General features: G+C 75.5%; 57 protein-coding genes and 1 pseudogene (1 of these 58 only partly in view). 17 read left to right on the top strand and 41 right to left on the bottom strand.

Annotated elements, in window-relative coordinates; genetic code table 11:
- Positions 1-108: the beginning of an MFS transporter gene (locus BMZ33_RS00290; protein WP_169063676.1), read on the bottom strand. It extends 1,317 nt beyond the left edge of the window; 108 of the gene's 1,425 nt are visible here — the first part of the coding sequence; its start codon is at positions 106-108; its stop codon lies beyond the left edge, outside the window.
- 190 nt (positions 109-298) lie between these two features.
- On the opposite strand from BMZ33_RS00290, the gene BMZ33_RS00285 reads away from it, so the two are divergent.
- The 3 genes from BMZ33_RS00285 to BMZ33_RS00275 are packed head-to-tail and all read left to right on the top strand — an operon-like array spanning position 299 to position 4,315.
- The gene (locus BMZ33_RS00285) at positions 299-703 is read left to right on the top strand and encodes a cupin domain-containing protein (RefSeq protein ID WP_091107757.1); all 405 of its coding nucleotides are present in this window, start codon (positions 299-301) and stop codon (positions 701-703) included.
- A 53-nt stretch (positions 704-756) separates the two neighbouring features.
- Positions 757-3,621, top strand: a complete 2,865-nt coding sequence (locus BMZ33_RS00280; RefSeq protein ID WP_091106655.1) for an FAD-binding and (Fe-S)-binding domain-containing protein — start codon at positions 757-759, stop codon at positions 3,619-3,621.
- Positions 3,622-3,649: 28 nt separating this feature from the next.
- Positions 3,650-4,315 (top strand): NADPH-dependent F420 reductase, encoded by a 666-nt coding sequence (locus tag BMZ33_RS00275; protein ID WP_091106652.1) that lies wholly within the window; start codon positions 3,650-3,652, stop codon positions 4,313-4,315.
- Positions 4,316-4,337: 22 nt separating this feature from the next.
- On the opposite strand, the gene BMZ33_RS00270 is transcribed toward BMZ33_RS00275, so the two are convergent.
- The 12 genes from BMZ33_RS00270 to BMZ33_RS00215 all read right to left on the bottom strand — a co-directional run bounded on the left by BMZ33_RS00270 (position 4,338) and on the right by BMZ33_RS00215 (position 11,977).
- Positions 4,338-4,958, bottom strand: coding sequence for a GDSL-type esterase/lipase family protein (locus BMZ33_RS00270; RefSeq protein ID WP_091107755.1), 621 nt, complete (start codon positions 4,956-4,958; stop codon positions 4,338-4,340).
- Positions 4,959-5,081: 123 nt separating this feature from the next.
- Positions 5,082-5,843 (bottom strand): 3-oxoacyl-ACP reductase FabG, encoded by a 762-nt coding sequence (fabG, locus tag BMZ33_RS00265; RefSeq protein ID WP_091106650.1) that lies wholly within the window; start codon positions 5,841-5,843, stop codon positions 5,082-5,084.
- A 160-nt stretch (positions 5,844-6,003) separates the two neighbouring features.
- The gene (locus tag BMZ33_RS00260; RefSeq protein WP_091106648.1) at positions 6,004-6,423 is read right to left on the bottom strand and encodes a DUF350 domain-containing protein; all 420 of its coding nucleotides are present in this window, start codon (positions 6,421-6,423) and stop codon (positions 6,004-6,006) included.
- Positions 6,424-6,463: 40 nt separating this feature from the next.
- Complete coding sequence (locus BMZ33_RS00255) at positions 6,464-6,934, bottom strand: ATP-binding protein (RefSeq protein WP_169063675.1); 471 nt, start codon at positions 6,932-6,934, stop codon at positions 6,464-6,466.
- A gap of 59 nt (positions 6,935-6,993) precedes the next feature.
- Positions 6,994-7,257, bottom strand: coding sequence for a hypothetical protein (locus tag BMZ33_RS00250; RefSeq protein WP_091106646.1), 264 nt, complete (start codon positions 7,255-7,257; stop codon positions 6,994-6,996).
- Between the two features lie 87 nt (positions 7,258-7,344).
- Positions 7,345-8,703 carry an AI-2E family transporter gene (locus BMZ33_RS00245; RefSeq protein ID WP_091106643.1) on the bottom strand — a complete coding sequence of 453 codons (1,359 nt, stop codon included), beginning with the start codon at positions 8,701-8,703 and terminating at the stop codon, positions 7,345-7,347.
- A gap of 76 nt (positions 8,704-8,779) precedes the next feature.
- Entirely contained in the window at positions 8,780-9,178 is a 399-nt protein-coding gene (locus BMZ33_RS00240) for an ankyrin repeat domain-containing protein (RefSeq protein ID WP_091106641.1), read from the bottom strand.
- Positions 9,175-9,942, bottom strand: a complete 768-nt coding sequence (locus tag BMZ33_RS00235) for a dienelactone hydrolase family protein (RefSeq protein ID WP_091106639.1) — start codon at positions 9,940-9,942, stop codon at positions 9,175-9,177. Before BMZ33_RS00235 ends, BMZ33_RS00240 begins: the two co-directional genes overlap by 4 nt.
- A 34-nt stretch (positions 9,943-9,976) precedes the next feature.
- On the bottom strand, positions 9,977-10,516 hold the full coding sequence (locus BMZ33_RS00230) for a hypothetical protein (RefSeq protein ID WP_091106637.1): 540 nt from the start codon (positions 10,514-10,516) through the stop codon (positions 9,977-9,979).
- The gene (locus tag BMZ33_RS00225) at positions 10,513-11,118 is read right to left on the bottom strand and encodes a hypothetical protein (RefSeq protein WP_091106635.1); all 606 of its coding nucleotides are present in this window, start codon (positions 11,116-11,118) and stop codon (positions 10,513-10,515) included. Before BMZ33_RS00225 ends, BMZ33_RS00230 begins: the two co-directional genes overlap by 4 nt.
- A gap of 57 nt (positions 11,119-11,175) precedes the next feature.
- Positions 11,176-11,640, bottom strand: a complete 465-nt coding sequence (locus BMZ33_RS00220; protein ID WP_091106633.1) for a PPOX class F420-dependent oxidoreductase — start codon at positions 11,638-11,640, stop codon at positions 11,176-11,178.
- A gap of 67 nt (positions 11,641-11,707) precedes the next feature.
- Positions 11,708-11,977: a hypothetical protein gene (locus tag BMZ33_RS00215; RefSeq protein ID WP_091106630.1), complete on the bottom strand. Its 270-nt coding sequence runs from the start codon at positions 11,975-11,977 to the stop codon at positions 11,708-11,710.
- Positions 11,978-12,112: 135 nt separating this feature from the next.
- Here BMZ33_RS00215 and BMZ33_RS00210 point away from each other — a divergent pair, with 135 nt between their 5' ends.
- Positions 12,113-13,465, top strand: coding sequence for an AI-2E family transporter (locus BMZ33_RS00210; protein ID WP_091106628.1), 1,353 nt, complete (start codon positions 12,113-12,115; stop codon positions 13,463-13,465).
- Between the two features lie 81 nt (positions 13,466-13,546).
- Positions 13,547-14,497, top strand: a complete 951-nt coding sequence (locus tag BMZ33_RS00205) for a proteasome assembly chaperone family protein (RefSeq protein WP_091106626.1) — start codon at positions 13,547-13,549, stop codon at positions 14,495-14,497.
- Between the two features lie 55 nt (positions 14,498-14,552).
- Here the strand turns inward: BMZ33_RS00205 and BMZ33_RS00200 are convergent, their stop codons facing one another.
- The 6 genes from BMZ33_RS00200 to BMZ33_RS00175 form a co-directional block, all read right to left on the bottom strand.
- Positions 14,553-16,214: a catalase gene (locus BMZ33_RS00200; RefSeq protein WP_091106624.1), complete on the bottom strand. Its 1,662-nt coding sequence runs from the start codon at positions 16,212-16,214 to the stop codon at positions 14,553-14,555.
- 290 nt (positions 16,215-16,504) lie between these two features.
- Positions 16,505-17,389 (bottom strand): formyltetrahydrofolate deformylase, encoded by an 885-nt coding sequence (purU, locus tag BMZ33_RS00195; RefSeq protein WP_091106622.1) that lies wholly within the window; start codon positions 17,387-17,389, stop codon positions 16,505-16,507.
- Between the two features lie 45 nt (positions 17,390-17,434).
- On the bottom strand, positions 17,435-18,355 hold the full coding sequence (ligD, locus tag BMZ33_RS00190; RefSeq protein WP_091107750.1) for a non-homologous end-joining DNA ligase: 921 nt from the start codon (positions 18,353-18,355) through the stop codon (positions 17,435-17,437).
- The gene (gene ligD, locus BMZ33_RS00185) at positions 18,352-19,347 is read right to left on the bottom strand and encodes a non-homologous end-joining DNA ligase (protein WP_169063674.1); all 996 of its coding nucleotides are present in this window, start codon (positions 19,345-19,347) and stop codon (positions 18,352-18,354) included. Before ligD (BMZ33_RS00185) ends, ligD (BMZ33_RS00190) begins: the two co-directional genes overlap by 4 nt.
- Positions 19,348-19,349: 2 nt before the next feature.
- Entirely contained in the window at positions 19,350-20,411 is a 1,062-nt protein-coding gene (ku, locus tag BMZ33_RS00180; RefSeq protein WP_091106620.1) for a non-homologous end joining protein Ku, read from the bottom strand.
- Positions 20,412-20,586: 175 nt separating this feature from the next.
- Positions 20,587-21,189, bottom strand: coding sequence for a DUF1360 domain-containing protein (locus BMZ33_RS00175; protein ID WP_091106618.1), 603 nt, complete (start codon positions 21,187-21,189; stop codon positions 20,587-20,589).
- Positions 21,190-21,333: 144 nt separating this feature from the next.
- Here BMZ33_RS00175 and BMZ33_RS00170 point away from each other — a divergent pair, with 144 nt between their 5' ends.
- Complete coding sequence (locus BMZ33_RS00170) at positions 21,334-21,846, top strand: hypothetical protein (RefSeq protein ID WP_169063673.1); 513 nt, start codon at positions 21,334-21,336, stop codon at positions 21,844-21,846.
- Positions 21,847-22,127: 281 nt separating this feature from the next.
- Positions 22,128-22,526, top strand: a complete 399-nt coding sequence (locus BMZ33_RS00165; protein ID WP_091106616.1) for an STAS domain-containing protein — start codon at positions 22,128-22,130, stop codon at positions 22,524-22,526.
- A gap of 69 nt (positions 22,527-22,595) precedes the next feature.
- Here BMZ33_RS00165 and BMZ33_RS00160 read toward each other — a convergent pair whose 3' ends face one another.
- Positions 22,596-23,606, bottom strand: coding sequence for a DNA topoisomerase IB (locus BMZ33_RS00160; RefSeq protein WP_169063672.1), 1,011 nt, complete (start codon positions 23,604-23,606; stop codon positions 22,596-22,598).
- Positions 23,607-23,664: 58 nt separating this feature from the next.
- Positions 23,665-25,521, bottom strand: coding sequence for a SpoIIE family protein phosphatase (locus BMZ33_RS00155; protein ID WP_091106612.1), 1,857 nt, complete (start codon positions 25,519-25,521; stop codon positions 23,665-23,667).
- 292 nt (positions 25,522-25,813) lie between these two features.
- On the opposite strand from BMZ33_RS00155, the gene BMZ33_RS00150 reads away from it, so the two are divergent.
- Together BMZ33_RS00150 and BMZ33_RS00145 are read left to right on the top strand one after the other, a co-directional pair.
- A complete protein-coding gene (locus BMZ33_RS00150) occupies positions 25,814-26,311 on the top strand; it encodes an ATP-binding protein (RefSeq protein ID WP_091106610.1) in 498 nt (165 codons plus the stop codon).
- Positions 26,308-27,267, top strand: coding sequence for an RNA polymerase sigma factor SigF (locus tag BMZ33_RS00145; RefSeq protein WP_091106608.1), 960 nt, complete (start codon positions 26,308-26,310; stop codon positions 27,265-27,267). Before BMZ33_RS00150 ends, BMZ33_RS00145 begins: the two co-directional genes overlap by 4 nt.
- Positions 27,268-27,271: 4 nt before the next feature.
- Here the strand turns inward: BMZ33_RS00145 and BMZ33_RS00140 are convergent, their stop codons facing one another.
- Entirely contained in the window at positions 27,272-28,435 is a 1,164-nt protein-coding gene (locus BMZ33_RS00140; RefSeq protein ID WP_091106605.1) for an SPFH domain-containing protein, read from the bottom strand.
- A gap of 81 nt (positions 28,436-28,516) precedes the next feature.
- Positions 28,517-28,960, bottom strand: coding sequence for an NfeD family protein (locus tag BMZ33_RS00135; protein WP_091106604.1), 444 nt, complete (start codon positions 28,958-28,960; stop codon positions 28,517-28,519).
- 65 nt (positions 28,961-29,025) lie between these two features.
- On the opposite strand from BMZ33_RS00135, the gene BMZ33_RS00130 reads away from it, so the two are divergent.
- On the top strand, positions 29,026-29,760 hold the full coding sequence (locus BMZ33_RS00130; protein WP_091106602.1) for a hypothetical protein: 735 nt from the start codon (positions 29,026-29,028) through the stop codon (positions 29,758-29,760).
- A 23-nt stretch (positions 29,761-29,783) separates the two neighbouring features.
- On the opposite strand, the gene BMZ33_RS00125 is transcribed toward BMZ33_RS00130, so the two are convergent.
- From BMZ33_RS00125 to BMZ33_RS00105, 5 genes are all read right to left on the bottom strand, one after another.
- On the bottom strand, positions 29,784-30,620 hold the full coding sequence (locus BMZ33_RS00125; protein ID WP_091106600.1) for a class I SAM-dependent methyltransferase: 837 nt from the start codon (positions 30,618-30,620) through the stop codon (positions 29,784-29,786).
- 82 nt (positions 30,621-30,702) lie between these two features.
- Positions 30,703-31,824: a ferrochelatase gene (locus BMZ33_RS00120; RefSeq protein WP_091106598.1), complete on the bottom strand. Its 1,122-nt coding sequence runs from the start codon at positions 31,822-31,824 to the stop codon at positions 30,703-30,705.
- Positions 31,825-31,861: 37 nt separating this feature from the next.
- Entirely contained in the window at positions 31,862-32,632 is a 771-nt protein-coding gene (fabI, locus tag BMZ33_RS00115; protein ID WP_091106596.1) for an enoyl-ACP reductase FabI, read from the bottom strand.
- Positions 32,632-33,336 (bottom strand): 3-oxoacyl-[acyl-carrier-protein] reductase, encoded by a 705-nt coding sequence (gene fabG / locus BMZ33_RS00110; protein ID WP_091106594.1) that lies wholly within the window; start codon positions 33,334-33,336, stop codon positions 32,632-32,634. The genes fabI and fabG (BMZ33_RS00110) overlap by 1 nt, the downstream gene beginning before the upstream one ends.
- Before the next feature lie 57 nt (positions 33,337-33,393).
- Positions 33,394-34,374: a patatin-like phospholipase family protein gene (locus tag BMZ33_RS00105; protein WP_091106592.1), complete on the bottom strand. Its 981-nt coding sequence runs from the start codon at positions 34,372-34,374 to the stop codon at positions 33,394-33,396.
- A gap of 64 nt (positions 34,375-34,438) precedes the next feature.
- On the opposite strand from BMZ33_RS00105, the gene BMZ33_RS00100 reads away from it, so the two are divergent.
- A complete protein-coding gene (locus BMZ33_RS00100) occupies positions 34,439-34,642 on the top strand; it encodes a zinc-ribbon domain-containing protein (RefSeq protein WP_091106590.1) in 204 nt (67 codons plus the stop codon).
- A 12-nt stretch (positions 34,643-34,654) separates the two neighbouring features.
- Here the strand turns inward: BMZ33_RS00100 and BMZ33_RS00095 are convergent, their stop codons facing one another.
- Both BMZ33_RS00095 and BMZ33_RS00090 read right to left on the bottom strand, forming a co-directional pair.
- Positions 34,655-35,926: a cytochrome P450 gene (locus tag BMZ33_RS00095; RefSeq protein WP_091106587.1), complete on the bottom strand. Its 1,272-nt coding sequence runs from the start codon at positions 35,924-35,926 to the stop codon at positions 34,655-34,657.
- Positions 35,923-36,162: a ferredoxin gene (locus tag BMZ33_RS00090; RefSeq protein WP_091106584.1), complete on the bottom strand. Its 240-nt coding sequence runs from the start codon at positions 36,160-36,162 to the stop codon at positions 35,923-35,925. The genes BMZ33_RS00095 and BMZ33_RS00090 overlap by 4 nt, the downstream gene beginning before the upstream one ends.
- A 130-nt stretch (positions 36,163-36,292) precedes the next feature.
- Between BMZ33_RS00090 and BMZ33_RS00085 the strand changes: the two genes are divergently transcribed.
- Entirely contained in the window at positions 36,293-36,784 is a 492-nt protein-coding gene (locus tag BMZ33_RS00085; RefSeq protein ID WP_091106583.1) for a nucleoside deaminase, read from the top strand.
- 31 nt (positions 36,785-36,815) lie between these two features.
- Here BMZ33_RS00085 and BMZ33_RS00080 read toward each other — a convergent pair whose 3' ends face one another.
- The 8 genes from BMZ33_RS00080 to BMZ33_RS00045 form a co-directional block, all read right to left on the bottom strand.
- Positions 36,816-38,126 (bottom strand): guanine deaminase, encoded by a 1,311-nt coding sequence (locus BMZ33_RS00080; protein ID WP_091106581.1) that lies wholly within the window; start codon positions 38,124-38,126, stop codon positions 36,816-36,818.
- Positions 38,123-38,947: a xanthine dehydrogenase accessory protein XdhC gene (gene xdhC / locus BMZ33_RS00075; RefSeq protein ID WP_091106579.1), complete on the bottom strand. Its 825-nt coding sequence runs from the start codon at positions 38,945-38,947 to the stop codon at positions 38,123-38,125. The genes BMZ33_RS00080 and xdhC overlap by 4 nt, the downstream gene beginning before the upstream one ends.
- Before the next feature lie 10 nt (positions 38,948-38,957).
- Positions 38,958-41,402, bottom strand: coding sequence for a xanthine dehydrogenase molybdopterin binding subunit (gene xdhB / locus BMZ33_RS00070; protein WP_091106577.1), 2,445 nt, complete (start codon positions 41,400-41,402; stop codon positions 38,958-38,960).
- On the bottom strand, positions 41,399-42,871 hold the full coding sequence (locus BMZ33_RS00065; RefSeq protein WP_091106575.1) for a xanthine dehydrogenase small subunit: 1,473 nt from the start codon (positions 42,869-42,871) through the stop codon (positions 41,399-41,401). Before BMZ33_RS00065 ends, xdhB begins: the two co-directional genes overlap by 4 nt.
- Before the next feature lie 505 nt (positions 42,872-43,376).
- Complete coding sequence (locus BMZ33_RS24335) at positions 43,377-44,999, bottom strand: methyl-accepting chemotaxis protein (RefSeq protein ID WP_091106573.1); 1,623 nt, start codon at positions 44,997-44,999, stop codon at positions 43,377-43,379.
- A 141-nt stretch (positions 45,000-45,140) separates the two neighbouring features.
- Positions 45,141-46,442, bottom strand: a complete 1,302-nt coding sequence (locus BMZ33_RS00055) for a 3-deoxy-7-phosphoheptulonate synthase (RefSeq protein ID WP_169063671.1) — start codon at positions 46,440-46,442, stop codon at positions 45,141-45,143.
- Positions 46,443-46,448: 6 nt separating this feature from the next.
- Positions 46,449-47,612, bottom strand: coding sequence for an MFS transporter (locus BMZ33_RS00050; protein ID WP_091106571.1), 1,164 nt, complete (start codon positions 47,610-47,612; stop codon positions 46,449-46,451).
- Between the two features lie 79 nt (positions 47,613-47,691).
- Positions 47,692-48,618 (bottom strand): glycerophosphodiester phosphodiesterase, encoded by a 927-nt coding sequence (locus BMZ33_RS00045; RefSeq protein WP_091106569.1) that lies wholly within the window; start codon positions 48,616-48,618, stop codon positions 47,692-47,694.
- A 311-nt stretch (positions 48,619-48,929) separates the two neighbouring features.
- On the opposite strand from BMZ33_RS00045, the gene BMZ33_RS00040 reads away from it, so the two are divergent.
- Complete coding sequence (locus BMZ33_RS00040; protein ID WP_091106567.1) at positions 48,930-50,567, top strand: amidohydrolase; 1,638 nt, start codon at positions 48,930-48,932, stop codon at positions 50,565-50,567.
- An 81-nt stretch (positions 50,568-50,648) separates the two neighbouring features.
- Here BMZ33_RS00040 and BMZ33_RS00035 read toward each other — a convergent pair whose 3' ends face one another.
- Both BMZ33_RS00035 and BMZ33_RS00030 read right to left on the bottom strand, forming a co-directional pair.
- Positions 50,649-51,167 (bottom strand): hemerythrin domain-containing protein, encoded by a 519-nt coding sequence (locus BMZ33_RS00035; protein ID WP_169063670.1) that lies wholly within the window; start codon positions 51,165-51,167, stop codon positions 50,649-50,651.
- Between the two features lie 320 nt (positions 51,168-51,487).
- Complete coding sequence (locus BMZ33_RS00030) at positions 51,488-52,018, bottom strand: hypothetical protein (protein ID WP_091106564.1); 531 nt, start codon at positions 52,016-52,018, stop codon at positions 51,488-51,490.
- 197 nt (positions 52,019-52,215) lie between these two features.
- Between BMZ33_RS00030 and BMZ33_RS00025 the strand changes: the two genes are divergently transcribed.
- Complete coding sequence (locus BMZ33_RS00025) at positions 52,216-52,365, top strand: Zn-dependent oxidoreductase (protein WP_091106562.1); 150 nt, start codon at positions 52,216-52,218, stop codon at positions 52,363-52,365.
- A 189-nt stretch (positions 52,366-52,554) separates the two neighbouring features.
- On the opposite strand, the gene BMZ33_RS00020 is transcribed toward BMZ33_RS00025, so the two are convergent.
- Positions 52,555-53,691, bottom strand: coding sequence for an MFS transporter (locus BMZ33_RS00020; RefSeq protein ID WP_169063669.1), 1,137 nt, complete (start codon positions 53,689-53,691; stop codon positions 52,555-52,557).
- Positions 53,692-53,766: 75 nt separating this feature from the next.
- Between BMZ33_RS00020 and BMZ33_RS00015 the strand changes: the two genes are divergently transcribed.
- The 3 genes and pseudogenes from BMZ33_RS00015 to BMZ33_RS00005 form a co-directional block, all read left to right on the top strand.
- The gene (locus BMZ33_RS00015) at positions 53,767-54,372 is read left to right on the top strand and encodes a TetR/AcrR family transcriptional regulator (RefSeq protein ID WP_091106558.1); all 606 of its coding nucleotides are present in this window, start codon (positions 53,767-53,769) and stop codon (positions 54,370-54,372) included.
- A gap of 68 nt (positions 54,373-54,440) precedes the next feature.
- Positions 54,441-55,412, top strand: coding sequence for a quinone oxidoreductase family protein (locus BMZ33_RS00010; RefSeq protein WP_091106556.1), 972 nt, complete (start codon positions 54,441-54,443; stop codon positions 55,410-55,412).
- 65 nt (positions 55,413-55,477) lie between these two features.
- Positions 55,478-56,040 (top strand): annotated as a pseudogene (locus BMZ33_RS00005) (DUF222 domain-containing protein); the annotation flags it as partial.

Here is a 56,040-nt window from a genome sequence, read left to right as displayed (position 1 = left end):
CACCAGCGTGCTGGCGGCGACGACGGCGAGCGTGCGGCGCTGCACGGCGCGCGGCGCGGCCGCCGTCGACGTGGGTGCTGCCGGGGTGCTCGGGGCGGTCCGGGTCACCGGCGCCTCCTGCCGGTCGAGTCGGTTCGACTCTCGAACTGACGGTGCGGCGACCGTAGCAGGACCCGGCGCGCCGATCCACCTCCGCCGGGCGTGGAGGGGTCGGCGCATGGCGGGGACGGGTCGCGGGCAGGAGGACCGGCGAGAGGGCACCGACCGGGTGCCGAGCGACCAGGGAGGAGCAGCGCCGATGGCGTCCGTCATCCACTTCACCATCGCCACGACCGCGGAGGAGAGCCCCGACTTCCGCCGCGTCCTGTGGACCGGGAAGAACACCCAGCTGGTGATCATGACCATCCCGCCGGGTGGGGAGATCGGCGAGGAGGTCCACGAGGACATCGACCAGATCCTCACCTTCGTCAGCGGCGTCGGTGAGGCGAAGGTCGGCGGGGCCACCAGGAAGGTGGCGCAGGGCGACCTCGTCGTCGTCCCGGCCGGGACGAAGCACAACTTCCTCAACACCGGCCAGCTGCCGCTGGTGCTCTACACCGTCTACGGCCCCCCGGAGCACGCCGACGGCGCGGTGCACCGCACCAAGGAGGAGGCCGACGAGGCGGAGGAGTCCGGGAAGGACGAGCCGCCCACCGAGAGCTGAGTCACTCCCCCGGTGCCGCCTCCCCCGCGGGCGGCACCGGGGACACTGGCCGGGTGAGCACCGCCGACACCCGGAGCCCCCAGGACACCGCCCAGGACACCGCCGAGGACACCGCCGAGGTCACCGCCGCACTCCGCCGGGCCGGCATCGGGGACGTCGACGACTCCGGCCTGGCCCGGGCGCTCTACTCCTCCGACGGCTCGCTGTACCGGGTGCTGCCGCGCGCCGTCGTCCGGCCGCGGCACGCCGACGAGGTGGTCGCCGCGCTCGAGGTGTGCCGCGACCTCGGCGTCCCGCTGACCATGCGCGGGGCGGGCACCTCCATCGCCGGCAACGCGGTGGGCACCGGCGTCGTCGTCGACACCAGCCGGTACCTGCACCGGGTGCACGCGATCGACACCGAGGCGCGCACCGCCGTCGTCGACCCCGGCGTCGTGCAGGCCGCGCTGCAGACCGCCGCCCGCCCGCACGGCCTGCGCTTCGGCCCCGACCCGAGCACCAGCAACCGCTGCACCGTCGGCGGGATGATCGGCAACAACGCCTGCGGCTCCCGGGCGCTGGGCTACGGCCGGACGTCGGACAACGTGGCCGGCCTCGACGTCGTCACCGGCACCGGGCAGCGGCTGCGGCTGGCCTCCGGGTCGGCACCGGGCGGCCTCGACGAGCTGCAGGCGCTGGTCGCGCGCGAGCTCGCGACCATCCGCACGGAGCTCGGCCGCTTCGGCCGCCAGGTGTCGGGCTACTCGCTGGAGCACCTGCTGCCCGAGCACGGCTTCGACGTGGCCCGCGCACTGGTGGGCACCGAGGGCACGCTGGCGGTCGTCCTCGGCGCCACCGTGACGCTGGTCGCCGACGCGCCGGCCCGCGGGCTGGTCGTGCTCGGGTACCCCTCGATGGCCGACGCCGCCGACGCGACGCCGGGGCTGCTGCGGCACGGGCCGACCGCCGTCGAGGGCCTCGACGAGCGGATCGTGCAGCGGCTGCGCGACGTGCCGGCCGCCGTCGTCCCCGACCTGCCGCGCGGCGCGGGCTGGCTGATCGTGGAGCTGACCGGCGACAGCGTCGCCGAGGTGGAGGCCAAGGCCGCCGGGGTGCTGGCCGACGCCGGCGCGGTGGACACGATGGTCGTCACCGACGTGGCACAGGCGGCGGCGATCTGGCGGATCCGGGAGGACGGCGCGGGGCTGGCCGCGCGCACCTCCGACGGGCGGCCCGCACACGCCGGCTGGGAGGACGCCGCGGTGCCGGTGACCTCGCTGGGCGGCTACCTGCGGGAGTTCGAGGCGCTGCTGGCGCAGCACGGGCTGCAGGGCGTCCCCTACGGGCACTTCGGCGACGGCTGCGTGCACGTGCGCATCGACTTCCCCTTCGGCCGCGAGCCCGACCGCGGGCGCGCGGCCTACCGGGCGTTCGTGCAGGACGCCGCCCGGCTGGTGGCCCGCTACGGCGGGTCGGTGTCGGGCGAGCACGGCGACGGCCGGGCCCGCAGCGAGCTGCTCGGCACCATGTACTCCCCCGCCGCGCTCGACCTGTTCGCCCGGGTCAAGGCGCTGTTCGACCCCGACGACGTGCTCAACCCCGGCGTGCTGGTGCGCCCCGCCCGGCTCGACGACGACATCCGGGTGGCCGCCGCGCCCCGGCACCGGCAGGGCCTCGCGCTGGCCTACCCGCACGACGGCGGCGACCTGTCCAACGCGGTGCACCGCTGCACCGGCGTCGGCAAGTGCCGGGCCGACCCCTCGGGCGTGGCGGTGATGTGCCCGTCGTTCCCGGCCACCCGCGAGGAGAAGGACTCCACCCGCGGCCGGGCGCGGGTCCTGCAGGAGATGCTGGCGCCCGGCGGCCCGGTGCGGGACTGGCGCTCACCGGAGGTCCACGCCGCGCTGGACCTCTGCCTGTCGTGCAAGGGCTGTTCGCGCGACTGCCCCACCGGCGTGGACATGGCCTCCTACAAGGCCGAGGTGCTGCACCAGAGCTACCGGGGGCGGCTGCGCCCGCGCTCGCACTACCTGCTCGGCCGGCTGCCGATGTGGGCCGACCTCGCCGCCCGGGCGCCCCGGCTGGTCAACGCGGTGACCCGCTCGCGTCTCGGCGGCCGGCTGGCCCGCTGGAGCGCCGGGGTCGACCAGCGGCGCGACCTGCCGGCCTTCGCGCGGCGCACCTTCCGCCAGGAGTTCACCCCCCGGCCGGGCGATGGCACCCCGGTCGCGCTGTGGGTGGACTCCTTCACCGACCACTTCGCGCCGGAGGTGGCGCACGCGGCGGTGCGGGTGCTGGAGGCGGCCGGCTACGCGGTGCAGGTGCCCGGCGACGACACCTGCTGCGGGCTGACCTGGATCACCACCGGCCAGCTCGACACGGCCAGGCGGGTGCTCGGCGACACGGTGCGGCGGCTCGCGCCGCTGGTCGACGCCGGGGTGCCGGTCGTGGGCCTGGAGCCCTCGTGCACCGCGGCGCTGCGCGGGGACGCCGTCGACCTGGTCGACGGGGCGGGTGGGGAGGGCCTGGCGGCGCGGGTCGCCGCGGGCACCCGGACGCTGGCCGAGCTGCTCACCGCGACGGAGGGGTGGACGCCGCCGTCGCTGGCCGGCGTCGAGGTGGTCGCCCAGCCGCACTGCCACCACCACGCGGTGATGGGCTGGGCGGCCGACGAGCGGCTGCTCACGAGCACCGGCGCCACGGTCACCCGGCTGGGCGGCTGCTGCGGGCTCGCCGGCAACTGGGGCGTCGAGCGCGGGCACCACGACGTGTCGGTGGCGATCGCCGAGCAGCAGCTGCTGCCGGCCGTCCGCGGGGCCGGGCCGGACGCCGTCGTCCTGGCCGACGGCTTCTCCTGCCGCACCCAGCTCGACCACCTCGCCGACCGCCCCGGCCGGCACCTGGCAGAGCTGCTCGCCGACGCGCTGGACCGGGAATGAGCCGCACACCCGCGCGTTGCCGCCGGGCATGACCACTCTCGGCATCATCGGCGCCGGCCACATCGGCACGGCGCTCGCACAGGCAGCCACCGACGCCGGCTACGACGTCGTGCTCTCGAACTCCCGCGGCCCGGAGACGCTCACCGACCTGGTCGAGGCGATCGGGGCCCGCCCCTCGCGGACGGGCTCCGTGCGTGCCGCGACCGCCGCCGAGGCAGGGGCCGCCGGCGACCTGGTGGTGGTGACCGTGCCGCTCAAGGCGGTCGACGACGTCCCGGTCGAGCCGCTGGCCGGCAAGGTCGTCATCGACACGAACAACTACTACCCGGAGCGTGACGGGCACGTGCCCGCGCTCGACGACGAGTCGACGACCACCGCCGAGCTGCTGCAGGAGCACCTGCCGACCTCGCGCGTCGTCAAGGCGTTCAACCACGTCTACGCCGCCGACATCACCGCCCGCCGGACCCCGCCGGGCACGCCGAACCGGCGGGCGCTGGCGATCGCCGGCGACGACGCCTCGGCCAAGGAGACCGTGGCGTCGTTCATCGACGAGCTCGGCTTCGACGTCGTCGACCTGGGGCCGCTGGCCGAGGGCTGGCGCATCCAGCGCGACACCCCCGGCTACGGCCCCGACCTCGATGCCGGCCGCCTCACCGAGGCCCTCGCCGCGGCGAAGCGCTACCGCGACGTGTGACGCCGGCGGCCGCCGGGCCGGCTCAGGCCGCCCGGCGGGCCCGGCGGGCGCGGGCGGCGGCGAGCACCGTCGGAGCGAGGGCCGCCGCGATGCGGGCGTAGCCGGCCGAGGACGGGTGGAACCGGTCGCCCGAGAACAGCGCGGGGTCGTCGGTGAAGGCCCGGCCGACCTCGGCGGACACCGCGGCGACCGTGGCGCCGTGCGCCTCGGCGACGGCGGCCTGCTGCCGCTGCAGCAGCGCGCAGGCGGCCTGCACCGCGGGCCGGAACGCCGGCGGGACGAACGGCACGCTGGACATGTCCGGCGCCGGCACGACGACGACGTCGGTGCCCGCGGCACGCAGGTCCGCCACCGCGGCGCCGAGCGCGAGGGCGGCCCGGTCGGCCGGCAGGAAGCGGGCGAGGTCGTTGGCGCCGACGACGACGACGGCGAGGTCGGCGCCCAGCGGCCCGGCCCGGCGCACCTGGGCGGCGAGGTCGCGGGACACCGCGCCGGGGACGGCGAGGACGGTGAGCTCGACGTCGAGGCCCTCACTGCGCAGCACCTGCGCCAGCCGCGGGCCGAGGCCGTCCTCGACCCGTGCGGCACCGGTGCCGTAGGCGATGGAGTCCCCGAGGAGGACGAGGCGGAACGGTGCGGTCACGGTCGGTGCAACGCCGCGGGGGGCGCCGATGTGCCCTCCGCCGACGTGCCGCAGCCCACGCACGGCGGGGCCGCCCGCTCCCGGAGCGGGAACGGGCGGCCCCCGTCGTGGTGCGGGCGGCTGCTACGCCTTCGGGCCGCCGGCGGCGTAGACGACCTGGCCCGACACGAAGCCGGCGCCCTCGCTGACGAAGAACGACACCAGGTGGGCGATGTCCTCGGGCTGGCCCACGCGCTGCACCGGGATCTCCTTGGCGGCGTAGGCGATGAAGTCCTCGAACGCGACACCCATCCGGTCGGCGGTCGCCTTGGTCATCTCGGTCTGGATGAAGCCCGGGGCGATCGCGTTGGCGGTCACGCCGAACTTGCCCAGCTCGATGGCGAGGGTCTTGGTGAACCCCTGCAGGCCGGCCTTGGCCGTCGAGTAGTTGGCCTGGCCGCGGTTGCCCAGCGCCGAGGTGGAGGACAGGTTGACCACCCGGCCCCACGTAGCCTCGACCATGTACTTCTGGACGGCGCGGGCCATGAGGAACGCGCCGCGCAGGTGCACGTTCATGACCAGGTCCCAGTCGACCTCGGTCATCTTGAACAGCATGTTGTCGCGGATGACGCCGGCGTTGTTGACCAGCACGACCGGCGCGCCCAGCTCGGCGGCGATCCGCTCGACGGCGGCCTGCACCTGCTCGGCGTCGCTGACGTCGGCGCCAACGCCGAGCGCGCGACCACCAGCACCCTCGATGGCCTGCACGGTCTCCTTGGTGGCGGCCTCCTCGAGGTCGAGCACGGCCACGGCGAAGCCGTCGGCGGCCAGCCGCTGTGCGGTCGCGGCCCCGATGCCCCGGGCGGCGCCGGTCACGATCGCGACGCGGGGGGTTCCCTCGCTCATTGCGGTTCCTCTCATGCTGGTGGCGGCGTCGTCGCCGGCCTCTCCGGACACAGGGCCGACGGGATGGCCCCGCCGTGCGCCCGCGCGCTGCGCCCGACACGTTACGGGTGAGTAGGTTCCGCACCGCCCTGGGCCCGGCGGCGCGTCGCGCGCCGCGGGCTCAGGGCCAGATGGAGGCGACGATGATCGCGGCGACCGACAGCTGCGCCGCGGCGCTGACCAGGCTGGCCGGGTGGAACCCGACCTCGGTGACCATGGCGCCGAGCTTGCCGGGGGTGAGCAGGTCGAGCAGGACGAAGGCGCCCGCCTGCAGCAGCACGCCGAGCACGCCGAAGACGACGGTGTAGAGCAGTGCCTGCCCGAAGCCGGCGGTGGCGTTGGTCCAGATCGTGGTGAAGGTGATCGCGCCCTGGGCGAGGAAGCCCGCGGCCAGCACGACCGCCGCGCTCACCGACCGGTCCTCGTAGATGCGCCGGCCCAGGTGGCCGGGCGTGAGCAGGTCGAGGGCGAGGTAGCCCAGCGCCAGCAGCACGAGGCCGACGGCGGTGTAGGCGACGGCGTAGCCGATGCTGGCCAGCACGAGGGAGACCTCCAGGTGGGCGGGGACGGGCCTGCAAGGTCTACCGCACCGGTCCCGGCGGTGGCACGCGGCGGTCCGCCGGCGGGCTCCCGGGACGGACGACGTCGACCCGGTCGAAGCCCTCGTCCTCCGACGGTGGGCGCAACCGCGCCCGCGCGGCCAGGACGCCGACCAGCGGCACCCGGGCCCGTCCCTCGCGGGCGTCGTTGCGGGCCAGGCAGTCCTCGACCGGCGTGTCCACCCACACCGCCCGCACCGGCACGCCGGCGGCGCGGGCCGCGGCCACCAGGGGCGCCCGCTCCTCCGGTGACGGGGAGGTGTTGTCGACGACGACGCTGCGCCCGGCGGCGAGCAGCTCGGCGACCACCCGCTGCTGCCGTGCCTCGCGCCGGCGCGCCCGCGGCCAGTGGTCCTTGCTGACGACCGCGTGGGTGGCGGCCAGGTGCCGCGCCACCCACGTCGACTTGCCCGCCCCCTGCAGCCCGACCATCACGACCAGTTCCGGTGTCACGGCGGGCCGGCTCGCTGTCGGCCCCGTCCCGAGCGAGGGGTGGGGGCGGGCAGGTTCTCTCAGGCGGTGCGCCGCAGCGGGGTCACCGGCTCGTCGTCCTCGAGCAGCGGCCGGGCGGCCGGGTGCTCGACCAGGGCGAGCACCCGCCCGGACATGAACCGCGCGGTGCGCACGGGCGTGCCACCGCGGGTGGTCTCGGTGACCTCCACGACGCCGCGGCCGTGGGTCACGTCCACCCGGCGCCCGGCGCGGGTGGCCTCGATCTCGTAGGTGCGGGTGTCGCCACCGGCGTCGATGACGACCTCGACACGGTCACCCTTCACGGGTCCTCCTCGAAGGTCTCGCCGGACACGTCGTCCGACACCGGGGACAACGTCCCGCAGACCCCTGACATTCCGTGAACGCGCAGGTCAGTCGCCGGATCCGCGCCGTCCGGGCCAGTGCGGGTGCAGTGCCCGCACCGAGGCCAGCGCCGCCCTGCGGTCGTGCGCGCGCTTGCGGGCGCGGCTGGTCCGCGGGGGCCGCGGCTCCTCCCGCAGCAGCGCGTCGAGCCAGTGGCCGCGCGGGTCGACGTCGACCAGCAGCGCCTTGACCAGCAGGGTCAGCGGTATGGCCAGCAGCGCGCCCAGCGCCCCGAGCACCCAGCCCCAGAACAGCAGCGCGAGGAAGGTGACCGTCATCGACAGGCCCACCGAGTCGCCGACGAAGCGGGGCTGGATGAGCGTCTGGACGACGAAGTTGAGCAGCGCGTAGACGACGATGACGACCCAGAACTCGGTCCATCCCGCGTCGAGGAGGGCGAGCAGCGCCGGCGGGATGACGCCGAGGACGAACCCGATGTTCGGCACGTAGTTGGTGATGAACGACAGCAGCCCCCACAGCAGGGGCATGGGCACGCCGAGGATCTCCAGGGCGATGGTGTCACCGACGGCCACGATCGCGCCGAACACCGTGCTCACCAGCAGGTAGCTGCGGGTGCCGCGCGCGAACAGGCCCAGGGCGATCGGCAGGTGGGGGCGCTCCTCGGCGACCAGCGCCAGCCGCCGGCCGAAGCCGCCGGACTCGATGGCGAGGAACACCATGGCCGAGAGCAGCAGCACCAGCGTGGTGGCGGTGTCGGTGACCCGCGCGAACAGCCCGGTGGCCAGGCCCACGAGCTGCCCGTAGTCGAAGCGGTCGACCAGCTCGGCGATCTGCCCCGAGGACATGCCGGCCTCGCCCAGCCGCCGGACGGCGTCGTCGAGCAGGAGCTGGAACTGCGGCGCGTAGTCGGGCAGCAGCAGCGCGAACTGCGCGATCGCCACGACCAGCATCGACCCGAGGGCGAGCAGCACCCCCCACACCAGCACCAGGAGCACCGTCGCGGCGACCCACCGGGGCGCGCCGTGCCGCAGCAGCCAGCGCTGCACCGGCGTCAGCGCGACGACGACCACCAGCGCCAGCAGCACCGGTGCCAGCAGCCAGGCGATCTCCCGGACACCGGCGACGGCGATGGTCGCCGCGGCGCCGCCCACCAGCAGGACCAGCCAGCGGGGCAGGACCGACGCGCCCGGCAGCTCGGGGGGGCCCCCGGCCGTCAGCGCGTCGGCCCCGAGCGCGTCGGCCCCGGGAGCGTCGGCGCCCAGCACGTCGGCCCCCGGTGTCGTGGTGGGCTGCAGGCCCGTGCCGACGACGGTCTGCAGGTCGGTGACGTCCGGCGGCGTCACCCGGGTCGCCCCGGACTCGACGCGGTCGCCGCCGGGGGGCGGCAGGTGCTGCTGCGCGGCCATGGTCTGTGTGCGTCCCCCTCCGCCGCCGCCGTGGGTCCCCAGGGTGACACGCCGGGACGCCGTCCGGGGGGAGGCCTCAGCGGGCGGGCCGCTCCAGCAGCGCCGACATCTCCGGCAGCTCGAAGAAGGCCGCCGTCTCGCGGGCGCTGGGCCCGCCGGCGTCGGGGTCGGCACCGGCGTCGAGCAGCGTGCGGACGAGGGGCTCCGAGCGGCGGAACACCGCTGCGGCCAGCGCCGTCTGCCCGCGGTCGTTGGCCCGGCCGTGGTCGGCGCCGCGGGCCAGCAGCGCGGCCACCGTCCCGGGGTGGGCGTGGTAGGCGGCGAGGATCAGCAGGGTGTCGCCCCTGTCGTTGGTGAGCTCCAGCGGGACGCCGGCGTCGAGGTAGGCCACCAGCTCCTCGGTGCGGCCGGAGCGGGCCAGGTCGAACACGCGGGCCGCCAGCTCGATGACACCGGGGTCGACCGGCTCGCTCACGACGCGGCACCCCCGGCCCGGTCCACCAGCGCGAGCAGCCGCCGCCACGCGTCCTGGCAGGCGTCGGACCACTCGGGGGCCGCGCGGTCGAAGAAGGAGTGCGGCGCCCCGTCGTAGACGGCGGTCTCGACGTCGGCGCCGGCCGCGCGCATCCGCTCGGCCAGCGCGAGCTGCTCCTCCACCGGGGTGGCCGCGTCGGCGCCGGCCACCAGGAGCAGCGTCGGGCGGGCGGCGCGGTCGGCGGCGTCACCGACCATGACCGGCCGGCCGTAGAAGCCCGCGCACGCGGCCACGTCGAGGTCCCCGCCCGACTGCCGCCAGGAGTGGCTGCCGCCGAGGCAGAAGCCGACGGTGACCACCGGCAGGTCCGGCCGGGTGCGACCGCGCAGCTCCGTGACGGCCGCGGCGAGGTCGGCGTCGACGCCCTCGGGCGTGGTCTGCGGGACGTGCGACTGCCAGTCGAAGCCGGCGTCGCGGGTGCCGCCGTCGGCCGGGCCCGCGGTGCGGCCGAACCAGTCGATCGCCAGGGCCGGGACGCCGGCCTCGGCGAACCGCTCGGCCAGCGCCACGTAGTAGGGGTGCAGGCCGCGGACGTCGGGGAGGACGACGACGCCGGCGGTCGCGGCGGCGGGGTCGACCGGCCCGGCGAACGCGGCCGAGAACCGCGTGCCGTCGGCCGCCGTCAGGACGGTCGACTCGGTCGCGCCGACCGCTGCGCCGGTGCGGGGCGGCGCGGGCGGGCGGCTGCTGGGGTCGTGGCACACGGCGACGTTGCTACCAGCCGCCGGCCCCGGCTGCTCAGTGGCCCCCGGTGCGCTCCGCCGCCGCCGGCCGACCGCCGAAGGTCGCCGCGGCGACGTCGCGGCGGGCGTCGGTGAGCCACTCGTACTGCCGGTGCGCCTGGTCGATGAGCCGGTCGAGCTCCGCCCTGTCGATGCGGTCGTCGACCTCGGCGACGATCCGCAGCGTCTCGAAGCCGCTGCGCTTGCCGCGCACGGCCGAGGCGAGGAACTCGAACTCGACGAGGTCCGACAGCGGGGACCGCGACAGCAGCCGACCGTTGAGCTTGGCCCGGGTGACCTTCTCGGCCACCCACACACCGAGCTGCTTGTACTGGCGCACCGGCACGCCCAGCGCCCCGGCGACCGCCAGCAGGGAGGCCTTCTCGTCGCGCAGCTCGGTGAGCAGCTGCTGCAGCGGGGGCTCCCAGCGGGAGCCGGCGTGCACCCGGAGCATGCGGCAGACCAGCTCGATGCCGCCCGTGGCCGCCGCCAGGTGGTCGTTGAGGTAGATGCCGAGGAGCTCGGCGTTGCGCTGCGGGTGCGCGGGTGCGCTCATGACGGACCTCCGGGAGACGGCGTCGTCCCATTCTCCGGGGTGCGGTGATCACCGCGCGCGCCGGCCGACCCGGGGGTCCCCCCGCCCGTGCGGGCGAGCAGCCGGACGGCGGTGGGCCGCAGCTCCTGCTCAAGGTCCCACAGCCCCGCCGTCAGCCGCTGCGCGACCGCCTGCCGGGAGACGCCCAGCGCGGCGGCCGCGGCGGCGCGGGTGTGGCCGGCCGCGACCAGGTCCACGGCGGCCCACGCCGCGGGGGTGCGCCGGGCGAGCAGCCTCGCCAGTGCCGTGAGCACCGCCTGCGCGTCGGCGGCCGCGGCGGGATCGGGCCCGCGGACGGCGAGCCGGGCCGGCCGGCGCGCGGCGGCGGCCAGGGCCCGCCGGGCGGCGAGCAGCACCCCGGCGTCGCCGGCCGGCTCCGGGGCCGCGCCGACACCGATCCGCCAGCCGCCCTGCCGCACCAGCGCGAGGACGGCGTCGACGGCGCGGGCGGCGTCGCCGAGCAGCGCCGTCCACCCCTCCCCCGCCGGGACGGCCGGCAGCCCGGCGGGCGGCGGCTGCGGTGGTCCGCCCGGCGCCCGGGGGACGGCGGCGAGGGCGAGCACGTGCGCAGCATCGTCCCGGGGCGCCGGGCGGGCAAGCTCCTGACCTTGCCCGGCGCGTCAGCCGGCGGCGAGCTCGGGCGGGAAGCCGCCGGTGGCCACCGGCCCCCAGCGCTCGATCGTGACCCGCAGCAGCGACTTGCCCTGCCGGGCCATGGCGGCGCGGTACTCGTCCCAGTCGGGGTGCTCGCCGCTGATCGAGCGGAAGTACTCGACGAGCGGCTCGAGGGCCTCGGGCAGGTCGAGCACCTCGGCGCGGCCGTCGAGCTGCACCCAGGGGCCGTCGAAGTCGTCGGAGAGCACGCACAGCGAGACGGCCGGCTCGCGGCGGGCGTTGCGCACCTTGGCGCGCTGCGGGTAGGTGGAGACCACGACGCGCCCCTCGGCGTCCACGCCGAAGGTCACCGGCGACAGCTGCGGCCCGCCCTCGCGGCGGCGGGTGAGCAGCACGGCACGGTGCCGCGGGCGGAGGAACTCCAGCAGGGCGTCGCGGTCGACACGGTCGGCGGTGGCGGTCCTGGGCACGGCCCCGACGCTAGCGGCGCTCCCCGGGCGGGGCAGCGGAGCCGGCGCGCCGGGGCCGTGCGGTGGGTCAGGCGCCGGTCTTGGTGACGCCGAACATCAGCACCCGGCGGTCGATGTCGTAGTGCACCGTCCCGGTGTTGGCCAGCAGGTCCTGCAGGTTGTCCGCGTCGTCGGGGTCGAGGGTGAGGATCTCCTCCCACGCACCCTGGTCGAGCACGAGCTGCAGGGTGTAGGTGCCGGGCTTGCCGGGTTCGCCGGCGATCCAGCTGAACTGGTAGTGCGACAGCTGCCGCACCTTCACGCTGTTGTCGGTGACCGGCTGCGGGACCTCGGACATGGCGCTCCTCGGGGACGGGCCGGGGCGGGGTCCCCGGCTCGGGGGTACTACCCGCTCGCGCCGTCCTCGACCTCCACGGCCGCGGAGAACGGGCCCGTCCGGTGCGCCCTGTCGATCTGTGGTGCGATCGAGCCCATGAGGTTCCGCCCGCCCGGACGACGGGACGACGTCCCCGCCACGCGGGCCGGCAGCTCCCCCGCCGAGGGCGGTGTCGGCACCGGCCGGGCCGGTGCCGCGCACGAGCAGCCGACCCCCGCCCTCACCGGCGAGGGCGGCACCGGCGACCCGCGGCCGGGCGACCACGAGGCCACCGTGGCACCGGCGCCCACCTGGCAGCGCGGCGAGCGCGCCCGGGCCGGGATCCGCGCGCTGGCGATCGGCTCGGCACAGCTGCTGCTGATCGCCGCCGCGCTGGTGGTGGTCGGCTGGGTGCTCGGCAGGCTGTGGGTGATCCTGCTGCCGATCATCCTCGGGCTGCTCTTCGCCACGGTGCTCTGGCCGCCCACCCGCTTCCTGCGCCGCCACGGCTGGCCGCCGGCACTGGCCGCCGCGGTCGTGCTGCTGGCCTTCCTCGCACTCATCGGCGGACTGGTCGCGGTGATCGCGCCGCAGGTGGCCGACCAGGTCACCGAGCTCGCTGACCAGGCCGCCGACGGCCTCGAGCAGGTCCAGCAGTGGCTGCAGGGCCCACCGTTCAACATCGACGAGGAGCAGATCGGCCAGTACGTCGACCAGGCCATCGACTCGGTGCAGGCCAACGCCTCCAACATCGCGGGCTACGCCGCCACCGGCGCCTCCGCCGTCGGCAACGGCCTGATCAACCTGGTGCTCGCGCTGGTGCTGGCGTTCTTCTTCATCAAGGACGGGCCGCGCTGGGTGCCCTGGCTGGCCGCCCAGGCCGGGCCGAAGGCCGCGCCGCACGTCGCCGCGCTGTCGCAGAAGACGTGGTCCACGCTGTCGGAGTTCATCAAGCAGCAGGCCCTCGTCGGCTTCGTCGACGCCTTCTTCATCGGCCTGGGGCTGTGGATCCTCGACGTGCCGCTGGTCATCCCGCTGGCGGTGCTGACCTTCTTCGGCGCGTTCATCCCGATCATCGGCGCCTTCGTCGCGGGTGCGTTCGCGGTGCTGATCGCGCTGGTCGACGAGGGCTTCACCGTCGCGCTCATCGTCTTCGGCATCGTCCTGCTCGTGCAGCAGATCGAGGGCAACGTGCTGCAGCCGATCATCCAGGGCCGCGGCTTCAACCTGCACGCGGCGGTGGTCATCCTCGCCGTCACCGCCGGCAGCAGCCTGGCCGGCATCATCGGCGCGTTCCTCGGCGTGCCGGTCGCCGCGCTGATCGCCGTCGTCTACCGGTACACGCGCGACGCCCTCGACGGCCGGCACCCCGAGGTGGCCGGCGACGGCACGCACGCCCGGGTCGCGGGCGACGACGACGGCGCGGTGCTCACCCGGGGACCGGCGTCGCAGGCCCCCCCGGCCGGCTGACCCGGGAATGCCGGGGTCCCCGCCGCCGCTGAGAGGAGGAGACGCCGGACACGGCGCCGCCGACCAGCAGGAGGTGCCCCCGTGGCGCAGCGACCGGAGGAGCTCGTCGAGCTGCTCCCCGAGGCCGAGCCGTTCCTCGCCGCCGAGGCGGCCGTGACCGAGCCGGGGCAGCGGCGCGGCCTGGTGCTGGTGCACGCGCTCTCCGGCGACTTCGACACCGCCTCCTCCTCCGCCCTGGCCGCCGCGCACCTGCTCGCCACGCTGCCGCACCGCACCGTCGCCCGCTTCGACGCCGACGCGCTGGTCGACTACCGCGCCCGCCGGCCGCGGATGACCTTCTCCGGCGACCGCTACGAGTCCTTCGACGCGCCCGAGATCGTGCTGTCGGCCCTCGAGGACGACGCCGGCGAGCCCTTCCTCCTGCTCACGGGCCCGGAGCCGGACTACCGGTGGGAGGCCTTCACCGCGGCGGTCGCCCACCTGGTCGAGCGGCTCGGCGTCACCTCGGCCGTGGCGCTGCAGGCGATCCCCATGCCCGTGCCGCACACCCGGCCGGTCACCGTCACGGCGCACGCCACCCGCCGCCAGCTCATCGACGGCTACCCCGTCTACTGGAGCGAGATGCGCGTCCCCGGCAGCGCCGCCGCCCTGCTGGAGCTGCGGCTGGGCGAGGCCGGCGTCGACGCGCTCGGCGTGGCCGCGCACGTGCCGCACTACCTCGCCCAGGCCACCTGGCCGGCCGGGTCCCTGGGGCTGCTGGAGCACCTGGGCCGGCTCACCGGCCTGCTGCTGCCCACCGAGACGCTGCGCGAGGCCGCCCAGGCCAACCGCACCGAGATCGACGAGCAGATCGCCCGCTCCTCGGACAACACCGCGGTGGTGGCCGCCCTCGAGCAGCAGTACGACCAGTTCACCGCCGCCCGCGAGGGCTCGGGCCTGCTCAGCGACGCCGGCGAGGTGCCCAGCGGCGACGAGCTCGGCGCGGAGTTCGAGCGCTTCCTGGCCGAGCAGGACCGCCGCCGCGGCGAGTAGGAGGCCTCCCCGCCCCCCACCGCCCGCGAGCGGTGGGGGCGGGGAGGCCCTCGCCTCAGGCGAGGACGACGCGCTCGTTCGGCACCGTGTGCGTCATGGTGAGGCCGGTGACGTCGCGCGGGCCGTTCTTGCCGAGGTTGGCGGCGCGCTGCAGTTCGGCGTCGGACAGGGTCTGGCTCTGCAGCGGCTCCAGGCCACGGACGTCGTCCGCGGTGATGCCCAGGCCCTCGCCGACCCGCTGGCCGAGCTCGTCGTCGCACATGAGGAAGTGCCAGACCATCCGCTCCTGGACCTCACGGACCGCCTGGGAGATGTTGGCGACCAGGTTCTCCACCAGGTCGTCCTTCTCCCACTGGTCCATGAGCTGGTAGCGCTGACCGGCCTGGGTGTAGTCGTCGGTCCGGGGGATGCGCTTGCGGGTGAGCCGGCCGGTGATCTCCGGGCCCTGCTCGTCGTGGGTCGGGGCCTGCGCCTCGCGCAGGCCGCCCGTGATCGACGGCTCGTAGTTCACGTGCGGGTTCTGGCCGGGGCCGAGGTCCACGCCGAAGGACATCTGGCCACCACGCTGGTTGGTGTGCACCGCCGCGCCCTGGGCCGAGTTGACGGGCAGCTGCAGGTAGTTCGGGCCCACCCGGTAGCGCTGGGCGTCGGAGTAGGAGAACGTCCGGCCGACCAGCATCTTGTCGTCGGAGAAGTCCAGGCCGTCGACCAGCACACCGGTGCCGAACGCGCTCTGCTCGTTCTCGTTGTGGTGGTCGGTGACGTTCCGGTTCAGCGTCATCGTCCCGACGAGCTTGGGCTCGAAGTCGTTCTCCGGCCAGACCTTGGTGTCGTCGAGCGGGTCGAAGTCCAGCTCGGGGTGGTCGTGGTCGTCCATCAGCTGGACGTAGAGGTCCCACTGCGGGTACTCGCCGCGCTCGATGGCCTCGTAGAGGTCCTTGGAGGCGTGGCCCAGGTCGCCGGCCTGGATGGCGGCGGCGTCGGCCTCGGTCAGGCTCTTCACGCCCTGCCGCGGCAGCCAGTGGTACTTGACCAGCTTGGTCTCACCCTGCGCGTTGACCCACTTGTAGGTGTTCACGCCGAAGCCCTGCATGTGCCGGTAGTCCGAGGGGATGCCGCGCGGTGAGAACAGGTTGACCAGCATGTGCATGGCCTCGGGCGTCTGCGACATGAAGTCGAAGATCCGGGCCGGCTCCTGCCGGAACGTGATCGGGTCCGGCTTGAGCGAGTGGATGACGTCGGGGAACTTGATGGCGTCGCGGATGAAGAAGACGGCGAGGTTGTTGCCGACGAGGTCCCAGTTGCCGTCCTCGGTGTAGAGCTTCACCGCGAAGCCGCGCGGGTCGCGGGCGGCCTCGGAGGAGTCCCGGCCGCCGATGACGGTGGAGAACCGGATGGCCAGCGGCGTCTTCTTGCCCGGGGCGTCCAGGAACCGGGCGCGGGTGTAGCGCTCGATCGGCTCGTCGCCCCACCGACCGGTGGCCTCGAACTCGCCGTAGGCGAGGAAGCCGCGGGCGTGCACCACGCGCTCGGGGATGCGCTCCCGGTCGAAGTGGCTGATCTTCTCGAGGAACTGGTAGTTCTCCAGCGTCGCCGGGCCGCGGGCGCCCACCGTCCGCGAGTTCTGGTTGTCGTGGACCGGGTGACCCTGACGGTTGGTCAGGACCGGGCGGTCGGCCTCGCTCGGGGCGGGACCCTGCGCTGCGACGTCGGTCATGCTCCTGCTCCTCCTGGGGTGTGGCGGTCCGGCGTGCTGCCGGTGACGGGCGGACGGGTCGGGACCGGCGGCAGGCCGGGTGCCGAGGCCACTCCTGGACCGGGGACGTCCGCGTCGTGTCCACACGTCCTACCCAGCCGGCTCTTCCTGAACCGGTCAAGTCAACGGGGACGCTCCCCCGGACGGTGCCCTACCCACCCCGGCCCCCTGCCATGGGCGTCCGGCGCGGGGGAGGTCGACGGACCGGGTGGGACCGGGTGGCCTCCCTGCGGGGGCCGGGAGGTCCTCCCTCAGGCGAAGACGATGGTGCGGTCGCCCTCGACGACGACCCGGTCCTCGACGTGCCAGGTCACGGCCTGCGCGAGCACCTGGCGCTCGACGTAGCGGCCGACCCGGCGCATGTCCTCGACGGTGGCGCGGTGGTCGACCCGGGCCACCTCCTGCTCGATGATCGGGCCGGCGTCGAGGTCGGGGGTCACGTAGTGCGCCGTCGCCCCGATGAGCTTCACGCCGCGGTCGTGGGCCGCCCGGTAGGGGTTCGCGCCCACGAAGGCCGGCAGGAAGCTGTGGTGGATGTTGATCAGCCGCTCGGGGAAGCGGGCGCAGAACTCGGCCGAGACGATCTGCATGTACCGCGCGAGCACCACCAGGTCGACGTCACCGACCAGCTCCAGGGCCCGCGCCTCGGCCTCGGCCTTGGTCCCCGGCGTCACCGGCACGTGGTGGAAGGGCACCCCGGCCGCCCGCGCCACCGGCTCGAGGTCGGGGTGGTTGGAGACGACGGCGGCGATGTCGGCGCGGAGGTCACCGGCGCGCACCCGGTAGAGCAGCTCCTGCAGCACGTGGTCGGTCCTCGACACGAACACCGCCAGCCGGGGACGGTAGGAGGCCTCCGACAGCCGCCAGGTCAGCTGCCACTGCGCGGCCAGCAGCTCCAGCGCCCCCTCCAGTTGCTGCCGGCGCGCGGCCAGCCCGGGCAGCACGAACTCCAGCCGCAGCGTGAAGGTGCCGCCCACCGGGTCGGAGGAGTGCTGCTGCGACTCGGTGATGTTCGCCCCGACGTCGGCCAGCAGCCGGGAGAGCACCGCGACGATGCCCGGCCGGTCGGGGCAGCGGACCACCAGCCGCCCCACGTCGGTGGAGACCGGGTCGTGCGCGAGCGGTGCGGCGGTCACGGGCGCATGGTGCCAGGGGGGACCGGGGCTCCTCGGGCGGGCCGGTCAGACGGCGGGGAGCCGGGCGCGGGTCCGGTCGGCGAGGTCGAACAGGTCGCCGTACTCCTCCACCCGGGCCAGCACCTCCTCGGTGTGGAACCGCAGCTCGCCGGGGTCCGCGCCGTCGCGGACGGCGTCCACCTCGTCCCAGCCGATCGGCGTCGACACCGTCGCGTCGGGACGGGCGCGCAGCGAGTAGGGCGCGACCGTGGTCTTGGCCGGGTTGTTCTGGCTCCAGTCGATGAGCACCTTGCCCGGCCGCAGCACCTTCTCCATCCGCCACACCACCCGGTCGGGCGTCTCGGCCGACAGCTCCTGCGCCAGGGCCTTGGCGTAGCGGGAGGGGTGCTCGCGGTCGGTGACCCGGATCGGCGCGTACACCTGCACCCCCTTGGACCCCGACGTCTTCACCACCGGGTCCAGCCCGTCGTCGTCGAGCCGCACGCGCAGCCGCTCGGCCACCTCGCAGCACTCCCGGATGCCGGCGTCCGGGCCGGGGTCGAGGTCGAGCACCAGCAGGTCGGGCAGCGCCGGCTGCAGCTTGCTGCCCACCTGCCACTGCGGCACGTGCAGCTCCAGCGCGGCCAGGTTCGCCGCCCAGGCCAGGTCGGCGACGGTCTCCAGGACCACCATCTCCAGCACCTCGCGGTCCCGGGAGCTCCCGGGGCTTCGCACGGTCACCGTGCGCACCCAGTCCGGCGCGTGCCGGGCGCTGTTCTTCTCGAAGAAGGCCTGCCCCTCGACGCCGTCGGGCCAGCGGGTGAAGGTCACCGGCCGGCCCGACAGGTGCGGCAGCAGCACCGGCGCTATCCGCACGTAGTAGTCGATGACCTGCGCCTTGGTGAACGAGACCTCGGGGAAGAGCACCTTCTCCAGGTTCGAGACCGACAGCTGCCGGCCGTCCACGCGCACCCGCTGCCGACTCACGGGCTCCACTCCACCACGACGTCGTCCACGTCGAGGTCCTCGCGCAGTCCCCGCCACGCGGGATGGCGCATCCGGCCGTCGGCGGTCCAGGCGGCGAAGGCCACCTCGCCGACCAGCACGGGGTCGGCCCACCGCGCGTCACGGGCGACCTCCCGCGGGAGGGCGTCGGCGAACGGCGACGTCCGGCGCGGGGCGAGCAGCCCGCCGAGCTCGCGCAGCGCCGCGTCGGTGAAGCCGGTGCCCACGTGCCCGGCGTACACCAGCCGGCCCTCGTCGTCGTGCACGCCGACCAGCAGCGATCCCACTCCCCCGGCCCGCCGCCCCTTGCCCGGCCGCCACCCGCCGACGACGACGCTCTGCATCCGCAGGTGCTTGACCTTGACCCACTCCTGCGCCCGCACGCCGGGGCGGTAGGGCGAGTCCAGCCGCTTGGCGACCACGCCCTCGAGGCCGTTGTCCCGGCTGGCCGCGTGCACGTCGGTGCCGCCGCCGCGGAACCACGGCGTGGTCACCCACCGTTGCCCGGCCGGGTCGAGGGCGTCGAGCCGGTCGCGCCGCTCGGCGTAGGGCCGGTCGAGCAGGCTCTCCCCGCCGACGGTCAGCAGGTCGAACACCAGGTAGGTGACCGGCGCGGCCGCGGCCAGCCGGGCGACCTCCGCGCCGCCGGTGCGGTGCATCCGGTTCTGCAGCAGCCCGAAGTCCGGCCGTCCGAGCCGGTCGAGGGCGACCACCTCGCCGTCGAGGACGACATCAGCGGCGGCCAGCACTGCGGGCAGGCGGTCCAGTTCGGGATAACGGGCGGTGACGTCGGTGCCGCTGCGGGCCCACAGACCGACCCGGCCGTCGCGGACCGCCGCCAGCGCGCGGACGCCGTCCCACTTGAACTCGTAGCCCCAGGCGGCGTCCTGCCCCCGCGGCGGGAGCTCCCCGGCGACGGCGAGCATCGGCGCCGGCACCGGCGGCGTGTCGAGTCGCGGACGGGGCTGCGGCACGGTCAGGCGCTGCGCCGCGACGTGCGTTTGGCCGGCTCCTTCTTCGCCGTGGTCCCGGCCGTGGTCCCGGCCGTGGTCCCGGCCGTGGTCCCGGCCGCGGTCTTGGCGGCGGTGACCTTGCGCGCGCGGGTGCGGACCGGCTCCTCCTCCGCCGCGGCCGGCGCCGGCTTCTTCGCGGCGGCCCTCTTGGCCGGGGCCTTGGCGGCCGGCGCCCGCTTCGCCGGTGCCGGCTCCTCGGCGCGCGCGGCGCGGCGGGCGCGCGGTGCGGGTGCCCCGTCCTCCTCCGCGGCTCCTCCGCGGGCGCGCTCGACGCTGCGCCGCAGGGCGCTCATCAGGTCGACGACGGCCGCACCGGGGTCGGCGGTCTCGGGCACCGGCTGCACCTCGCCGCCGGTCTGCTTGGCCTCCAGCAGCGCGGTCATCGCCGCGCGGTAGTCGTCGGTGAACTCGCCGGGGTCGAAGTCGCCGGCCATCGAGGTGATGAGCGCCTCGGCCATCTGCAGCTCCTGCGGGCGCACCGACACGTCCTCGTCGAGGAAGCCGAAGTCGGGACGGCGGATCTCGTCGGGCCAGCGCATCGTGTGCAGCACCAGCACGCCGTCGCGCACCCGCATCGCGGCCAGCGACTCCCGCTGCCGCAGCGCGATCTTGGTGATCGCCACCTGGCCGGTGTTCCCCAGCGCGTCGCGCAGCAGCACGTAGGGGCGGGTGGCCGGGCCGTCGGGCTCGAGGTAGTAGGTCTTCTCGAAGTGGATCGGGTCGATCTCGGCCTGGTCGACGAACTGCAGGACCTCGATCTCCCGCCGCGTCGACAGCGGCAGCTCGGCGAGGTCGTCGTCGGTGAGGACCACCAGCTGGCCGTCGGGCAGCTCGAAGCCCTTGGCGATGTCGCCGTACTCGATCTCCTCGCCGTCGATCGAGCACACCCGCTTGTACTTCACCCGGCCGCCGTCGGCGGCGTGCACCTGGTGGAAGCGGACGTCCCGGTCCTCGGTGGCCGAGTAGAGCTTCACCCCGATGCTGACCAGGCCGAACGAGACCGCGCCGCGCCAGATCGAGCGCATGTCCACTCCCCTTCCCCGGGCTCCGGGCCGCCGGCCGGCCGGTCCCGCAGGATAGGTGCGGGCCCCGGCCACCGGCACGCGCTGAGCCGACGGTCTCCTCCGCCCGGGGGAAGCGGGCACTGCTGCTGGACGGTGCTGTTCGACCAGTGGTGCTGGACGTGCTGCCGGACGCGCCTCAGGCCGACTCGGCGTGCCGGCCGGCGGCGTCGGCGTCCTGATCGTCCTCCTCCTCGCCGCCGGTGACACTGCTCTGCAGCGCGTCGTAGGCGAACTGCAGGACGTCGGACCCGGCGACCATCGTCATGGTCAGCGCGGCCAGGCGGGTGGCCCGCGGCGCGGCGACGTAGCTGAAGACGAACGCGGTGCCCACCCACTGCGCCAGGCAGAACGGGCAGGTGACCAGCTCCCCGACGGCGTGCTTCCAGCCGTGCTCGGCGCGCACCTGCTCGGCCAGCTCGGCCTCGCCGGATGCCCCGTCGAAGCGCGCGAAGGGGGCGCGCAACGGGCTGGTGACGGGGTCCTTGGCGATCCGGCGGGCCAGCCGGAAGGTGCCGACGGTGAGCAGGACGGCGTCACCGAGCGGGATGCGGGTGGGCAGCTCCCGGCCCGAGGCCCGGACGACGGCGGCGCCGGTGGCGACCGCGGCGCTGTAGACGCTCATCGCCCCGAGGAAGCCGCCCAGGGGCCGGTCCTGGCCGCCGTCGTAGGCCCGCCCCTGCTCCTCGGCCCAGCGGCGCACCGGCCGGCTGATCCGCTGCACCTCGTCGTGAATCGCCATGCGCTGGCGCTACCCGGTCGCGCACCACCTCATGCCGCCTGCGGGCGTGACGCGCGATCCCGCATGGCCCGCCGGACGGCGGGTAGGCGGAGGGCAGTCCGCCGCCGGGACCCCGGTCCCGGCGGCACGAGAGGAAGGGAACCCGTGAGCGAGAACGAGAGCGGCGTGCTGCACTCCGCCCAGAACGACGCCGACTTCCCCGACGACGAGCGCGGCCTGACCGGCGTCGCCGACGACGCCGGCACCCCGCGCCCGGAGGGCCAGACCGCCCGGGACGTGTTCCCCGAGGACGAGGGCATCCCCGAGGTGGCGCAGGACGACTCGCCCACCATGCAGTCCGCCGAGGACCCGGAGTTCGCGCCGATGCCGGGCGAGGACCCCGGCGCGGTGACCGACTTCGGCACCACCGCGCGCGAGCAGTCCGACGGCGAGTCGCTCAGCGGCCGGCTCGACCGGGAGGTGCCCGACGTGCAGCCCGGCGTCCGCGTGGCCGAGGACCCGCAGGCCGCGCAGATGCAGCTCGAGCAGGACACCTCGACCTCCTTCGACAGCGACTCGGGCACGAACAGGACCGCCGACGACATCGAGGCGACCGCCGACCGGCGCGCCGGCGGCGAGGGCCCCGAGGAGGCCGCCGTCCACGTGATCGACCCCTGACCCGGCCCCGCCGCCCACCGCCGACCGGCCCGGCGGGACGTCCCGGTGACGTCCCGCCGGGCCGGTCGTGCGTGCCCGGCGCCGGTTGGCGGACCGCCATCCGGTTGTCTACGTTGGGGCACGCGGTTGAGCAGGCAGCCGTGCGCCCGGCCGGCCGACCGCCGCCGGAGCGCCTTCGACGACCACCGCGCCGGTGGGGGCCAGACGGCCCCGCGGGTGCGCGGCGGTAGATTGACCGGTGGGCACGCCGATCGGCGTGACCACTGAGAGGAGCTGCGTCCGTGACCGCATCCGACCTGCCCGCCGGAGGTCAGCACGACGTGTCGACTGACGGCACGGAGGCACCCTTCGACGACGTGATCACGCTCTCGACCTCCACCGGTGAGGACGGCGCGGTCACGGTGACGGTCGTCGGCGAGGTCGACACGTTCACCGCTCCGGTGCTGCGTTCCTCGCTCGACACCCAGCTCGAGCAGCAGCCGCGGGAGCTGGTCATCGACCTGTCCGGTGTCCAGTTCCTGGGCTCCGCCGGGCTGGCCGTCCTCGTCGAGACCCAGAAGTCGGCCCGCGCGCGCGACGTCGACCTGCGGCTGGTCGCCACCACCCGGGCGGTCACCCGCCCGCTGGAGGTCACCGGCCTGATCGACCTGTTCACCATCGTGGACAGCAGCGCGCGCTGACCCCAGCCGCCGCGACCGCACGGTGAGGCCCCGCTCCGGCGGGGCCTCACCGCGTTGCGCAGGTCCCGGCTAGGCGGACAGCAGTCGGCAGACCGCCTGCTCGAGGGCCTTCTGGGCCTCCCGGTCGTCGTCGGCCTGCGCCACCTCGGCCAGCGCGTCGGCGACGGTCTCCCCGTGCTCGTACTTGTCGACCACCCGCGGGTCGACGTAGCTGGCCTTGCACACCGCCGGGGTGTTGCCCAGCTGCTCGGAGACCCGCACGTAGGCCGCCCGGATCGTCTTGTTCCGCGCCGTCTTGTTCCTCGGCGGCGGCTGCTCGGCCAGCGTGGCCGCCATCAGCACCGTCGCGTTCCAGGTCCGGAAGTCCTTCGCGGTGATCTCCGCGCCGCTGACCTCCTTGAGGTAGGCGTTGATCTCGTCGCTGGTGACGTCGCGCCAGGTGCCGTCCGCCAGCTGGTAGGCCAGCAGCTCGTCGCCGGTGTCGTCGGGCCGCTCGAGGAGGTGCCGCACGACGGTGGCCGTCGGCCGGTCGGTGATCTCCACCTCCCGCTCGATGCCGCCCTTGGCGGTGTAGCGGAAGTACGTCCGCTCCCCGCGCACGGTCACGTGCTCCCGCCGCAGGGTGGCCAGGCCGTAGGTGCCGTTCTCCTCGGCGTACTCCTCGCTGCCGATCCGGAAGGTGCCCAGGTCCAGCAGGCGCAGCGCGCAGGCCAGCACCCGCTCGCGGTTGAGCCCGCGGGTGCGCAGCGCCGCCGCCACCTGGTCGCGGACGTCGGGCAGCTCCTGCGCGATCGCCAGCACCCGCTCGTGCTTCTCCGCGTCCCGCCGCGCCCGCCAGGCGTCGTGGTAGCGGTACTGGCGGCGGCCGGCGGCGTCCAGGCCGGTGGCCTGGATGTGGCCGTTGGGCCACGGGCAGATCCAGACGTCCTGCCACGCCGGCGGGATGGCGATCGACCGGACGCGGTCGAGCCGGTCGGGGTCCCGGATCAGCTCCCCGCGCTCGTCGCGGTAGGAGAAGCTCCGGCCGGCCCGGCGACGGGTCCAGCCGGGCCCGTGCACGTCGCTGCGCCTCAGTCTCACGCCCCCTGGATGCGCACCGGGCGGGTCCGCCAAACGGTGCGGTCACCCTCCGGAGCGCTCAGCGCAGCTCGACGAGGCGCTCCAGCCCGCTGACCTCGAGGATGTGCCGGGTCACCCCGCCGTCGGGGGCGTGCACCACCAGCCGCCAGCCCTCCGCCTCGGCGATCGCGGCGACCGCCAGGACCACCCGCACCGCGGCGCTGCTGAACAGGGTGACCGAGGTGAGGTCGAGCTCGACGCGCACCGTGCCGCCGTGGCTGGCCTCCAGCAGCCGGATCCGCAGCTGGTCGGCGCTGACCATGTCGACGTCGCCGGAGGCGCGCACCACCGGGCTGGCGCCCCCCCGGTCGACGACGACGGTCGCACCGGCACCACCCGTGGGGTGCTGGGGCTCCTCCTCGGGCGACTGACGCAGCCGGGTGCGCAGGGTGACCGTGGTGCCGTGCTCCCCGCGCACCACCATGCCGTCGACGAGCTGCCGCATGATCAGCAGCCCGCGGCCGCGGTCGCCGGGGTCGCGGTCCGGTGGGCGCCAGGTCCCCTCGTCGTGCACGGTCACGGTCAGCACGCCGTCGACGTCGACCGCCGCGGTCACCTGCACCGGCCCGGGCTCGGTGCCGCGGTAGGCGTGCTCGGCGGCGTTGGCGCACGCCTCGCCGACGGCGACCATGACGCCGACCCGGTCCTCCTCCCCCATCCCGAGGGCGGTGAGCCACGCGCCCAGCCGCCGGCGCACCGCCGGCAGGGACGACGGGACGGCGAGCAGGTCCAGCTGCAGCGGCTGCACCGAGTGCGCGCGCCGGTGCGCGACCAGGACGGCGATGTCGTCGGGCTGGGCCGCGCCGGTGAGCAGGCCGTCGGCGATCACGCCCGCGAGGCCGGCCATCGCCTCGCCGTCGAGGGCGGCGGGGTCGGCCAGCGCGGCGCTGGCCGCCTGGGTCAGCCGGGCCATGCCCTGCGCCGGCGGCGGGCCGGGGGCGGCGACCGCCCCGTCGGAGTAGAGGACGAGCGTGCCGCCGGGCTCCAGCTCGGCCCGGGCCACCGAGGTCGGGGCGCCGGGCATCGTGCCCAGCGGCGGGCGGGCGGTGACCGGCAGGTAGCCGCTGCGGCCGTCGGCGTGCACCAGCAGCGGAGCGGGGTGCCCGGCGGCGGCGTAGCTGATCGCGCCCGTCGCGGCGTCGAGCACGGCGTAGAACACCGAGGCGCCCTGGACGTCCTCCATCTGGGCGGCGAAGTCGTCGAGCGCGGCGAGCACCGCCGCGGGCGCCGGGTCGCGCAGCGCGCTCGAGCGCAGCGCGCCGCGCAGCCGGCTCATCGCCGCGGCCGCGGGCACGCCGTGCCCCACGGCGTCACCGATGACCAGCGCCAGCCGGCCGTGGCCGACCGGCACCGCGTCGTACCAGTCCCCGCCGGCCGCCCGGACGGAGCTGGCCGGGTGGTAGCTGCCCGACAGCCGCACGTCGGGCAGCAGCGGCAGCGACGGCGGGAGCAGGGAGTGCTGCACCGGGTCGACGACGGCGCCGCCCGCCGAGGTGGGGGACGGCGGGGGCGGGCGGTCGTCGGCGCCCTCCACGACGAGCACGACGCCGGGGTCGCCCGCGGCCGGCAGCGGGCTGAGGGTGACGGTGACCGAGGGGCCGTCGGTGTCGAGGGCGCCGGTGAGCGTCTCGGGGCGGCCCGACCGCAGCACCGCGGCGACCACGTCGGCGACCGGCCGCCCGCCCACCACCGGGAGGGCGGCGCGGTCGCCACCGAGCTCGCGCGCCCGGGCGTTGGCCCACAGCGTGCGCGGGCCGGGGCCGGAGAGGAACCACAGTGCCGAGGGAGCGTGCTCCAGGGCCGCGACGAGTGCGGCCGGGCCCGCGTCCTCGACGGGACGGGGCCCCGGCGGCAGGCTGCCCTGGCTGGCGTTCATCCGGGCCTAGCAGACAACAGGGCCGTGCCCTCGGCAACCGCGCGCGGGGAGGCCGGCGGCGGGCCACCGGCGCGGCTGGCCGCGGTGTTTGGCCACCCGACCGGGCCGGGTAGGTCGCCTCGCTGGCACGGATCCGGCTGGGGTCTGCACCCACGCGCGGCCCGGGCCGTGTGACGGGGCAGACTGGAGGCCCGGACACCGGGCCCGGAGGCGAGGCCGGTACCGAGCCGGCCCCCGCCAGGGGGGACCCCCGCGGGCAGCCTGCGCGACGGAACTGAGGAGCAGACGACGGATGGCGGACCCGAGGAGTGCCCACGCCCAGGCCGGGCGGCGCGCCGAGCGACTGGAGCTGCGCGTGCCCACCACGCCGACCCAGCTCCCCGCGGTGCGTGCGATGGCCGGTGACCTGGCGATCCGCATGGACTACGACCTCGACTCGGTCGAGGACCTGCGCCTGGCGGTGGACGAGGCGTGCGCGACACTGACGGCGATCGCCGACGGGGACTCCCCGCTGACGGTGGTCTTCGAGACCACCCGCGCCGGGCTGCACATCGACGCCTGGGTGCCGGTCGCCGAGGGAACCGCGGTGCCGCGCGACGGCTTCGGCTGGGCGGTGCTGCAGACGCTCGCCGACAACGTCGACGGGCGCACGGCCACCCAGGCCGACGTCCCCGCCGGCGACGGCGGCGGCGCCCCGGTGGGCGTCATCTCGATGGACAAGTACCTGCCCGGTCAGCGGCCGGGCGAGCTCGTCGGCGGCGCGGGCCAGAACCGCTCGGTCGCCCCGTGACCCCGGCGGCCGCCAGCCGACGGGCCGTCGAGGAGGACCCCCTGCACGACGACACGTCCGGGACCCCGGAGGGTCCGGTCGAGGAGACCACCGCACCGACCACCGCGCCCGCCGCGACCGGCCTCGCCGACGGCACCGACGACACCGACGGCGCGACCGACACCTCGCGCGAGCCCGACGCCGCGCCGGTGTCGGACAACCGGCGCCGGGCCGAGCGGACCGCCCCGCTGTTCGCCGAGCTGGCCACGCTGGAGAAGGACGACCCCCGTCGCGAGCGGCTGCGCGAGATCCTCGTCGAGGAGCACCTGCCCCTCGTCCGGCACTTCGCCCGCCGCTTCAGCAACCGCGGGGAGCCCTTCGACGACCTGCTGCAGGTGGGCACGCTCGGCCTGATCGCGGCCATCGACCGGTTCGACCCGACCCGCGGGGTGGAGTTCCTCTCCTTCGCCGTCCCCACCATCACCGGGGAGATCAAGCGGCACTTCCGCGACCAGGGCTGGTCGGTGCGCGTGCCCCGGCGGCTGCAGGAGCTGCACCTGTCGCTGAACTCCGCCGTCGGCGAGCTCGCGCAGAAGAACGGGCGCGCGCCGACGCCGTCGGAGCTGGCCGAGCACCTGGGCATCCCGCGCGAGGAGGTCCTCGAGGGCCTCGCCGTGGCCAACGCCTACCGCAGCAGCTCCCTCGACGAGCGGCTCTCCGGCGAGGACGACTCCCCCACGCTGGCCGCCACGCTCGGCGAGGAGGACGCGGCGCTGGAGGGCGTGGAGTACCGGGAGTCACTGCAGCCGCTGCTGGCCACCATCCCGGCCCGCGAGCGCCGCATCCTCATCCTGCGGTTCTTCGGCAACATGACCCAGTCGCAGATCGCCGCCGACATCGGCATCTCGCAGATGCACGTGTCGCGGCTGCTGTCCCAGACCCTGGCCAAGCTCCGCGAGGGCCTGCTCAAGGACTAGCCGGTCAGGCCGGGGGGCTGCCGTTCTGGTGCTGCACCTCGGCGGTGATCTGGGGCAGCGGCGGCGCGGCGGGCAGCACCGGGTCGTCGTCGACGATGCTGCGCAGCTCGATCTTGGCCTCGGGCTGCTCGGCGGCCGGCGGCAGCTGTGACTCGAACCAGTCGCTGGTGTCGATCGGACGCGCCGGCGCGCCGCCGTCGGCCGGGGTCGGGACGTCGAGGAAGGACCGCTCGCCGTCCGCGCCGCCGAGCCGGCCCAGCCCCTCGAGGGCCTTGCTGAACTCGCTCGGGACGATCCACATCTTGTTGGCGTCGCCCTGGGCGATCTGCGGCAGCGTCTGCAGGTACTGGTAGGCCAGCAGGCCCTGGTCGGGCTTGCCGTCGTGGATGGCCTGGAAGACCGTCTCGATCGACTTGGCCTGCCCCTGCGCCTGGAGGAACAGGGCCGCGCGCTCGCCCTCGGCCCGCAGGATGCGGCTCTGCCGCTCGGCCTCCGCCTGGAGGATGGCCGCCTGCTTCTCGCCCTCCGCGGACAGGATCGCGGCGGCCTTCTGCCCCTCGGCCGAGGTGATCGCGGCCTGCCGCTGGCCCTCGGCGGTGAGGATGATCGCCCGCTTGTCGCGGTCGGCGCGCAGCTGCTTCTCCATCGAGTCGCGGATCGACGGCGGCGGCTCGATCGCCTTGATCTCCACCCGCGCCACCCGCAGCCCCCACGGGCCGGTGGTGCCGTCGAGCACCTCGCGCAGCTGGCTGTTGATGCCGTCGCGGCCGGTCAGCGACTGCTCGAGGTTCAACCCGCCGACGACGTTGCGCAGCGTCGTCGTGGTCAGCTGCTCCATGCCGGTGATGTAGTTCGCGATGCCGTAGACGGCCAGCCGCGGGTCGGTGACCTGGAAGTAGACGACGGTGTCGATGCCCACCTGCAGGTTGTCGGCGGTGATCACCGGCTGCGGCGGGAAGGAGACGACCTGCTCGCGCAGGTCCACCGTCGCCCGCACGCGGTCGATGAACGGCACCAGCAGCGACAGGCCCGGTGAGAGCGTGCGGCTGTAGCGACCGAGCCGTTCGACCACCTTGGCCTGGGCCTGCGGGACGATCGTGACGGCCTTGACCACGACCAGCACGAACACCAGCGCCACGACGACGAGGGCGATGAGGGCGGCGTCCACGGGGTTCCTCCTGGGCCGGCGGGGTGCTCGCTCCCGATCATCCCGTGCGCGGGGCCGCGGGTCACGCCCCTGCGGCGCGGGTCACCCCAGTTCGAACGCCTCGCCGACGACGGCGGTCGCGCCCTGCACCTCGAGGATGCGCACGGTGGTGCCGACGTCGAAGACCTCGTCGCCGAACTGGGTGCGGGCGCTCCACTCGTCGGCGCCCACCTGGATGCGGCCACTGGAGCGACCGACCGACCGGGTGACCGTGGCGGTGCGGCCGACCAGGGCCTGCACGCCGTCGACGTGCCCGGGCACCCGGGCCTCCAGGCGGGCCCGGGCGGCGGGCCGCGCGACGGAGAGCAGGATCGCCGACACGACGATGAACCCCACGATCTGGAACGCCGCGCTCCCGCCGGCCAGGGCGACGGCGCTCCCGCCGAGCGCGCCGCCGGCGAGCATCAGCAGCACCAGGTCGCCGCTGGCCACCTCGCCGGCGACGAACAAGCCCGAGGCGACCAGCCAGAGCACCCACGCAGCCATGCCCCCAGTCTCCCAGGTCCGCCCGCGGCGGCGGGGTCCCGCTCGCGCCGACGTAACCTCGCCGGGTGCACGACCTCCCCGCCGGCCGCTTCGCGGTCTGGGCGACCGCCTGGCTCTCCGGCCGCACCCCCTACGACACCGCGCTCGACGCGCTCACCGACGACCGCGCGCACCGCGTCACCGGGCTGCCCGGCACCTCGGACGCCGTCCCCCTCGGGTGGGCGCTGAGCGCGCTGCGCGGGCTCGGCGAGCGGCGGGTCCGGCTCGTGCTGCCGGTGCCGGGGGACGTCCGCGGGCTGCCGCGGGTACCGGGACTCACGGCGCTGGCCACCGAGGCGGGGCAGGCCGCCGTCGGCGGGCACGTGGCACTGGTGCCCGAGGAGCTGGGGTCGGAGGTGACCGCGTGGACGGCGTTCCCGCTCGACGGCGTCCCGCCCGCGCCGCCGCCGGCCGAGGGCTCGCTGCGCGCGGTGTCCGGCGCGCTCGACCTGGCCGTCGGCGACGCGGCGCGCACGCTGGCCGCCCTGGACCTCGCCCGCTGGAACCCCGAGGTGCCGGCGCTGCTGGCCGGGCTGGGCAGCGCGCAGGCGCCGGGTCTCCCGCCGGACACCGACCCGCTGGCGCTGTCGGTGCTGACCCGGGCGCGGCGGCTGGCCCGGGTGCTGGACCTGGCGACGGCCGACGCACCGGGTGCCGCGGTCACCCACGCCCAGGCCGCCGCCCGCGACGACGCGCTGCGCCCGCTGGCCACCGCCGTCCGCGAGGCCACGGTCGCCGCCTGCAACGCCGTCCCCCGCTGACCTCCCCCAGCGCCGGCAGGGCCTCAGGGACGGCGGGCGGTGACCAGCCAGGCCGCGGAGCCGAGCTCGACGCCGTCCGGGCCGGCGTGGGACCCGAGCCGGCGCCGCAGGTCGGCCACCGCACGCTGCCGGGCGGCGTCGTCCAGGCCCTCGAGCAGCCAGCCGGCCAGGCCCAGCACGAAGACCAGCGCGTCGTCGGCGTCGGCACCGAACCACTCCGGCTCGGCCAGACCCTCGACCTCCACCTGAGAGTGACCCGCCGCGGCCAGCACCTCCCGCACCCGCCCGGGGTCGGCGAGGGAGAACGGGCCCGGTGCGCCCGGGGGCGGCGCCGGCAGCGGGCGCCCGGCGGCCAGGGCGCCCAGGATCTCGGTCATCCACTCGTTGGCCTCGAGCGCCTGCCACACCAGCAGCACCAGCCGGCCGCCGGGCACCAGCGCCCGCCCGACGTTGGCCAGCGCGGCCACCGGGTCGGCGAAGAACATCGCGCCGGTCCGGCTGATCGCCACGTCGAAGCCGGCCGGCGGGAAGGCCGCCACCTGGGCGTCGGCCTGCTCGAACCGGACGCCGGTCAGCCCCTCCTCGGCGGCGCGCTGCCGGGCGACCTCGAGCATCGCCGAGGACAGGTCGACCCCCAGCGCGGACCCGGTGCGGCGCGCGGCCTCCCGCGTCGTCCGGCCGGTGCCGCAGCCGACGTCGAGGACCCGGTCCCCGGGCCGCAGGTCGGCCGCGGCGAGGAAGGCGGCGTCGTAGCGGGCGACCGCCCGGTCGAAGCGGTCGGCCTGGGCGGCCCAGTACGCGCCCTGCGCGCCGTCCCAGGCGCCCAGTTGCCCGGCGTTCGCGGGGTGGACGTCGACCACGGCTCACCGTCCTCGGCAGACCCCCGGTGGCCGACCGGTCTACCCGAGCCGCCCACCGGCGTCAACGCGCTGCGGCGCGGACTCAGGCGGGGCGAGCCGCCGGACGCCGGACGAAGCAGCACGCGGCGGGGCAGTTCGTGCCCAGGCGCGGCTCCGCGCCCGCGCGCCGCTCCTCGAGCAGCTCGCGCACCATCGCCACGAACGCCGGGTGGGTGCCCGCGGTGCCGGCCCGCACGAGGACCAGCCCGAGCTCCCCGGCCGTCTCCTCCGCCTCGTTGTCCAGGTCCCAGACCACCTCGAGGTGGTCGCTGACGAACCCGACCGGGAACAGCACGACCGCCGTCTCGCCGTTCTCGTGCAGCGCCCGCAGGTGGTCGTTGACGTCGGGCTCGAGCCACGGCACCGACGGCGGGCCGCTGCGGCTCTGCCACACCAGGTCGAAGGCCCGGCCGGGGTCGACGGCGTTGACGACGGCGCGCGCGGCGGCCTGCAGCTCGGTCTCGTAGGCGTGCCCGCCGGGCCCGGCGACGGCGGCCATCGACTCCGGGACGGAGTGCGCCGTGGCCACCAGCCGGGCGGTCCCGCGGTGCGCCTCGGGCAGCCGTGCCAGCGCGGCGGCCAGGGCGTCGGCGTTGGCCCGCACGAAGCCGGGGGCGTCGAAGTAGTGCGGCAGCTTCTCGGCGGTGGGGCCGCCCCCGGTCGCGATCCGGGCCCGGGCGACGTCCTCGTGGTACTGCCGGCAGCCGGAGTAGGAGGCGTAGGCGGAGGTGGCCAGCACGTAGACGTGCTCGATGCCGTCGTCGGTCATCTGCTGCCAGACGTCCTCGACGTAGGGGTCCCAGTTGCGGTTGCCCCAGTAGACGGGCAGGTCGACGCCGTGCGCGGCGAGGTCGGCCCCGACCGCGGCGACCAGCGCCTCGTTCTGCTCGTTGATCGGGCTGACGCCGCCGAAGTGGTGGTAGTGCTCGGCGACGTCGAGCAGCCGCTCGGGAGGGACGCCGCGGCCGCGGGTGACGTTCTCCAGGAACGGCATGACGTCGTCGTGCCCGCGGGGGCCGCCGAAGGAGAGCACCAGCAGCGCCTCGCGGCGGCCGGCCGGTGCGGGGGACGCCGCCGGCGGCGTCCCCCCGTTGTTGCGGACGGCGAGCGAGGGGTCCTCGTCGGGTCGCTGGCCGGGGTGCAGGTCGACGGTGGCGCGGGGCACGGACTTCCTTCGGGAGGGCGAGGTCGATCGGATGCGCTCACACGCCGACGGCGTGGAAGCCCCCGTCGACGTGGACGATCTCGCCGGTGGTGGCGGGGAACCAGTCCGACAGCAGCGCGACGACGGCCTTGCCGGCGGGCTCGGTGTCGGTGACCGACCAGCCCAGCGGGGCGCGGCCCTCCCACGCCTCCTCGAACTGCTTGCTGCCGGGGATCGACTTCATCGCCATGCTGCGCAGCGGGCCGGCGGCGACCAGGTTGACCCGCACGCCCTCCGGGCCGAGCTCGCGGGCCAGGTAGCGGGAGGTGGACTCCAGCGCCGCCTTGGCCGCGCCCATCCAGCCGTACACCGGCCAGGCGACGGTGGCGTCGAAGGTCAGCCCGACCACCGACGCCCGCTCCCCGAACAGCGGCCGGCAGGCCTGGGTGAGCGAGGCCATCGACCACGTCGACACCTGGAAGGCGGTGGCCGCGTGCTCCCAGGCGACCTCGGGGAACCCCTCGCCCATCGCCTCCTGCGGCGCGAAGCCGATGGAGTGCACGACGCCGTCGAGGGTGCCGCCGACGTGCTCGCGCAGCCGGTCGGCCAGCGTGGCCAGGTGCTCGGTGTTCGTCACGTCGAGCTCGACCACGGGCGCCTCGGCGGGCAGCCGCTTGGCGATCCGCTGGCACAGCGACAGCGCGCGGCCGAAGTTGGACAGCACGACGGTGGCGCCCTGCTCCTGCGCGATCCGGGCGGTCGCGTACGCGATCGACGCCTCGGTGAGGACGCCGGTGACCAGGACCGTCTTGCCGTCGAGAATGCCCATCAGTGCCCCATCCCCAGTCCGCCGTCGACCGGGACGACCGCCCCGGTGATGTAGCCGGCCGCGTCGCTCGCCAGGAAGCGCACCACGCCCGCGATCTCCTCCGCCGAGGCGTACCGGCCCAGCGGCACCTGCCCGAGGATCTCCTGCTGCCGCTTCTCCGGCAGCGCCGCCGTCATGTCGGTCTCCACGAAGCCCGGGGCCACCACGTTGGCGGTGATCCCGCGGCTGCCCAGCTCGCGGGCGATGGAGCGGGCCAGCCCGACCAGGCCGGCCTTGGACGCCGCGTAGTTGGTCTGGCCGGCCGAGCCGAGCAGGCCCACGACGGAGCTGACGAACACGATCCGGCCGCTGCGCGCGCGGACCATCTTGGCCGCGGCCCGCTTGGACACCCGGTAGGCGGCGGTGAGGTTGGCGTCGAGGACGTCGGTGAAGTCGGCCTCCTTCATCCGCATGAGCAGCCCGTCGCGGGTGATCCCGGCGTTGCTCACCAGCACCTCGACGGGGCCGTGCGCCTCCTCGACCTCGCCGAACGCGCGGTCGACGGCGTCGGCGTCGGTGACGTCGCACTGCACGCCCAGCAGCCCGTCGGGGGCGCCGCTGCCGCGGTGGGTGACCGCCACCCGGTCGCCCTGCTCGGCGAAGGAGCGGGCGATGGCCAGCCCGATCCCCCGGTTGCCGCCGGTCACCAGCACCGACCTCGCCACGTGCACTCCCTGAGCCGCCGACCCGTCCGGCTGTCGAACCTAGTCGCTGGGCGCGGGTCACACCTCGCCGCGGTCGGCCGCCGCCCGCAGCACGGTGGCCACCTCGGGCCGCGCGGCGTGCACGCCGGCCTCCAGGAACGACTGCTGCAGGACCTCGTGGACGCGGTCGCGCGCCATCATGTCCGCGCCCATGACCTCCTGCTCGGCCTGGCCGGGGGTGAAGACGACGGTGGTGAGGCCCGCCGCCTGCAGCGCCCGCACCTCCCGGTCGAGCTGCCGCTGGGAGTACCGGCGCATGGCCGCGGTGAAGTCCTGGCGCCAGCCCGGCGACCCGCTCATCGGCGCGACCACGACGACGACGTCGACGCCGGTGCCGCGCAGCACGGCGGCGTTGGTGGCCGAGTGCACGCCGCCGTCGACGTAGGTGTGCCGGCCGATCGGGACCGGCGTGAAGTACCCGGGCACCGCGCACGAGGCGGCCACGGCGAGGTGCAGCGGCGCGGGCGGGGACCCCGGCCGGCCGAAGACGACGCGGCGCCCGTCGCTGCGGCGCACCGCGGTGACCCACAGGTCGCGCTCGGGCCAGGTGTCCCCCTCGACCTCGCGCAGCGCCGCCAGCTGGGACACGATGTCGTGCCGTCCCGGGGCCAGCAGCGTCATGCCGGCGGCCAGCGGCCGGAACCGCCACGGGCGGGCCAGGGCGCGCGCGACCAGCGGCGGGCCCGGCAGCCGCATGGGCCGGCGGAACAGGTCGAGCGGGCGGAAGGGGGCCAGCTCGGGGACGTCGGTGGCGGCGATGGTGCGCAGGACGTCGTCGTCGCCGGACAGCGGTGCCTTCACCGTCCAGGCGGCGAGGTCCTCCGGGGAGACGCCGGCGCGCAGCAGGCTGCCGGTGATCGACCCGGCGGAGGTGCCGACGACGACGTCGGCGGTGCGGGCGTCCCACCCGGTGTCGTGCTGCAGCACCGCCAGCACGCCCGCGTGGTAGGCCTGCCCGACGACGCCACCGCCACCCAGCACCAGACCGACCCGGACCACCCCACGAGCCTGCCACGGCCGGGACGCCGCGTCTCCGGGCCGGGCCCGCACCTACGCTGACCGGGTGTTCCTCCTCTTCGGGTTCGGCACCAAGCAGAAGCACCTGGGCCCCGGGGCGGTCCGCACCTGCCCCCGCTGCTCGAACACCACGCAGTGGGCGCGCATCCGGCAGTTCCGCCAGTTCTCCGTCTTCTTCGTGCCGGTCGCCCGGTGGCGGCGGCAGACGCTCGAGGTCTGCGGGGTGTGCGGCACCGCCGTCGAGGTCTGAGCCCGGCCGTCCTCAGCCGATGCGCACCGGCAGCGTGCGCGGGCCGCGGATCTGCCCGGTCGACCACCGCACCGCGTCCGGGTCGGCGAGGGTGAACTCCGGCACCCGGTCGAGCCACACGTCGAGGGCCACCCGCAGCTCCATCCGCGCCAGGTGCGAGCCGACGCAGCGGTGGATGCCCAGGCCGAAGGCGGCGTGCCGGTTGACCTGCCGGTCGACGAGCACCTCGTCGGCGCGCTCGAACCGCGCCGGGTCGCGGTTGGCCGCCGGGAAGGACAGCAGCACCCAGTCCTCGGCCTTCATCTGCACGCCGCGCCAGGTGAGGTCCTCCGTGACGAGGCGGGCCATGGTCACCGGGGCGTAGGCGCGCAGGAACTCCTCGACCGCCGTCGCCCGGAGCTCCGGCTCGGCCACCAGCCGGCGGCGGTCGTCGGGGTGGCCGGCGAGGTGCCACAGCGAGGCGCCGATGGCGCTCCAGGTGGTGTCGATGCCGGCGATGAGCAGCAGCGCCATGGTGCCGGCGACGTGCGCCGGCTCGAGCCGGCGGCCGTACAGCTCGGCCTGCAGCAGGTGGCCGGTGAGGTCCTCGCGCGGGTGCTCGAGGTGGTCGCGGATCTGCACCAGCAGGTACTCGAAGAGGTGGCTGCTGCGCGCCAGCCGCTCCTCGGGCGGCAGGTCGATGCCCTCCAGCGCGTTCTCCACGAAGTGCCGGAACCGCGGCCCGTCCTCCGGCGGGAACCCCAGCAGGTCGGCCATGACCCGCACCGGGACGTGCTGGGCGTAGTCGGCGGCCGCGTCGACGACGTCGCGGCCGGCCAGCGCGTCGACGAGCGAGTGGCAGAACGCGCGGGTCGACTCCTCGTACCGGCTGACGGCGGTCCTGGTGAACGCCGGCAGCAGCAGCGTGCGGGCGTCGTGGTGGAACGGCGGGTCCGAGGAGATCGGCGGCGCGGTCCCGACCGGCGCGAGGGAGCGCGGCGGCCGGACGTTGCTCGCGATGATCGCCCGGGAGGAGAAGTGCTCGGTGTCGTAGGCGACCGCGGCGACGTCCTCGTAGCGGGTGGGCAGCCAGGCGCCGCCGAAGCGCTCGGTGTGCGCGATCGGGCAGCGCTGCCGCAGGTCGTCCCAGATGCCGATGGCGTCCTGCGCCCACTCCTCCGCGGTGTGCGAGAAGTCGGTGGCCCAGTCGGTGACCGGGCCGGTGACCACCTCGCTGAAGGTGGACAGGGCCGGGTCGGCGCGCAGGGCGTCGGCGCCGGCGGCGAAGCGGTCGTCGACGGTCACGGTGCCGCCTCCCCCACCACGCCGTCCCCGGCCACGGTCTCCTCGTACACCAGGACGGCGGCCTCGGGGCAGTTGTCGGCGGCCAGCCGCGCGTCGTCCTCCTCGCCGGCGGGCACCTCGCCGCCGGGGACCAGGAGGGTGGCGTAGCCCTCGCCGTCCTCCCCGAAGAGGTCGGGCGCGAGGTCGTAGCAGCGGCCGTGTCCCTGGCACAGGGACGGGTCGATCGAGATCCTCATGGGCGGTGTCCCCCTTGGTCGTCCGGGCGTGCGTGCGACCTCCGACCCGAGCGAACCGCCGTCCGATCGGCGCCGTCAAGGACTGCGGCCACCGCGGGCCGGCCCGCTCCCGCCGGGGCAGGATCGGGGGGTGCTCACCGACGTCGACCTCGCGCACCTGCGCCGCTGCGTGCAGCTGGCCACCGCCGCGCTGGAGGCCGGGGACGAGCCCTTCGGGTCGCTGCTGACCGGCCCCGACGGCACCGTGCTGTTCGAGGACACCAACCACGTGGCCGGCGGCGACGCCACGCAGCACCCGGAGTTCGCCATCGCCCGGTGGGCGGCCGCCCACCTGTCCCCGGAGCAGCGGGCGGCCAGCACCGTCTACACCTCGGGCGAGCACTGCCCCATGTGCGCCGCGGCGCACGGCTGGGTGGGCCTGGGGCGGATCGTCTACGCCAGCTCCTCGGCGCAGCTGGCCGGCTGGCTGGCCGACCTCGGTGTCCCGCCGGCGCCCGTGCGGCCGCTGCCGGTGACCGACGTCGCCCCGGGGGTGCCCGTCGACGGCCCGGCGCCGGGCCTCGACGAGCAGGTGCGGGCGCTGCACGAGCGGCTGCACGCCCCGGGGTCCGGCCGCGGCTGACCGCCGGGGACGGGCACGGACGGCGGCGCGCTCAGCGCCCCTCGTCACCGCCCGGCCGGCCCCGGAGCGGTTCGCCGTCGACCCACACCGCCGCGACGTCGGCCGGCGAGCCCAGCACGAAGGCCTTCGCCAGCGCGTCCTCCGGCCCCGTGGCGTTGCGCAGCGTCACGTCCAGCGGCGTCCCCGGCCGGGGCCTGAGCCAGAGGGCGTCGAAGCGCTTGCCCACTCCCAGGTCGCCCACCTCGCCGTCGAGCCCGAGCGCCGCGGCCCCCGCGGAGGTCGCGAGGTGCAGCAGGTGCGAGGACGTGAGGTGCAGCCCGTCGCCGCCGAGCAGCTGCTGGGCGAAGTAGGCCTGCAGTCCCTCCTTGAGCAGGCACAGCCCCGCACCCGCGCCCACGTCGGACCCCAGCGCCACGCGGACGCCGGACGCCACGTGCCGCCTGAGGGGGAACAGCCCGCTGCCCAGGGCGGCGTTGCTGGTCGGGCAGTGCGCCACGCTCGCGTCCCGGTCGGCCAGGACCTTCAGCTCGTCGTCCGTGGGGTGCACGTTGTGCGCCAGGACGCTGCGCCGGCCGATCAGGCCGTACCGGTCGTAGGTGTCGAGGTAGTGCGGGCAGCCGCCGAACATCTCCGCGACCGTGGCGATCTCGACGGTGTTCTCGTTGACGTGCGAGGTGAACCAGGAGCCGGGCACGTCCGCGAGCAGCGACCCGCAGGAGTCCAGCAGCGCCTCGTCGCAGGACAGGGAGAACCTCGGGGTCACCGCGTAGCGGTTGCGGCCCACCCCGTGCCAGCGCCGGGCGAGCGCCAGGCCCTCGTCGTAGGCCCGCTGCGGCGTCGTCAGCAGCTCCTCGCGCAGCACCCGGTCGCTGACGACGAGCCCGCTGGTGACGCGCAGCCCCACCCGGGCCGCCTCGGCGAACAGGACGTCGACCGCCGCGGGGAAGTGCGCGCCGAAGACGAGCGCCGTCGTGGTCCCCGCCTGCGCCAGGCCGCCGACGAACTCCGCCGCCACCTCCCGCGCGTAGGCGACCTCCCGCAGCCGCGCCTCCTCGGGGAGCGCGCAGTGCTGCAGCCAGTCCAGCAGCGGCATGCCCAGCCCGCCGATCACCCGCACCTGCGGGAAGTGGACGTGGGTGTCCACGAGACCGGGCAGCACCAGGCCACCGGTCAGGTCGACGACGTCCTCCCCGGCGTGGCGGGCACGCAGCTCCGGGAATCCCCCGCGCTCGACGATCTGCCCGTCCCGCACGAGCAGCCCGGCGTCGGCCTCGGCGCGCAGGAGCCCCCCGGCGAACGGGTCGTCGGGCGTGTCGAGGACGGTGCCGCGGAAGAGCGTCACCAGCCGGCCCGCACGGTGGTCCCGTCGCGCTGGAAGGCCAGCGCGAGCGCCGCGGCGACGCTGACCGCGATCGTCGCGGGGTCCTTGCCGGTGATCCCGGGCAGGCCGATGGGGGTCGTGATCCGCTCGATCGCCTCCGGCGGGTGCCCCTCGTCGGCGAGCTTGCGGCGGAAGCGCGCCCACTTCCCGGCCGACCCGATCAGGCCGATCGAGCCCAGCTGCGGGGTGCGCAGTGCGGCGTCGCACAGCGCCGCGTCCTCGGCGTGGTCGTGGGTCATGACCAGCACGTGCGCGCCCGGGGGCAGCTCGGCGAGCACCAGCTCGGGCAGCACCGGCACGTGGTGCACGTGCACGCGGGCCAGGGCGTCGTCGAGGACCGACAGGCGCTCGGGGGTGAGCTGCTCCGGACGGGAGTCGACGAGGTGCAGCTCGAGGTCGCGCCGGGCCAGGATCCGGGCCAGCTCCAGCCCGACGTGCCCGACGCCGAAGACGGCCACGGCCGGGACCACCGGCAGCGGCTCGAGCAGCACGGTGACCTCGCCCCCGCAGCACTGCACACCGTGCTGGAAGGGGACCTTGTCCGACAGCGTCACGGGCAGCAGCTCCGGCTGCAGCGCCCCGGCGTCCAGGAGCGCGCGGGCCCGGGCGACGGCGACCGCCTCGAGGTTCCCGCCGCCGACGGTGCCCCACGTCCGGTCGGCCGCGACGACCATCTTGGCGCCCGCCTCCCGGGGCGCGTGCCCCCGGACGGAGGCGACGGTGACCAGCACCCCGTGCTCGCGGGCCGAGCGCAGCCGCTCGACCGCCGTCAGCCAGTCCACGTCGCGCTCCTCACGTCCGGGACAGCACGTGCTGCACCTGCTCCGAGTACGGCCGCACCGCCGGGGCGCCGGGGTCCGGCTGGTCGGGCCGGACCCCGGGGGCGCCCTCGTCGACGTGCGCGCCCTCGGTGCACCGGGCCCGCTCGAGGGCCCAGAAGACGGCCTCGGGCGTGGCCGGCGACGCCAGGTCCACGCTCGTGCCCGGCGGCCCGAACGCCGCCGCGGCCTGCCGGAGGGCCTCCCGCACGGAGAACGCCAGCATCAGCGGCGGCTCGCCGACCGCCTTCGAGCCGTAGACGGCGCCCTCCTCGGCGGCGTCGGCCAACAGGCCGACGTTGAGGACCTCGGGCACCTCGGAGAAGCTCGGCAGCTTGTACGTGCTCGCCGATGCCGTCGTCAGCCGGCCACGCCCCGGCCCGTCGCTCTCGTCCCAGCGCAGGTCCTCCAGCGTCAGCCAGCCGACACCCTGCACGAAGCCGCCCTCGATCTGGCCGATGTCGACCAGCGGCGACAGCGAGTCGCCCACGTCGTGCACGAGGTCGGCCCGCCGGAGGGTGTAGGCCCCCGTGAAGCCGTCGACCTCCACCTCGGCCGCGGCCACGCCGTAGGAGAAGTACTTGAAGGGCTCGCCCTGCATGGCCGCGGAGTCCCAGTGCAGGCCCTCCGTGCGGTAGAAGCCGGCCGCGGAGAGCTGGACGCGCTGGAAGTAGGCGAGCCGGACGACCTCCTCCCAGGGGACCTGCTCGCTGGCGAAGGCGATGCCCCGGACGACGCCGCCGGTGAAGCGCACGTCCGCCGGGGCGACGCCGAGCCGCTCGGCCGCGACCTGGGCCAGCCGCCCGCGGATCTGCTCGCACGCGTTCTTGACCGCCGCGCCGTTGAGGTCGGCGCCCGAGCTGGCCGCGGTCGCCGAGGTGTTCGGGACCTTGTCGGTGCGGGTGGGCGCGAGCCGGACCCGCCCCAGCGGGACGCCGAGGGTGGTCGCCGCGACCTGCAGCATCTTCGTGTGCAGGCCCTGGCCCATCTCGGTGCCGCCGTGGTTGACCAGCACCGACCCGTCCTTGTAGACGTGGACCAGCGCGCCGCCCTGGTTGAACGCCGTCAGGTTGAACGAGATCCCGAACTTCACCGGCGTGATCGCCAGGCCCCGCTTGGTGTGCGGGGAGGCGTCGTTGAAGGCCGCGACCTGCGCGCTGCGCGCGGCGAAGTCCGCGGAGTCGAGGACCTGCTGCCACGCCCGCGCCAGCCGCTCCGGGTGCCGCACCGGCTGGCCGTAGGGCGTGGTCCGCCCGGCCGTGTAGAGGTTGCGCTGCCGCAGCGTGGCGGCGTCCAGCCCCAGCAGCGGCGCGCACCGCCCCAGGACGTCCTCGATCACCAGCATCCCCTGCGGCCCGCCGAAGCCCCGGAAGGCCGTCTGGGAGGTCTTGTGGGTCCGGGCGATCCGGCCGTTCACGCGGACGTGCGGGATCCAGTACGCGTTGTCGACGTGGCACAGCGCCCGGGCCAGGACCGGCTCGGACAGGTCGAGGCTCCAGCCGCCGTCGGAGGTGAGGGTCGCGTCCAGCGCCTGCAGGCGGCCGTCCTCGTCGAAGCCGACCCGCCAGCGGGCGTGGAACCCGTGCCGCTTGCCGGTCATCGTCATGTCCTGCGTGCGGTCGAGCCGCAGCCGCACGGGCCGGCCGGTGAGCGTGGCGCCGAGGGCGGCGACGGCGGCCAGGCCGTGCGGCTGCATCTCCTTGCCGCCGAAGCCGCCGCCCATGCGCAGGCACTGCACGGTCACCTCGGAGTTCGACAGCCCGAGGACGTGCGCCACGATCTCCTGGGTCTCCGAGGGGTGCTGGGTGCTGCTCTGCACGAAGACCTGGCCGCTCTCGTCGACGGAGGCCAGCGCGCAGTGCGTCTCCAGGTAGAAGTGCTCCTGCCCGGAGAACTCGAACTCGCCGCTGAACACGTGCGCGGACGCGTCGAGGCCGGCCTCGACGTCCCCGCGCCGCACGGTGGGCTGACCGCCCTGGAAGCTGCCCGCCTCGACCGCGTCCCGGATCGACACCAGCGAGGGCAGCGGCTCGACGTCCACCTCGACCGCGGCGGCCCCCAGCCGGGCGGCCTCCAGCGTCTCGCCGAGCACCCAGCACACGGCGTGGCCGTGGAACATGACCTCGTCGGGGAAGAGCGGCTCGTCGTGCTTGACCCCGGCGTCGTTGACCCCCGGGACGTCGGCGGCGGTGAGCACCCGCACCACGCCCGGCACCCGCAGCGCCGGCCCGGTCCGCAGGTCGCGGACCCGGGCGTGCGCGTGCGGCACCTGGACGGGGTGGGCGTGCAGCACGTCCTTGGTGCGGTGGACCAGGTCGTCGGTGTAGAGGGCCGTGCCCGTGACGTGCAGGACGGCGCTCTCGTGCGGCACGGCCGTGCCGACGACGGCGTCGGCGGGTCGCTCGGACAGGGCGCTCACGCTCCCACCTCCTGCGGGGTCCGGTGCTGAGTGTGGAGCCTGAGCAGGGCCTGGCCCAGCATCGCCGACCGGTAGGCCGCGCTGGCCCGGTGGTCGTCGAGCGGGGTGCCCTCGCCGGCCATCACCCGGGCCGCCGACCGGACCATCTCCTCGGTCCAGGGCCGGCCGACCAGCGCCGCCTCGGTGGCCCGGGCCCGCAGCGGTGTCGCGGCCACGCCGCCCAGGCCGATGCGGGCCCGGCGGACGACCCCGTCCTCCACGTCGAGGCCGAAGCCGACCGCGACGCTGGAGATGTCGTCGAAGCGGCGCTTGGCGATCTTGTGGAAGGCGACGACCCGCGGCTGGGGCAGCGGGATCCGGACGGCCCGGATGAGCTCCCCGGGCCGCCGCACGCTCTGCCGGTAGCCGGTGTGGTAGTCGGCCAGGGGGACCTCGCGCTCCCCCTCCGGGGAGGCGAGGACCACCGACGCGTCGAGCGCGAGCAGGGCCGGCGCGGTGTCCCCGATGGGCGACCCGGTGCCGAGGTTGCCCCCGATGGTCGCGCCGTTGCGGATCAGCCGGGAGGCGAACTGCGGGAACAGCTCGTCGAGCAGCGGGACGCGCCCGGCCAGCAGGGTCTCGACCTCGGTCAGGGTGAGCGCCGCGCCGATCTCGACCGACTCCGGCCCGACGTCGAGGGTGCGCAGCTCCGGGAGCCGGTCGACCGCCACGACCAGCGCGGCCCGGGCGGCCCGCAGGTTGACGTCGACGCCCCAGTCGGTCGAGCCGGCCAGGACCAGCGCCCCCGGTCGCCCGGCGAGGAGGTCGAGCGCGCCCGGGAGGTCGGCGGGCCGCACGAACTCGGCGCCCCCGCCGACCACCCGGGTGGCCGCCACCGGGGGCGGCGGTGCGTCCCGCCGGGCGGCGAACGGGTCCTCGGCCGGAGGCTCCCCCAGCGCGAAGGCGGCGTCGCGGAGGGGGCGGTAGCCCGTGCACCGGCAGAGGTTGCCGCTGAGGGCGTGCAGGTCGAACCCGTTCGGGCCGTGCAGGTGGCCGTCGGGCTCCGCGGCCGCGCCGGGCCGGCCCGTGGACGGCCCTGCGGCGGCCCGGTCCGGCCGGTAGTACTCCGCGGCCATGCTGCACACGAACCCCGGCGTGCAGTAACCGCACTGGGAGCCGCCGCGCACGGCGATCTCGCGCTGCACCGGGTGCAGTGCGGCCGGGGTGCCCAGTCCCTCCGCCGTGACGAGCTCCTGCCCGTCGAGGGCGGCGATCGGCAGCAGGCAGGCGTTGAGCGCCGTCCACTGGGTCGGGGCGGCCACCCCGGGGCGGGCCACCAGGACCGAGCAGGCGCCGCACTCCCCCTCGGCGCAGCCCTCCTTGCACCCGAGCAGGCCCCGGCCCCGGAGCCAGTCGAGGGCGGTGGTGTGGGGAGCCACCCCGTCGAGGGGCACCACCTGCCCGTTCACGGTGACTGCTGGCGACTGCACGCGAGTGCTCCTGTCCGTCGTCGGGTCGTCCGGCGCCCGCCCCGGGCCCTCGGGGTGCCGGTCGGTGTGCGGGCGACCCGTACCGGGTGCGGGCGCCGTGGATGGGGTGGGCGTCGGCGACGAGGTCGTCGGAGCGGTGGGCGGGTCGTGCAGCCGCTCCCGGCCCCGGGGCAGGATGCGGCCGCGACTCGGATCCTCGCGCAGCGGACGACGAGCGGGAAGCCGAACCACGGCCGGGAGGCGGCGGCGACCTCGCGCAGCGCCTCGCGGTCCTCCTCTCGCGGCCTCCCCCGGTGAGCCGGGTCGGGCCGGCGCACGCCTGGTCGAGGGTCCACTGCTCACCGGCGTCCCGTCGCAGGCCACGTCGCGGACCACCGCCGGGTGGGCGCGCCGCGGCGGTGGTCGACACGGCCACGGTCATCGAGTCGGTCGCGGCCGGGCCGACCGGGCCGACCGGGACGGCGCCTCCGCCAGGGAGCCGCGGGAGGACCGGGTGACCCGGGGGTCAGACCCGGAACTGCCCCACCAGCCCGCGCAGCTGCCCGGCCAGGGCGGCCAGCTCGTCGGAGGCGCGGCGGGTGCTCGCCGCCTCCTCCTGCGCGGCGTCGGCCGCCGAGGCCAGGCCGCCGACCGTCGCCGTGATCGCGGTCGCGCCCCCGGCCACCTCGCCCACGCTGCGGCTCATCTCCGCGGTGGTCGCGGTCTGCTCCTCGACGGCGGCGGCGATGGCCGACTGGAAGGAGTTGATCCGGTCGATGGTGTCGGAGACCTCGGCGATCGCCCGGGTCGCCTGACCGGTGTCGGCCTGGATGGCCTCGACGCGGCGGGCGATGTCCTCGGTGGCCTTCGCCGTCTCCTGGGCCAGCTCCTTGACCTCGTTGGCGACCACGGCGAAGCCCTTGCCGGCCTCGCCCGCCCGCGCCGCCTCGATGGTGGCGTTGAGGGCCAGCAGGTTGGTCTGCTCGGCGATCGAGGTGATCACCTTGAGCACGTTGCCGATCTCGGCCGAGGACTCGCCCAGCTTGGCCACCGTCGCGCTGGTGTCGCGGGCGGTCTCGACGGCGGCGGCGGCGACCTGCGCGGCCTGCTGGGCGTTGACCGAGATCTCGCGGATGGAGGCACCCATCTCCTCGGCGCCGCCGGCCGTCGTCTGCACGCTGCGGCTCACCTCGGCGGCGAGCCCGGCCGAGCCCTGCGCCTGCTCGGAGACCCGGGCGGCGGAGGAGGACAGCCGGGTGGCGACGTCGGACAGGCCGGTGGAGGCGCCGCTGAGCGTCTCCACGCTGCGGCCGATGTCGGCGACGGCCTCGCGCATCCCGCTGCCGGCCTCGTTCAGCGCGGCGGCCATCTCGCCCATCTCGTCGCGGCTGCGCAGGTCGAGGCGGGCGGAGAGGTCCCGGCGGCCGAGCGCGCGCAGCGCCGTCACGCAGCGCTGCAGCGGCCGGGTCACCGACACCTGCACGGCGCGGGCGAGGACGAGCGCGGCCACCAGCGCGGCACCCAGGGTGACCAGCGTGGCGGTGCGGTAGGCACTCGCCTCCGCCGCCGCGTCGGCCGCGGTCCGGGCGGCGCGCTCCTGCACCTCGGTGACCATGGTCGTGGAGATCTCGACGAGGTCGAGGTAGACCGCCAGCTGCCCCGCCTGGTCGTCGTTGAGCCAGGCGACCAGGCGGGCGGTGGCGTCCGGCGCCCCGGAGGTGAGGATGGCCCGCTCCTGGTCGGCGGTGGCGAAGAAGTCCTCCCACCGGGCGGTCAGGACGGTGAAGTCCTCGCGCTCGGCCGGGGTCATGTACTCGGTGTGGACCGAGTCGAGCATCTCCCGGGCCGCCGCGAGCTCACCCTGCAGGCCCGTCCAGTTGGGGGCGCCGTCGGACACCGCCTGCTGCGCACCGAGGGCGAAGGCGTCGGTGCTGACGCCCATCTGCCAGGCGCCGATGCTGGCCGTGTAGTACGCCGAGGAGTCCATCTCCTGCACCAGCACGCGCAGGTGGTCGGCCTCGACCGCCGCGGCGTGCTGCTGGCCCAGCCCGACCAGCCCGACCACCGTCGCGGCCGAGGACAGGCCGAAGACGAGCAGGAAGGCGAGGAACAGGCGGGGGCCGGTGCGCAGGCGGCTGAGCAGACCCATGGGGGCGGCACCTCTCGGGACGGGCCACTCCGGGCCGGGGACGGGATCCGGTCAGACCATCGGCCGGTCCGGTACCGGATCCAGTCGAGCAGGCGGGTGCCGGGGGCCGCCGGCCGGCCGGACGGGCCTGCCGGCCTCCTGCTACGCGCGCCCGCGCCGGGCGCGGACGGCCCCGGCGAGCTCGGCCAGCATCGCCTCGGTCGTCGCGGGGTCGACGCAGGAGTCGGTGACGCTCACGCCGTAGGCCAGCCGCTCGGGGTGCTCGCGGTCGAGGTCCTGCCGGCCCTCGACCAGGTGGCTCTCCACCATGACGCCGCGGACGGCCCGCTCACCCCCGGCGACCTGCGCGGCCAGGTCGGCCACGACCCCGGGCTGGCGCCGGTGGTCCTTGCGGCTGTTGCCGTGCGAGGCGTCGACGACGACCACCTCCGGCAGCCCCCGGGCGGCCAGCTTCCGCTTGACCTCGGCGACGTGCTCCGCGGAGTGGTTGGGGCCGTCGGCGGTGCCGCGCAGGATGACGTGGGCGGTGTCGTTGCCCGTGGTCGACAGCTGCGCGCTCACCCCGTGCGCGTCGACACCGAGGAACTCGTGCGGGGCGCGGGCGGCGACGACGGCCGAGACGGCGGAGTCGATGCTGCCCTCCGGCGAGTTCTTGAACCCGACCACCGAGGAGAAGCCCGACACCCGCTCGCGGGCGGTCTGGTCGGTGACGTTGCGCGCGCCGACGCCGTTGTAGGTGACCAGCCCGTTGACGTACTGCGGGGTGAGCGCGTTGAGCGGCTCGGCGGCCACCGGCACGCCCGTCGCGGTGATGCGGCACATGAGCATCCGGGTGGCCACCAGCCCGACGCTGATCCGGCTGGACCCGTCGAGGAACGGGTCGTAGGCGAACCCCTTCCAGTCGACCTCGGTCCGCGGCTTCTCGGTGTAGGTCCGCATGAGCACCTCGAGGTCGCCGGCGTGCCGCTGCCGCACCCGCGCGAGGAAGGCGGCGTACTCGAGCGCTGCCTCGGGGTCGTGGATCGAGCAGGGGCCGGCGATCACCACCAGGCGGTCGTCGTCGCCGCGGAGGACGTCGGTCACCGCGCGGCGGGCGGCCGCGGTGGTGGCCGCGGACCCGGGCGGCAGCGGCACGACGGCGGCCACCGAGGCCGGGGTGACGACGACGCTCAGGCCGGTGATCCGGGTGTTGACCAGTCCGGAGACGTCGACGGCGTCGTCCGGGGAGACGCCGAGCCGGCGCTGGACGCCGGGCAGCGACTCGGCCAGCGCGTCGTCGATCTGCCCGTTCACCCGGGTCTGGACCTCGAGCAGGAGGTCGGCGACCCGCGTCGCCTCGTCGAGCAGCTGGTGAGCGGGGATGACGGCCTCCTGGGTCGACGCCGACGTGCGTCGGCCGGACCGCCCCAGTGTGCCGCCCCGTCCGGCCGCGGCACCGGGCACCACCCGTCAGCGGCCGACGCGGAGCGTGGTCACGAAGGCGGCCAGCCCGAGGGCCAGGCACCCGGCGACGACCGGGACGTAGGAGCCGGTGGCGTCGACGGCCAGCCCGGCGAGCGGGGCGCCCACCGCCGACCCGATCCCGGCACTGGTGTAGAGCACGCCCAGCAGCCCGCCCAGCCGGGTGGTGCCGAAGCGCTCGGCGACGACGGCGGGCCCGATGGCGACGAACCCGCCGTAGCCGACCCCCAGGACGACGGCGAAGACGACGAGCACGCCGTACCCGCCGTCGAGGCCCCAGAGCGCGAAGCTGGCCCCCATCACCAGGAAGCACCCCTGGTAGGCGCGCAGCGCACCCGTCCTCGCCGCGACCGCCCCGAGCACCAGTCGGCCGGCGGTGCTCGCCGCGCCGATCACCCCGACCAGCGCCGCCGCCGCGACCCGGTCGGCCCCGGCCTGCTCGGCGTACCCGGGCAGGTGCACGAACGGCACGAACAGCGCGACGCTCAGGAGGACCGACGCCAGGTACAGCCGCCGGTAGTCGCGGTTGCGCACCGCCTCCTCCAGCGTGAGCGCCGCCGGGCCGGGCCGCACCGGCGGGCGGGGGACGACCAGGGCGCAGGCCACGAGGACGGCGGCGCCGCCCACCCCGAGCACGAGGTGGGTGGTCCGCCAGCCCAGCTCGTCGATCATCGCGGCCGCCAGCGGCGCGACGGTGAGGGTGCCCAGGCCGATCCCGGTCACCGCCACCCCGATCGCGAGCGTGCGCCGCCGCTCGAACCAGCCGCCGACGACGGCGACCATCGGGACGTAGGCGCAGGCCACCCCGATGCCGACGCCGAGGCCGTAGGTGACCAGCCCGATCCACAGCTCACCGGCCTGCGACGTCGCCGCCAGCCCCGCGCCGAGGGCGACCCCGCCCGCGAGCAGCACCCGCCGGGGGCCGTAGCGGTCCACCGCGACGCCGCTGAGGGCGCCGAGGCCGAAGTACGTGAGCGAGGTCAGGGCGAAGAACGTCGACGTGGCGCCGCGGCCGGTGCCGAACTCCTCGGCCATCGGCTCGAGGAACGCGCCGAAGGAGTAGGCGATCCCGAAGGACGCGAACATCGCCGCGAAGGCCGCGGCGACCACCACCCAGCTCCGGACGGAGTCGACCGACGCTGCGGGCCGCATGGCGGAGGACGATACGAGGCCGTTCCCCGACCGCCGGGCAGCGGCGGGGACCGGCGCCGGTGCGTGGTGCCGGTGGCGGTCAGCCCGCGCTCATCAGGGACGGCGGCCCGCCCCGCCCCAGGAGCTGCATGAGGGACGCGGCCTCGTCGGTGATGATCGCGTCCACCCCCAGGGACACCGCGAACTGCATGTCGCGCGGACGGTTGACGACCCACACGTGGACCTGCAGCCCGGCCCGGTGCAGTCGTGCCACGAGGCGCGGGTCGTGGCGCAGCATCGCCAGGGACGGACCGACGGCGGTGCCGGCCGGCAGGACGGGCCGCGACCGCGAGCGCGGCAGCACCTGGCGGACCAGGTGCACGGTGGGCAGTTCCGGCGCCAGGGCACGGACCCGCCGCACCGCCGTCGGCGAGAAGCTCATGACCCGCACCGCCGGACGGCCCGACCACTCGAGTGGGCGCCCGCCGGACAGCAGCCCGAACCGCCGGAGACTGGCCAGCAGGGCCGCCTCGACCTGCCCGGCGTGACGGGTCGGGTGCTTGGTCTCGATCGCCAGCCGCACGCGCCCGGGCGTGGCCGTCACGTAGTCGAGCAACCGGTCCAGGGTGAGCACCCGCCCGGCGTCCTCGTCGGCCTCGTCGTCGTCCTCCGGGGCGGCGGGTCGCGACGGGCGGCCCCGGATCGCGGCACCCCGGGGCCGCCGGTGGACGACGCGGTGCCGCTCCAGCTCGGCGAGGTCCAGCGCCGACACCACCCCGCGGCCCGTGGACGTCCGGTTGATGCGCCGGTCGTGCACGCACACCAGCACGCCGTCGCGGGTCATCCGGACGTCACACTCCACGGCGTCCGCCCCGAGGGCCAGCGCCTGCTGGTAGGCGGTCAGCGTGTGCTCGGGGGCCTCCGCCGAGACGCCGCGGTGCGCCACGACCTCGATCTCGGACGGTGCGCGCGGCGGCAGGCTCACGACGCCCTGGCCGCGGCCGTGCCGGTCCCCCGTACGGGACACGCGATCTCCTCGAACGGTCCGCGGACCGGGTCGCTGTGGTCCGGCGGCAGGACCCCGACCCGCCGCCGCTGGCGTGGCTTCCTACCCGGCGTCCGCCGGGCGACACGTGCACCGGTCGTCCGGCCCGCGGACGCGGCCGCTCACCTCGACCTCGGCCCGGACCGGCTCCCTGGCCGGCTGGCCGGAACCGCCCGGCCCCCGGCCCGACGGCGTCGACCGTGCCGGCACCCGCCGGCTGTAGTAGGACCCACCTCGTCCCCGACGTCAGCCGGACCCGGTGACGTCGACCACGACGCCCAGGGAGTCCCGGCATGCACGCGACCCACCCCGACCACCTCCGCGGTCCCGCCGGCCCGGGCACCTGGACGCTCGTCGTCGCCGACCGGGTCCACACGCTCGCCGGTCCGCCGGCGGAGGCGCTGGTGCTGCTCGACGACCGGGTGGCGGCCGTCGGCCGCCCTCGTGAGCTGCGTGAGCGGTTCCGCCCCGACCGCACGGTCGAGCTCGACGGCGTCCTGGTCCCGGGCCTGAACGACGCGCACGCCCACCCGAGCATGACCGCGGAGAACCTGCTGCACGTCAACTGCTCACCGGAGGTCGCCACCGACGGGGACGTGCTCGTGCGGCTGCTCCGCGACGAGGCCGCCGCCGTCGGCGAGGGGCAGTGGGTCGTCGGCTCGCGCTACGACCACACGAAGACGACCGGCGGCCGGGTCGTGGACCGCGACTTCCTCGACCGCGCCGTCCCCGACCACCCGGTGCTGCTGACCCACGTGGCCGCGCACTGGGGGGTGCTCAACTCCGCCGGGCTGGCGGCCGCCGGGCTCACCGGTGCCAGCTCGGACCCGCCGGGCGGCGCGCTGGGCCGCGACGGCGCCGGGGGGCTCACCGGTGTGGTGTACGAGCAGGCCCTGTTCGACGTCTCCTACCCGTCGCTGGCGCGGGGCAGGACCGTCGTCCCTCCCTCGACGCCCGCCGCCCGCCTGCGCGGGCTGGCCCGTGCCCAGCAGCTGTTCCACGCCGCCGGGATCACCTCGATGGTGGACGCGCTCTGCGGACCCGACGACGTCGCCCTGCTGTCCGAGGCCGCCCGCTCCGGGCAGCTGACCCTGCGCGTGGCGATGCTCGTGGCCTTCCCGCACTACGACCGCATCGCCGCACTGGGCCTGCACAGCGGCTTCGGGGACGAGCGGCTGCGCCTGCTCGGGGTCAAGGCGTTCGTCGACGGCGCCTGCGCCGGCGGGAACTGCCTGGTGGACGAGCCGTTCGAGGGCACCGACGACCACGGCATGCAGACCACGGGCGACGACGACCTCCGGGAGCTGGTCGAGCGGATCGCCGGCGACGGCGTCGTGCTCGCCGTGCACGCCAACGGCGACCGCGCCATCCGCAAGCTGCTCGACGCCCACGAGCGGGCCCGGGCGCTGGGAGCACCGCAGCGACGGCACCGCATCGAGCACTGCTCGCTGGTCGACGCCGACATCGTCGGCCGGATCCGCGCGCTCGGCCTCGTCGTGGTGCCGTTCGGCTCCTACGCGCGCTTCCACGGCGACAAGCTGGTCGGCTACTACGGGCACGACCGGCTCGAGCGCATGTTCGCCCACCGGACGCTGCTCGACGCCGGCATCCCCGTCGCCGGGTCCAGCGACTACCCGTGCGGGCCGTACGAGCCGCTGGCCGCCATCACCAGCTGCGCCGAACGGCGGGCGCTGGACGGGACCCCCATCGGCACCAGCCAGCGGATCACCGTCCAGGAGGCGTTCGGCCTGTACACGACCGGGGCCGCGTACGCCGCGGGCGAGGAGCGCGTGAAGGGCACGCTGGCCCCGGGCATGCTCGCGGACTTCGTCGAGCTCGGCCGCGACCCGTTCGAGGTGCCACCCGACGAGGTCGTCGGCATCCCCGTCCGCTCGACGTGGGTCGGCGGTCGGCTGGTCCACGCGCTCTAGCCTCCCCCGCGCGTGCCGTGCAGGTCACCCCGCTCCGGCGGCCCCGAGGTCCTCGATCGTCGTCGACCCGGGCCGGCGGGCTCAGAGCGACGGGTCGCCCTCCGGCACCTCGGTCGCGACCACCTCGGCCACCTCCGCGTCCTCGCCGGACAACCCCTCGGCCTGCTCGTGCTCGTCGTGGAAGGCCAGCCAACGCATCCCGAGGGCCTCCCGCTGCTCGTCGTCGACTGCCTCCTTGAACGGGGGGAAGAAGTCCGTCTCCTCCTCGGCCATGTGGTCGGCGTTGACCTGCCGGGCGTTGCGCACCGCCTCCCACCACGCCTCGCTGCCGACCTCGTGCTCGCCGACAGCGGCCGCCGCGTGCCGGATCTCGTTGTGGTCGTGCACGCCCTCCGCCGTCTCCTGCTCACCGTCCGCCTCCTGGGCGAGCAGCGGGTAGAACAGCTGCTCCTCGGCGACGGCGTGCACCTCCAGCTTGGCGTGCAGTGCCTCCCACGCGGCGGCGAGCTCCTCGCCGGACAGGTCCTCGAGCGCTGAGAACTCCCGCCGGAAGACCTCGTGCTCGGCCAGGACGAGGGCGGTGATCTCGAAGTCGGACACGTCGGACACCTACCCGTACCGAGGGGACACCTACCCGCGTCTCGGAGGTCTCAGTCGGCATGATCGCCGGCCTGGGCGGGGTGGACCGGCGAGGGGTCTGCGTCGCACCGGCTCACGCGGACTGACTCCCCGACCGAACTCAGTCAACTGAACCAGGGGCAGTCCCGCCCTGTGGCCCGGGGAGACCCTCGGCACGAAGGTCAAGGCCACGCATCGCCCTCCACGCGGTCACTGATCTTCGAGCTTCGGACACCAGGAGGTGTCTCGAGAGGACGACCGTCGGTGCGGGGTAGCGGGCTCGGGACCGTGACTTGGCGACGTCAGGAGACCGAGGTCGCCTTCCCGGCCCTGTACGTCTGCTCGAATGCCCGCAGGTCGGAGCTGTCGCTCCAGACAGCGGTGACGGAGCGGCGCGTGACCGCTCGTGCGCGGTCGTACAGGACGTCCGACGCTCGCTGACCGTCGTTCGTCCGCGGGCCGTCCTGCCAGACCAAGGTCTTGACGAGGTCACGCGCGTCCGTGACGACATCCGCCCAGTCGTCCCAGAGTTGGTGATTCGAGTCCTTCTCGCTGATCCGCCAGGAGGCGATGGCAAGAGCGCCGTACAACATCACCGGCTTCCGCGGGATGTTCCCCCGGAGGGCGGCCGCCTCCAACTCCGAGACGGCCGCGCGGACGGGATCGATGGTGTCCACCGAGGTCGAGTACCAGCGAGCCCTCTCGACCTCCGCCACCGCCGAGATCACGTCGACGCGCGCGTCCTGGCGACTGCGCCGTCCCGACAGCCAGTGCCCGAGGAGGGTGCCGACTCCGAGGCTGCCGATGCCGGACAGCAGCGAAGCAAGGTCCATGACAGGGCATTCGGCTACGGACGCCGGGGTTCCAGTCGAGACCTCCTCGCTGACAGCTCGCCACTGGGTCCGGGGGCAGCGCAGGCCGAGAACCAGACCCGTGCGGACCGTCCCTGACGGCGTCCGGCGACGCCGGCTTCCGTCGACCCTGCGGAGTTCGACCTGGCGCCACAGGGGGACGCCATAGCCTCAGCTGCATGCACGCCGTGCAGATCACCCGCTTCGGCGGCCCCGAGGTCCTCGACGTCGTCGACCTCCCCGATCCCGTTCCCGGCGACGGCCAGCAGCTCTACGAGGTCTCGGCGGCCGGCGTGAACTACGCCGACACCCACCACCCGCTGTCGTGACGCCCATCTGACACAGCGGGACACCGACAGTGCCGCAGGTCGGCGTCGCGGACAGCCGTAGCGAGGCAGCCCAGCAGACCGGCACCCTGGCTGCCCGCATGGACGCGGCGTCGTCGGCCGACCGGGGGCCGACTCGGACGACTCCCGGCCAGCGACCTCGGGCCCTCACCGGGGCAGCAGCCGGACCGATCACACGGCGCCGCCGGCGGACTCGCGGGAGCGACGCTCGGCCCCGGTGGCGGCGATCACGAGGAGCGCGCTCGCGGCGAGGAAGGCCGTCGGCGCACCGGCGGCCTCGGTGACCATCCCGAGCGCGACGGAGCCGACGGCCTGACCGACGGTGAGCCCGATGAACAGGACGGCCACCGCGGCCGCTGCGGCGGCGGGAGTCCGTTCCGTGCCCCAGGCCAGCAGCACGCCGCTGAGTGCGACGAAGGCACTGCCGAAGCACGCAAGGGCGAGCGCCGCGGGGATCACGGCCCCCGGGAGCGCGCCGAGCAGGGCCGTGCCCGCCGCAGCGGCCACCACGGTGCTCCGCCAGGCGGCTCGCAGGCCGACCCGACGGACCAGCACGCCGCTGAGCCCGCCGAGCAGGCCGGCGGCCCCGAGAAGGCACCACAGCAGTCCGGTGACCGCCGACGACAGCCCTCCGTCAGCGGTCAGCAGGTCGCGGGCGAAGGTCCACACACCGGCGCAGCCGGCACCGGCCAGCAGCGCGGCGACCAGCGGCCGACCGAGCGGTCTGACATGGCCCGGCGCACCGCGGACGCCCCGTCCGGACGGGGCCTGGGGTACCGAACCCCACCGGGTGTGGCGGTCGGCCCACGCCGTGACCACCAGCGCCACGACAGCGAACCCCACCCATGACCAGCGCCAGGCCTCGGGCATCGACAGCACCAGCAGACCGCCGCTGACCACGCCGGCGCCGGTACCACCGTTCACCACGCCCTGGGCCCGCGGTTGGTCCGAGAGCGGAACCGTGCCGGCTACGGCTGCGACCAGTGCCGGGGTGGCGGCGCCGGCGCCGCTCCCGGCGATCAACGCCCCGGCGGCCAGCGAGGTCCCGTTCCAGGCAATGGCCACGACGAGCGAGCCGAGCGCCGCGCTGCCGCCGGCCGCCCACAACGCCTGTCGGGCCCGTCCCGCACCGACGAGGCCGCCGGCCACCACAGCCGCACCGCAGTAGCCCACGTAGCTGCCCGCGGCGATGGCGCCGGCGGTGCCCGCCGAGAGCCCGAAGGCAGCGCGGAACTGGGGCAGGTACAGGCCGTAGCCGTAGCGGGCCAGGCCGTAGGTGACGGCGATGACGGCCACGCCCGAGAGCACGAGGGCGCCTCCCTCGGCGGTCTGTGGAAGGGTGCATAACGATCGTTTCGCCATAACGCTCGTTACAGTAGAGGGATGACGAAGGCGACCGCCAATCGACCGGCCCGTGAGCGGCTGCTCATCGCGGCGGGCGAGCTGTTCTACGAGTCGGGCATCGCCGCCACCGGCGTGGACGCGGTGCTGACCCGCGCCGGTGTCTCCCCCGCGACCATGTACGCGCACTTCGCCGGCAAGGACGCCTTGGTGGCCGCCTATCTCGAGCAACGGCTCGAGGCGTGGCGGCAGAGCTGGGACGAGGTCCTGGCCGAGCGCAGCGACCCGGTCGACAGACTGTTGTCGCTCTTCGATGCGGTCTCCCGGTACCGCTCGCGAGAGGGCAACCGACGGGGCTGCGCCTTTCTCGCGGCGGCCACCGAACTGCCGGCCGACCACCCGGGACACCGGTGGCTGGAGGAAGACACGCGACTGCTCGTGGACCGCCTCCGCGCCCTTGCGTCCGCCGCCGGCCTCCAGGACCCGGACGACGCGGCGGCCACGCTCCTGCTGTTCCACGACGGCGTCCTGAACCGCTTCGCCCGCGCGGCCACGACGCCCGGCCTCCCCAGCGACGACCCGCTGGCCCGGGCCCGCGCACTGGCTGCAGCCTGGGTGGACGCGCGACTGGGCCGCACACAGGCCTGACCCGTCGGTCCCGGGCCAGGGGTCGCACCCGGGCCGATCACCGGACCGCGGGCACCTAGCCTCGGTGCATGCGTGCCGTGCAGATCACCCGCTTCGGCGGCCCCGAGGTCCTCGACGTCGTCGACCTCCCCGACCCCGTCCCCGGCGACGGCCAGCAGCTCTACGAGGTGAGCTCGTCGGGCGTCAACTTCGCCGACACCCACCAGACGGAGAACAGCTACCTCGCCCCGCAGGAGCTGCCGCTGATCCCGGGCGCGGAGTTCGTCGGCCGGCCGGTGGGCGGCGGGGAGCGGGTGGTCGGGCTGCTCGAGGGCGGCGGCTACGCCGAGCGGGTCGTCGCCCACCCGCGGCTGACCTGGCCGGTGCCCGACGCCGTCACCGACGAGCAGGCCCTCGCCGTCGTGCTGCAGGGCGCCACCGCCTGGCACCTGCTGCGCACCAGCGCGCATCTCGCCGCCGGGGAGTCGGTGGTGGTGATCGCCGGCGCCGGCGGGGTCGGCTCGCTGGCGGTCCAGCTCGCCAAGCGGTGGGGCGCCGGGCGGGTCATCGCAACCGCCTCCAGCGCGGAGAAGCGGGCGCTGGCCGAGGAGCTCGGCGCCGACGCCACCGTCGACCCGGCTCTCGCTGACGACGACCCGAAGACGTTCGCCGAGGCGCTGCGGGAGGCCAACGGCGGTAGCCGCGTCGACGTCGTCCTGGAGATGACCGGCGGCAACGTCTTCGACGGGTCGTTCTCTGCGCTGGCGCCCTTCGGCCGGCTGGTCTTCTACGGCATGGCCGGCCGCCGTCCCCCGAAGCCGGTGCAGGCGCCCGCGCTGATGGGCACCAGCCGCGCGGTCATCGGCTTCTGGCTGGCCCACTGCATGAGCCGCCCGTCGATGATGGACGACGCCATGACCGAGCTGCTCTCGCTCGTGGCCGACGGCGCACTGCGGCCGGTCGGCGGCGGCCGATACCCGCTCACCGCCGTCCGCGAGGCGCACCAGGACCTGCTCGCCCGCCGCACCACCGGCAAGCTCGTCCTCGACCCCACCCGCTGAAGAACACGGCCTCTGAGCTGCAGTTCCATCTCGAGCGGCTGCCCTCGACCGGCTAGGCTTCGTACATGTGTTCGGGCGATGTGGGTGGTGGTGACGTCCTCGACGACGTCGCCGCGCTGGTCGCCGAGCGCAACCGGATCGACGCCCTGCTGGCCCGACGGGTGCGGGCCGCGGAGCTGTCCCAGGCCGCCGAGCGCGACGGGCTGACGTCGATGCGCCCCTGGCTGCGCGGGCACTGCCGGCTCTCGGCCGCCGCGGCCGCGCGGGTGGTGGGCAACGGCCGGGTGCTCGACCACCTGCCGGCGCTGGCCGAGGCCCACGACGCCGGGCTGGTCTCGGCCGAGCAGGTCGCCGTCGCCGCTGTCGCGCTGACGCCGGAACGCCTGCAGGCCGCCGCCGAGCGCGGCGTGGACCTGGCCGTCATCGACGCCGTGCTCACCCAGGTGGCGATCGACCACCCGCATGCCGACTTCGTCGCCGCGGTGCGGCACTACCTGGCCGGCCTGGACCCCGACGGTCCCGAACCCGACCCCACCGAGGGCCGCCGGCTGATGCTGGCCCGGCACGCCGACGGGACGCTCAGCGGCCGCTTCGAGCTCGACGCGGTCGGTGGGGAGAAGCTGCAGGC

The organism is Geodermatophilus dictyosporus, from assembly GCF_900115505.1.
In the GTDB taxonomy this organism is placed as follows: Bacteria; Actinomycetota; Actinomycetes; order Mycobacteriales; family Geodermatophilaceae; genus Geodermatophilus; species Geodermatophilus dictyosporus.
The sequence above is the reverse complement of the archived record's forward strand: the minus strand, read 5'-3'. Positions and strand labels throughout refer to the sequence as shown.

Coding starts and splice junctions, on each gene's coding strand:
- BMZ33_RS00210 (WP_091106628.1), top strand. CDS start 12,113: ATGAGGTTCCGCCCGCCCGGACGACGGGACGACGTCCCCGCCACGCGG.
- ku (WP_091106620.1), bottom strand. CDS start 20,411: ATGCGCTCGATCTGGCGCGGCGCGGTCTCGTTCGGCCTGGTCAGCATC.
- BMZ33_RS00015 (WP_091106558.1), top strand. CDS start 53,767: ATGACGAAGGCGACCGCCAATCGACCGGCCCGTGAGCGGCTGCTCATC.
- BMZ33_RS00030 (WP_091106564.1), bottom strand. CDS start 52,018: ATGGACCTTGCTTCGCTGCTGTCCGGCATCGGCAGCCTCGGAGTCGGC.
- BMZ33_RS00050 (WP_091106571.1), bottom strand. CDS start 47,612: ATGCGGCCCGCAGCGTCGGTCGACTCCGTCCGGAGCTGGGTGGTGGTC.
- BMZ33_RS00215 (WP_091106630.1), bottom strand. CDS start 11,977: ATGTCCGAGGTCCCGCAGCCGGTCACCGACAACAGCGTGAAGGTGCGG.
- BMZ33_RS00010 (WP_091106556.1), top strand. CDS start 54,441: ATGCGTGCCGTGCAGATCACCCGCTTCGGCGGCCCCGAGGTCCTCGAC.
- fabG (WP_091106650.1), bottom strand. CDS start 5,843: ATGAGCGAGGGAACCCCCCGCGTCGCGATCGTGACCGGCGCCGCCCGG.
- BMZ33_RS00090 (WP_091106584.1), bottom strand. CDS start 36,162: ATGAGGATCTCGATCGACCCGTCCCTGTGCCAGGGACACGGCCGCTGC.
- BMZ33_RS00230 (WP_091106637.1), bottom strand. CDS start 10,516: ATGAGCGCACCCGCGCACCCGCAGCGCAACGCCGAGCTCCTCGGCATC.
- BMZ33_RS00175 (WP_091106618.1), bottom strand. CDS start 21,189: ATGGCGATTCACGACGAGGTGCAGCGGATCAGCCGGCCGGTGCGCCGC.
- BMZ33_RS00285 (WP_091107757.1), top strand. CDS start 299: ATGGCGTCCGTCATCCACTTCACCATCGCCACGACCGCGGAGGAGAGC.
- BMZ33_RS00245 (WP_091106643.1), bottom strand. CDS start 8,703: ATGGCCGCGCAGCAGCACCTGCCGCCCCCCGGCGGCGACCGCGTCGAG.
- BMZ33_RS00150 (WP_091106610.1), top strand. CDS start 25,814: ATGGCGGACCCGAGGAGTGCCCACGCCCAGGCCGGGCGGCGCGCCGAG.
- BMZ33_RS00155 (WP_091106612.1), bottom strand. CDS start 25,521: ATGAACGCCAGCCAGGGCAGCCTGCCGCCGGGGCCCCGTCCCGTCGAG.
- BMZ33_RS00025 (WP_091106562.1), top strand. CDS start 52,216: ATGCACGCCGTGCAGATCACCCGCTTCGGCGGCCCCGAGGTCCTCGAC.
- BMZ33_RS00135 (WP_091106604.1), bottom strand. CDS start 28,960: ATGGCTGCGTGGGTGCTCTGGCTGGTCGCCTCGGGCTTGTTCGTCGCC.
- fabI (WP_091106596.1), bottom strand. CDS start 32,632: ATGGGCATTCTCGACGGCAAGACGGTCCTGGTCACCGGCGTCCTCACC.
- BMZ33_RS00040 (WP_091106567.1), top strand. CDS start 48,930: ATGCACGCGACCCACCCCGACCACCTCCGCGGTCCCGCCGGCCCGGGC.
- BMZ33_RS00275 (WP_091106652.1), top strand. CDS start 3,650: ATGACCACTCTCGGCATCATCGGCGCCGGCCACATCGGCACGGCGCTC.
- BMZ33_RS00200 (WP_091106624.1), bottom strand. CDS start 16,214: ATGACCGACGTCGCAGCGCAGGGTCCCGCCCCGAGCGAGGCCGACCGC.
- BMZ33_RS24335 (WP_091106573.1), bottom strand. CDS start 44,999: ATGGGTCTGCTCAGCCGCCTGCGCACCGGCCCCCGCCTGTTCCTCGCC.